The 57671-nt window shown below is 58.7% G+C and carries 51 protein-coding genes (1 of these 51 running past the window's edge); 10 read left to right on the top strand and 41 right to left on the bottom strand.

Features of this window, described 5'->3' with window-relative positions; all coding sequences use genetic code 11:
* From P406_RS21925 to P406_RS21805, 25 genes are all read right to left on the bottom strand, one after another.
* On the bottom strand, positions 1 to 276 hold the 5' portion of the coding sequence (locus P406_RS21925; protein WP_003412420.1) for an STAS domain-containing protein. It extends 72 nt beyond the left edge of the window; 276 of the gene's 348 nt are visible here — the first part of the coding sequence; its start codon is at positions 274 to 276; its stop codon lies beyond the left edge, outside the window.
* A gap of 84 nt (positions 277 to 360) precedes the next feature.
* Positions 361 to 810: a flagellar export protein FliJ gene (gene fliJ / locus P406_RS21920; protein WP_003412422.1), complete on the bottom strand. Its 450-nt coding sequence runs from the start codon at positions 808 to 810 to the stop codon at positions 361 to 363.
* A 6-nt stretch (positions 811 to 816) separates the two neighbouring features.
* Positions 817 to 2175: a flagellar protein export ATPase FliI gene (gene fliI / locus P406_RS21915; RefSeq protein WP_046237357.1), complete on the bottom strand. Its 1359-nt coding sequence runs from the start codon at positions 2173 to 2175 to the stop codon at positions 817 to 819.
* The gene (gene fliH / locus P406_RS21910) at positions 2165 to 2983 is read right to left on the bottom strand and encodes a flagellar assembly protein FliH (protein ID WP_003417840.1); all 819 of its coding nucleotides are present in this window, start codon (positions 2981 to 2983) and stop codon (positions 2165 to 2167) included. The genes fliI and fliH overlap by 11 nt, the downstream gene beginning before the upstream one ends.
* Positions 2984 to 2998: 15 nt before the next feature.
* A complete protein-coding gene (gene fliG, locus P406_RS21905) occupies positions 2999 to 4015 on the bottom strand; it encodes a flagellar motor switch protein FliG (protein ID WP_003316807.1) in 1017 nt (338 codons plus the stop codon).
* On the bottom strand, positions 4008 to 5792 hold the full coding sequence (fliF, locus tag P406_RS21900) for a flagellar basal-body MS-ring/collar protein FliF (protein WP_003412431.1): 1785 nt from the start codon (positions 5790 to 5792) through the stop codon (positions 4008 to 4010). Before fliF ends, fliG begins: the two co-directional genes overlap by 8 nt.
* A gap of 15 nt (positions 5793 to 5807) precedes the next feature.
* Positions 5808 to 6137, bottom strand: coding sequence for a flagellar hook-basal body complex protein FliE (gene fliE / locus P406_RS21895; RefSeq protein WP_003344011.1), 330 nt, complete (start codon positions 6135 to 6137; stop codon positions 5808 to 5810).
* A 242-nt stretch (positions 6138 to 6379) separates the two neighbouring features.
* Positions 6380 to 7795 carry a sigma-54-dependent transcriptional regulator gene (locus P406_RS21890; RefSeq protein ID WP_046237356.1) on the bottom strand — a complete coding sequence of 472 codons (1416 nt, stop codon included), beginning with the start codon at positions 7793 to 7795 and terminating at the stop codon, positions 6380 to 6382.
* Positions 7795 to 9009 carry a sensor histidine kinase gene (locus tag P406_RS21885; protein ID WP_046237355.1) on the bottom strand — a complete coding sequence of 405 codons (1215 nt, stop codon included), beginning with the start codon at positions 9007 to 9009 and terminating at the stop codon, positions 7795 to 7797. The genes P406_RS21890 and P406_RS21885 overlap by 1 nt, the downstream gene beginning before the upstream one ends.
* A 122-nt stretch (positions 9010 to 9131) precedes the next feature.
* Positions 9132 to 10607, bottom strand: coding sequence for a transcriptional regulator FleQ (fleQ, locus tag P406_RS21880; protein WP_003316803.1), 1476 nt, complete (start codon positions 10605 to 10607; stop codon positions 9132 to 9134).
* A gap of 178 nt (positions 10608 to 10785) precedes the next feature.
* Positions 10786 to 11082, bottom strand: a complete 297-nt coding sequence (fliT, locus tag P406_RS21875) for a flagellar protein FliT (RefSeq protein ID WP_003316802.1) — start codon at positions 11080 to 11082, stop codon at positions 10786 to 10788.
* A gap of 24 nt (positions 11083 to 11106) precedes the next feature.
* The gene (gene fliS / locus P406_RS21870) at positions 11107 to 11496 is read right to left on the bottom strand and encodes a flagellar export chaperone FliS (RefSeq protein ID WP_032699175.1); all 390 of its coding nucleotides are present in this window, start codon (positions 11494 to 11496) and stop codon (positions 11107 to 11109) included.
* Positions 11497 to 11619: 123 nt separating this feature from the next.
* A complete protein-coding gene (fliD, locus tag P406_RS21865) occupies positions 11620 to 13071 on the bottom strand; it encodes a flagellar filament capping protein FliD (protein ID WP_046237354.1) in 1452 nt (483 codons plus the stop codon).
* An 83-nt stretch (positions 13072 to 13154) separates the two neighbouring features.
* Complete coding sequence (locus P406_RS21860; RefSeq protein WP_046237353.1) at positions 13155 to 13547, bottom strand: flagellar protein FlaG; 393 nt, start codon at positions 13545 to 13547, stop codon at positions 13155 to 13157.
* Positions 13548 to 13619: 72 nt separating this feature from the next.
* A complete protein-coding gene (locus tag P406_RS21855) occupies positions 13620 to 14468 on the bottom strand; it encodes a flagellin domain-containing protein (RefSeq protein WP_003417847.1) in 849 nt (282 codons plus the stop codon).
* Between the two features lie 328 nt (positions 14469 to 14796).
* Positions 14797 to 15723, bottom strand: a complete 927-nt coding sequence (locus P406_RS21850; RefSeq protein ID WP_003316797.1) for a ketoacyl-ACP synthase III — start codon at positions 15721 to 15723, stop codon at positions 14797 to 14799.
* Positions 15724 to 16030: 307 nt separating this feature from the next.
* Positions 16031 to 18937, bottom strand: coding sequence for a TIGR00180 family glycosyltransferase (locus tag P406_RS21845; protein ID WP_046237352.1), 2907 nt, complete (start codon positions 18935 to 18937; stop codon positions 16031 to 16033).
* Between the two features lie 114 nt (positions 18938 to 19051).
* Positions 19052 to 22624, bottom strand: a complete 3573-nt coding sequence (locus P406_RS21840; protein ID WP_046237351.1) for a glycosyltransferase — start codon at positions 22622 to 22624, stop codon at positions 19052 to 19054.
* 89 nt (positions 22625 to 22713) lie between these two features.
* Positions 22714 to 24306 (bottom strand): flagellar hook-associated protein 3, encoded by a 1593-nt coding sequence (locus P406_RS21835; RefSeq protein WP_003417853.1) that lies wholly within the window; start codon positions 24304 to 24306, stop codon positions 22714 to 22716.
* Positions 24307 to 24319: 13 nt separating this feature from the next.
* A complete protein-coding gene (gene flgK, locus P406_RS21830; RefSeq protein ID WP_003404346.1) occupies positions 24320 to 26380 on the bottom strand; it encodes a flagellar hook-associated protein FlgK in 2061 nt (686 codons plus the stop codon).
* Positions 26381 to 26390: 10 nt separating this feature from the next.
* Positions 26391 to 27635: a flagellar assembly peptidoglycan hydrolase FlgJ gene (flgJ, locus tag P406_RS21825; RefSeq protein ID WP_046237350.1), complete on the bottom strand. Its 1245-nt coding sequence runs from the start codon at positions 27633 to 27635 to the stop codon at positions 26391 to 26393.
* 10 nt (positions 27636 to 27645) lie between these two features.
* Positions 27646 to 28755: a flagellar basal body P-ring protein FlgI gene (locus P406_RS21820; RefSeq protein ID WP_003404340.1), complete on the bottom strand. Its 1110-nt coding sequence runs from the start codon at positions 28753 to 28755 to the stop codon at positions 27646 to 27648.
* A 13-nt stretch (positions 28756 to 28768) separates the two neighbouring features.
* On the bottom strand, positions 28769 to 29482 hold the full coding sequence (gene flgH / locus P406_RS21815) for a flagellar basal body L-ring protein FlgH (RefSeq protein WP_003370084.1): 714 nt from the start codon (positions 29480 to 29482) through the stop codon (positions 28769 to 28771).
* Between the two features lie 84 nt (positions 29483 to 29566).
* Positions 29567 to 30355, bottom strand: coding sequence for a flagellar basal-body rod protein FlgG (flgG, locus tag P406_RS21810; RefSeq protein WP_003412455.1), 789 nt, complete (start codon positions 30353 to 30355; stop codon positions 29567 to 29569).
* Between the two features lie 46 nt (positions 30356 to 30401).
* Positions 30402 to 31142 carry a flagellar basal body rod protein FlgF gene (locus tag P406_RS21805; RefSeq protein ID WP_003316785.1) on the bottom strand — a complete coding sequence of 247 codons (741 nt, stop codon included), beginning with the start codon at positions 31140 to 31142 and terminating at the stop codon, positions 30402 to 30404.
* A 283-nt stretch (positions 31143 to 31425) separates the two neighbouring features.
* On the opposite strand from P406_RS21805, the gene P406_RS29475 reads away from it, so the two are divergent.
* Positions 31426 to 31617, top strand: a complete 192-nt coding sequence (locus P406_RS29475; protein WP_032699181.1) for a hypothetical protein — start codon at positions 31426 to 31428, stop codon at positions 31615 to 31617.
* Here P406_RS29475 and P406_RS21795 read toward each other — a convergent pair whose 3' ends face one another.
* The 7 genes from P406_RS21795 to cynS all read right to left on the bottom strand — a co-directional run bounded on the left by P406_RS21795 (position 31618) and on the right by cynS (position 37701).
* Complete coding sequence (locus tag P406_RS21795) at positions 31618 to 33363, bottom strand: flagellar hook protein FlgE (protein WP_046237349.1); 1746 nt, start codon at positions 33361 to 33363, stop codon at positions 31618 to 31620.
* 197 nt (positions 33364 to 33560) lie between these two features.
* On the bottom strand, positions 33561 to 34889 hold the full coding sequence (gene flgE, locus P406_RS21790) for a flagellar hook protein FlgE (protein WP_046237348.1): 1329 nt from the start codon (positions 34887 to 34889) through the stop codon (positions 33561 to 33563).
* 25 nt (positions 34890 to 34914) lie between these two features.
* Positions 34915 to 35604, bottom strand: a complete 690-nt coding sequence (flgD, locus tag P406_RS21785) for a flagellar hook assembly protein FlgD (RefSeq protein WP_003412461.1) — start codon at positions 35602 to 35604, stop codon at positions 34915 to 34917.
* Positions 35605 to 35619: 15 nt separating this feature from the next.
* Positions 35620 to 36060 carry a flagellar basal body rod protein FlgC gene (flgC, locus tag P406_RS21780; RefSeq protein WP_002554316.1) on the bottom strand — a complete coding sequence of 147 codons (441 nt, stop codon included), beginning with the start codon at positions 36058 to 36060 and terminating at the stop codon, positions 35620 to 35622.
* Positions 36061 to 36063: 3 nt separating this feature from the next.
* Positions 36064 to 36471, bottom strand: coding sequence for a flagellar basal body rod protein FlgB (gene flgB, locus P406_RS21775; RefSeq protein WP_003370068.1), 408 nt, complete (start codon positions 36469 to 36471; stop codon positions 36064 to 36066).
* 278 nt (positions 36472 to 36749) lie between these two features.
* Positions 36750 to 37223 (bottom strand): nuclear transport factor 2 family protein, encoded by a 474-nt coding sequence (locus P406_RS21770; RefSeq protein ID WP_046237347.1) that lies wholly within the window; start codon positions 37221 to 37223, stop codon positions 36750 to 36752.
* 10 nt (positions 37224 to 37233) lie between these two features.
* Complete coding sequence (gene cynS / locus P406_RS21765; RefSeq protein WP_003391308.1) at positions 37234 to 37701, bottom strand: cyanase; 468 nt, start codon at positions 37699 to 37701, stop codon at positions 37234 to 37236.
* Between the two features lie 73 nt (positions 37702 to 37774).
* Between cynS and cynR the strand changes: the two genes are divergently transcribed.
* Positions 37775 to 38689 carry a transcriptional regulator CynR gene (gene cynR / locus P406_RS21760; protein ID WP_046237346.1) on the top strand — a complete coding sequence of 305 codons (915 nt, stop codon included), beginning with the start codon at positions 37775 to 37777 and terminating at the stop codon, positions 38687 to 38689.
* 93 nt (positions 38690 to 38782) lie between these two features.
* Here the strand turns inward: cynR and cheR are convergent, their stop codons facing one another.
* Complete coding sequence (gene cheR / locus P406_RS21755; protein ID WP_003347319.1) at positions 38783 to 39610, bottom strand: protein-glutamate O-methyltransferase CheR; 828 nt, start codon at positions 39608 to 39610, stop codon at positions 38783 to 38785.
* Between the two features lie 51 nt (positions 39611 to 39661).
* A complete protein-coding gene (locus tag P406_RS21750) occupies positions 39662 to 40588 on the bottom strand; it encodes a chemotaxis protein CheV (protein ID WP_003316772.1) in 927 nt (308 codons plus the stop codon).
* Positions 40589 to 40665: 77 nt separating this feature from the next.
* Here P406_RS21750 and flgA point away from each other — a divergent pair, with 77 nt between their 5' ends.
* From flgA to P406_RS21730, 4 genes are all read left to right on the top strand, one after another.
* A complete protein-coding gene (gene flgA / locus P406_RS21745) occupies positions 40666 to 41424 on the top strand; it encodes a flagellar basal body P-ring formation chaperone FlgA (RefSeq protein WP_003417867.1) in 759 nt (252 codons plus the stop codon).
* Between the two features lie 161 nt (positions 41425 to 41585).
* Complete coding sequence (gene flgM, locus P406_RS21740; RefSeq protein WP_003404324.1) at positions 41586 to 41900, top strand: flagellar biosynthesis anti-sigma factor FlgM; 315 nt, start codon at positions 41586 to 41588, stop codon at positions 41898 to 41900.
* Positions 41901 to 41949: 49 nt separating this feature from the next.
* The gene (locus P406_RS21735; RefSeq protein WP_003316769.1) at positions 41950 to 42417 is read left to right on the top strand and encodes a flagella synthesis protein FlgN; all 468 of its coding nucleotides are present in this window, start codon (positions 41950 to 41952) and stop codon (positions 42415 to 42417) included.
* Between the two features lie 82 nt (positions 42418 to 42499).
* Positions 42500 to 43246: a flagellar brake protein gene (locus tag P406_RS21730; protein ID WP_003404320.1), complete on the top strand. Its 747-nt coding sequence runs from the start codon at positions 42500 to 42502 to the stop codon at positions 43244 to 43246.
* A gap of 66 nt (positions 43247 to 43312) precedes the next feature.
* Here P406_RS21730 and P406_RS21725 read toward each other — a convergent pair whose 3' ends face one another.
* From P406_RS21725 to P406_RS21715, 3 genes are all read right to left on the bottom strand, one after another.
* On the bottom strand, positions 43313 to 44740 hold the full coding sequence (locus tag P406_RS21725) for an MFS transporter (protein ID WP_046237345.1): 1428 nt from the start codon (positions 44738 to 44740) through the stop codon (positions 43313 to 43315).
* Between the two features lie 54 nt (positions 44741 to 44794).
* On the bottom strand, positions 44795 to 46036 hold the full coding sequence (locus P406_RS21720; RefSeq protein WP_162234416.1) for a glutamine synthetase family protein: 1242 nt from the start codon (positions 46034 to 46036) through the stop codon (positions 44795 to 44797).
* A gap of 196 nt (positions 46037 to 46232) precedes the next feature.
* Positions 46233 to 47144: a methyltransferase domain-containing protein gene (locus P406_RS21715; RefSeq protein ID WP_046237343.1), complete on the bottom strand. Its 912-nt coding sequence runs from the start codon at positions 47142 to 47144 to the stop codon at positions 46233 to 46235.
* 235 nt (positions 47145 to 47379) lie between these two features.
* On the opposite strand from P406_RS21715, the gene P406_RS21710 reads away from it, so the two are divergent.
* Complete coding sequence (locus P406_RS21710; RefSeq protein ID WP_046237342.1) at positions 47380 to 48189, top strand: glycosyltransferase family 2 protein; 810 nt, start codon at positions 47380 to 47382, stop codon at positions 48187 to 48189.
* A 63-nt stretch (positions 48190 to 48252) separates the two neighbouring features.
* Here P406_RS21710 and P406_RS21705 read toward each other — a convergent pair whose 3' ends face one another.
* The 3 genes from P406_RS21705 to P406_RS21695 form a co-directional block, all read right to left on the bottom strand.
* Positions 48253 to 48948: a sensor histidine kinase gene (locus P406_RS21705; protein ID WP_003412487.1), complete on the bottom strand. Its 696-nt coding sequence runs from the start codon at positions 48946 to 48948 to the stop codon at positions 48253 to 48255.
* Positions 48945 to 50546 carry a tetratricopeptide repeat-containing response regulator gene (locus P406_RS21700; RefSeq protein WP_046237341.1) on the bottom strand — a complete coding sequence of 534 codons (1602 nt, stop codon included), beginning with the start codon at positions 50544 to 50546 and terminating at the stop codon, positions 48945 to 48947. Before P406_RS21700 ends, P406_RS21705 begins: the two co-directional genes overlap by 4 nt.
* A gap of 399 nt (positions 50547 to 50945) precedes the next feature.
* A complete protein-coding gene (locus P406_RS21695) occupies positions 50946 to 51620 on the bottom strand; it encodes a TIGR04211 family SH3 domain-containing protein (protein WP_003316760.1) in 675 nt (224 codons plus the stop codon).
* 450 nt (positions 51621 to 52070) lie between these two features.
* Between P406_RS21695 and ppnN the strand changes: the two genes are divergently transcribed.
* Positions 52071 to 53444 carry a nucleotide 5'-monophosphate nucleosidase PpnN gene (ppnN, locus tag P406_RS21690; protein ID WP_024682821.1) on the top strand — a complete coding sequence of 458 codons (1374 nt, stop codon included), beginning with the start codon at positions 52071 to 52073 and terminating at the stop codon, positions 53442 to 53444.
* Positions 53445 to 53495: 51 nt separating this feature from the next.
* Here ppnN and P406_RS21685 read toward each other — a convergent pair whose 3' ends face one another.
* Positions 53496 to 54365, bottom strand: a complete 870-nt coding sequence (locus P406_RS21685) for a helix-turn-helix domain-containing protein (protein WP_046237340.1) — start codon at positions 54363 to 54365, stop codon at positions 53496 to 53498.
* A gap of 153 nt (positions 54366 to 54518) precedes the next feature.
* Between P406_RS21685 and pobA the strand changes: the two genes are divergently transcribed.
* Positions 54519 to 55703 carry a 4-hydroxybenzoate 3-monooxygenase gene (pobA, locus tag P406_RS21680; protein ID WP_003347291.1) on the top strand — a complete coding sequence of 395 codons (1185 nt, stop codon included), beginning with the start codon at positions 54519 to 54521 and terminating at the stop codon, positions 55701 to 55703.
* A 215-nt stretch (positions 55704 to 55918) separates the two neighbouring features.
* Entirely contained in the window at positions 55919 to 57244 is a 1326-nt protein-coding gene (locus P406_RS21675; RefSeq protein WP_046237339.1) for an MFS transporter, read from the top strand.
* Positions 57245 to 57671: the final 427 nt, after the last annotated feature.

Below are 57671 nucleotides of genomic sequence, written 5' to 3'. Positions count from 1 at the left end.
ATTGGAAATGGCCAGAATCTTCAGCACATCAGGCGTGCAGTTGACCAGGCGCACCAGTGCCTTGTCACCGCCAGCGTGATCGCGCAGCAGCAACAGCATCCCCAGCGCAGAACTGTCCAGATAATGCGTACTGCGCAGGTCGACCACGTAGTTCAGTGACTGCGGATAGTCCTCATAGGCAGTGCGAAACGCCTGATGGGAATTGAAATCGAAGCGTCCTTCGATATAAAGGGTCAGCGTCTGGCCATCGGCAGAACGTTCGGAAGTGACAGTCATGGGAACCTCGAGGTGTTTCATCACCGAGACATTGATAGCGTAGACCAGCCAGAGAGATCGCTGCGGGTCTGTTTGAGTCAAACGTCAGAATTGTTCATGGCGAGGCAGGCGCTGCGACAACTCGTCGAGCAATTTCTGCTCGCGCTTGTCCTCCAGCCTGCGCGCCTCGTCCATGTAGCGCTGCACCAGCTTGCGCAAGCCCTCTACCCGCGCGTAACAATCCTGCCAGGCGCTGCGCGCCCGATCCAGATTGGCCTTGTGCCATTCGAGACTTTTGTATTGCTGGGCAACGGCGACATCGAGCTGACTGAGAAAGCGCTGGTAACCCAGCAGCCACTGTCCGGAAACCCCGGTACTGCCGCGCTGCAACCATTGCTGCTGGTAATCCTGACGGAACTGGTCAAGCTCCTGCAGCTTGTTGTTGGCAAGGTTGACCTGTCCCTGGAAGTGCCCAAGGCGCTGGGCGGCGGTTCGCTCGGCAGCTTCTGCCATCTCGACCACCGGCGCCAGACGCGCCGCTCGACTTTGGGCCATGGGTTATCAGCCGCCAGGCGCTGGTGCAAAGATCGACGCCAGCGCATCGCTGCTGCCTTGTATGCTTTCGTTTTCACGCAAGCCCTGGCGCTGGTAGCGCACCAGTACCGGATGCAGCGCAATGGCCATGTCCGTCTCGCGATCGCCGCCTGCTACATAGGCACCCACGCTGATGAGGTCGCGGGTCTGCTGATAGCGCGACCACAACTGTTTGAAATGCTGGGCACGCGCCATGTGTTCAGGGCTGACCACTGCGGGCATGACCCGGCTGATGGACGCTTCAATGTCGATGGCCGGGTAATGCCCCTCCTCGGCCAGGCGCCGGGACAGCACGATGTGACCGTCGAGCACACCACGCGCCGAGTCGGCAATCGGGTCCTGCTGGTCATCACCCTCCGACAGCACCGTGTAAAACGCAGTGATCGAACCGCCACCCGCCTCGGCATTGCCAGCGCGCTCCACCAGCTTGGGCAAACGGGCGAAGACAGAGGGCGGATAGCCCTTGGTGGCCGGCGGCTCGCCAATGGCCAGCGCGATTTCCCGCTGAGCCTGAGCAAAACGGGTCAGGGAGTCCATCAGCAACAGGACATTCTTGCCCTTGTCACGAAAGTATTCGGCAATTCGCGTGCAATACATCGCTGCACGCAAGCGCATCAGAGGCGCATCATCGGCTGGCGAAGCAACTACCACCGAACGCTTCAGGCCCTCTTCGCCGAGGATGTGCTCGATGAACTCCTTGACCTCACGGCCCCGCTCACCTATCAGGCCGACGACGATGATTTCCGCCTCGGTGAAGCGCGTCATCATGCCGAGCAACACACTCTTGCCCACGCCCGTACCGGCAAACAGCCCGAGACGCTGACCGCGGCCAACCGTCAATAAACCGTTGATGCAGCGAATGCCGACATCCAGCGGCTGACTGATGGGATCACGCTTGAGCGGGTTGATGGTCGGGCCATCCATCGGCACCCAGTCTTCGGCCTTGATCGGCGAGCGACCATCCAGCGGACGACCGGCACCATCGAGCACCCGACCCAGCATGCTCATGCCCATCGGTAGCCGACCGGTGTCGGCCAGCGGCACGACCCGTGCGCCAGGCGCAATGCCGGCCACGCTGCCGACCGGCATCAGAAACACCTTGCCACCGGAAAAACCCATCACTTCGGCTTCGACTTCTACCGGGTGATGACTGTCGTCATTGATGACCACACAGCGGCTGCCCATGGCCGCGCGCAGGCCCTCGGCCTCAAGCGTCAGGCCCACCATGCGCAGCAGGCGGCCTTCCACTACGGGCTGGGCAGGCAGGCTGATCGACTCGGCATAGGAACCGAGGCGCTTGGCGAAACTGGTGCGATCAAGGCGCATCGAGGGTGTCCGCGTCGGATTCGTCAGCAGTGGGCACTGTGCCTGGCGAGGCTTGCAGATCGATACTCAGATCGGCTGCCGCAGGATGGGTTACCTGTTCATGCAACTGGTCGTGCATCTTGGAAATTGCCAGGGCGATGCGCGTTTCGACGCTGGCGTCGATACGGCTATGTTCGGTTTCGATCCGGCAACCGCCCGGCAGCAGGTCTTCGTCTTCGACGATCTTCCAGGACTCCTCGTGACGTTCGCGCATGGCCTTGACCAGCAGGAAGTCCTGAGGGTTTATGAAAATTCGCACATTCTGGGCGCCCATAGGCAAGAGCTTGAGAGCATCGCGCAAGACGCTGGCAATCTGTGCCGAGTCGGTGACCAGCTCACGCTGAATCACCTGACGCGCGATGTGCTCGACCAGATGAATGACAGCCTTTTCGATCTGGGTATCCTGCTCGGCGATAGGTGTCAGCAGGTTGCCCATCAGTTGTTCCAGGCTGGCAACCTTTGCTGCAAGAACGACCTCCGCCTCCTGGCGCACTTTTAGCTGAGTGCTGTGAAAACCTTCCTTTTCACCGGTGGCGAAACCTTCGTTCCAGGCCTCCTGGCGGATACTTTCCAGCTCTTCCAGGGTCAGTGGCTGGACTTCTTCCAGCGGCACTTCTTCCATCTCGGCCGGTTCGTCGACGTGCTCGGGCTCCGGTTCAGGCTCGGGCTCCACGTGCGGATCGAAGCTGGGCAGCGCCCAGATATCGAGCAACCCGGCGTCCTTGGCGCGAATGAGGTCGCTGGCCGATTCTTTATTGGAACTGGACATGAGTCGGCTGAATCCTTAGATCATTTCCTCGCCACCCTTGCCACCGAGTACGATCTCGCCGGCCTCGGCCATACGACGCGCAATGGTGAGGATTTCTTTCTGGGCGGTTTCCACATCGCTGACACGCACCGGACCTTTTGCTTCCAGGTCGTCGCGCAGCAGCTCGGAGGCACGCTTGGACATGTTCTTGAAGATTTTTTCCTTGATCGCTTCGTCCGAGCCCTTGAGCGCCAGTACCAGCACGTCCGAGGATACTTCGCGCAGCAGCGCCTGGATACCGCGATCGTCCACGTCGGAAAGATTGTTGAAGACGAACATGAGGTCTTCGATCTGCACCGACAGGTCTTCGTCGACCTCGCGGATCGAGTCCATGAGCGAACCTTCGATCGAGCTGTCGAGGAAGTTCATGATATCGGCCGCACGCTTGATACCACCCAGTGTGGTACGCGACGTGTTGGCGTTACCGGAGAACTGCTTCTCGAGAATCTGGTTCAATTCCTTCAGAGCCGCTGGCTGTACGGTGTTGAGCGACGACACGCGCAGGATGATATCGAGGCGGACCTTGTGATCGAAATGCCCAAGCACCTCGCCTGCCTGGTCGGCGTCGAGATAGGCGACCACGATGGCCTGAATCTGCGGGTGCTCGAAACGGATCACGTCGGCAACGGCACGCGGCTCCATCCACTTGAGGCTGTCCAGACCACTGGTATTGCCACCCAGCAGAATCCGGTCGATCAGGCCGTTGGCCTTGTCCTCGCCCAGTGCCTGAGTCAGCATCTTGCGGATATAGCCGTCGGAACCGACGCCAAGGCTGGTCTGATCGCCGACGATGTCGACGAATTCGCTCATGACCTCTTCGACCTGCTCGCGATGCACATTGCGCATCTGCGCCATCGCCACGCCGACCTTCTGGACTTCCTTGGGGCCCATGTGCCGGAGCACCTGAGCCGCATCGGTTTCGCCCAGCGAGAGCAACAGTACAGCCGCTTTTTCAACTTTGGAGAGTTTGGCTACCATGGCTCGTTCATTCATCAGTGTTGATCCACTCTTTCACAACCTGAGCCACACGGCCAGGATCCTCAGCCACCAAACTCTTGATTGCATTCAGCTGTGCGTCATAGCCTTCGGTCGGGCTTGGCAGCAGAATGCTCTGCGGGCCGCCCAGGCTTACGCGATCGTTGGACAATTCGCCGTCCAGACCGCCCATGCCACCCAGTTCGGCGTCGCCACCGAAACCTGCCAGTTCCTTGCGCTTGCCATTGGTGATGTTGTTCAACACCGGGCGCAGTACACCGAACACCAGGATCAGGATGAAGATCACGCCAACAGCCTGCTTGACGATGTCCCAGAACCAGGGTTGCGAATAGAACGACGCTTCAGGCAGCACTTCAGCGCGTTCGCTGGAGAACGGCACGTTGATCACGCTGACGCTGTCGCCACGGCTGGCGTCGAAACCGACGGCATCCTGTACCAGACGCGTGAAGCGAGCGAGATCCGCCGCGCTCCACGGAGCACGGGTGACTTCGCCATTGGCCGCGTTGGTCTTGACCATGTCATCGACCACTACCGCGACCGAAAGGCGGGTCAGACGGCCCTGCTGCTGCTTGGTGTGACTGATCGAACGGTCCAGCTCGAAGTTCTTGGTCGACTGCACGCGCTTGTCGGCCGGGTATGGCGCCAACGCAGGCTGGCCGGTTGCCGGGTCCATGATCTGCTGACCATTGGCATCGAGCAGGGGCTGGCCTGGAGCGATAGGGCCGGCTGCACCCGCGGCACCGGCTGCGGCGTTTTGCGGAGCGGTTGCAGGACCGGGAGGCTGATTGCTCAAGGCACCCGGCACACCGCCCGAACTGGAACTGCTGGAACGCTGTTCGTTGACCGACTGCTCGCTGCGCAAGGCAGGCTGGTCAGGGTTGAAGCTTTCGGCGGTCGATTCGACAGCGCTGAAATCAACCACTGCCGAGACTTCGGCCTTATAGCGGTCATTGCCCAGAATCGGCTGCAGGATGTTCTGCACACGCTGGGTCAGCATGCCTTCCATGCGCCGGCTATAGTCGAATTGCTTGCCGGCCATGGTCAGCTCGGAGTTTTCCGCCTGATCGGAAAGCAGAGCGCCCTTCTGGTCGACGACGGTAATTTGCGACTTGCTCAACTCGGGAACACTGGTGGCCACCAGATTGATGATAGCCATGACCTGACTCGGCTCCAGCGAACGACCGGCGTACAGCTCGACCAGTACCGAAGCGCTTGGCTTGCGGTCATCACGGACGAATACCGAGCTTTTCGGAATTGCCAGGTGCACACGGGCACCCTTGACGTTGTTCAGTGCCGAAATGGTCCGTGCCAGTTCGCCTTCCAGCCCGCGACGATAACGCGTGGCCTCCATGAACTGGCTGGTGCCCAGCCCCTGATCCTTGTCGAGGATTTCGAAACCGATGTTGGCGTCGTTCTGTACCACGCCCGCCTGGGCCAGCTGGATGCGCGCACGCTGCACATCATCGGACTTGACCAGCAGCGCACCGGAGTTCGGCTCGACGGTGTAGTTGATGTTCGCTGCAGTCAGGGTGTCCATGATCTGCTTGCTGTCCATGCCCGCCAGACTGCCATAAAGCGGACGATAGTCAGGCTGCTGGGACCAGAGCACCACGGCGAAGCCGATGGCCACGCTCGCGGCAAGACCGACCATGAGGCCGATCTGACGCAGCATGGTCATTTCGGAAAGATTTTCCAGAAAAGACATACCGAACAACGGTTTTCTTTCGGAAGCGTCCGCTCTTGCAGGAACGGTATCGGCAGCTGCTTCGGCCATGACTCAGTACGTCCCTTAAACCGGCATCTGCATGATGTCTTGGTAAGCTTGAACCAGCTTGTTACGCACCTGGGTCAACGCCTGAAAAGACACGCTGGCTTTCTGCGACGAAATCATGACGTCGGTCAGATCCACGCCGCTCTTGCCGACTTCGAATGCATTGGCCAACTGGCTGGAAGCCTGCTGGGTCTGCGCGACCTTGTTGACGGCCTGACCAAGCATGTCAGCGAAGCTGCTGGCACCGGCTTCCTGCGCACCGGACACGGGCTTGGGCGCAGACATCGCATCCATCTGCATGGCCCGCATATCCAACATCAAGCGATTAAATTCAACACCTTGGCTCATGGACATATCTCTCGTAAGGCCCGCAAATTTTTGACACTGATTCAGCGGGTACAGAAGGTATAGCAACAACGATGCCAGCTAGGTGGCGGCTATTTGCCACACCAGATGAGTGCATCATGTCGCTTGACACGAGTTCGCGCCGCACCGCCCGTATTCATGGGCCGCCGGGATTATTTCAGGCTTGTATCACAGCAAAAATATTCAGTGACCGCCGATCGGGAGTGGCAATCAGTGTGCTTCGTTCATGTGGCAAACAGATAGGCTTCCACATCCATTCCGGCGTCACGCATCTGCGCCAGCTTGTAACGCAATGTACGCGGGCTGATACCCAGGCGTTCCGCAGCCTCCTTACGACGTCCCCGTTCAGAACGCAGGGTGTCGATGATCATTTGAAACTCGTGACGCCTGAGGTCATCGCCCAGCGCGCCGACTGATTCCGGACTGACACCGGCACCTGCATTCTCCGCCATAGCAGTGACGGTCACAGCCGCCGCAGCCTCGACCGGTGCGGCAACAGGCAGGCTGGTGACAGGCCCGGACAGACAGAAATCCTGCGCCTGAATCACCCCGCCCTGCTGCAGAATCAAGGCTCGCTGCACGGCGTTATCCAGCTCCCGCACATTTCCGGGCCATGGATAGCTCACCAGACACTGCTGCGCTTCGGCGGAAAGGCGAACCGGCGCGTGCTTCATTTTATTGACGTGCTTGGCCAGAAGCCGCTCGGCCAACGGCAGAATATCGGCAGTCCTTTGACGCAACGCCTGCCATGCCAATGGAAATACCGACAGGCGATAAAACAGATCTTCGCGAAAGCGCCCCGCCGCCACTTCACCCGCCAGATCGCGGTTGGTGGTCGCCACGACGCGAATGTCCAGAACGATCGGCTTGCGCGCGCCCACGCGCTCGACTTCGCGTTCCTGCAACACACGCAGCAATTTGGCTTGCAGCCCCATAGGCATTTCGGAAATCTCGTCCAGCAGTATCGTCCCGCCGTCCGCCTGCTCGAACTTTCCAGCCTGGGCCGCAATCGCGCCGGTAAACGAACCCTTTTCATGACCGAATAACGTGGCTTCCAGCATATTGTCCGGAATCGCCGCACAGTTGATCGCAATAAAAGGCTTATCGGCACGGGGCGAGTTTTGATGAATGAAACGCGCCAAGACCTCTTTACCGGTCCCGGACTCGCCGGAGATCAACACGGTGGAGTCGCTTTTCGCCACGCGACTGGCCAGGTTCAGCAACTGAATACTGGCGGGCTCGACGGCAATCGGCCCGTCGCGCTCGGCAGGCTCCAGACGACCCAGTGCATGCCGCGCAACCAGCGCGATCAGTGCTTTGGGCTCGAAGGGTTTGACCAGGTAATCCGCAGCCCCCTGGCGCATGGCATCGACCGCGCGCTCGACCGCGCCATGTGCGGTCATCAACAGCACCGGCAATTGCGGATGCCGGCTGCGCAACAGACTCAGCAACTGGTGACCGTCCATGCCCGGCATGTTGACGTCACTGATCACCAGACTGAATGGCTGCGCATCAGCGGCCACCAGCGCATCTTCGGCGGAACCGACCGCCTGATAGCCATAACCGGCCAGCTCAAGGGTTTCCCCAAGCGCTTCCCGGAGCGAACAGTCATCCTCGACCAGCAGCACATTGATCGGCATCAGTTATTACCTGTCGAACTGCAAGCCGGGATCAACGGCAGGCTGATAATGGCGCAGGTACCACGGCCGACCCTCGACAAATAATGCACACGCCCCTGATGCGCACGCGACACTGCCGTCACTACGGCCAGACCAAGCCCTGTGCCGGTGGTCTTGGTGGTAAAGAACGGCTCACCGATGCGCGCCAGCGCGGCCTTGTCAATGCCGCTGCCGTTATCGCTGAAGCAGATCCGCAGCTCATTGCCGCGGCTGTAGGCGTGGACTTTCAGCAGCATCCGGCCAGCGCTGGCCTGGACGGCGTTTTCAATCAGATTAAGCAGTGCGCCGACCAGTGTGTCGCGATTGCACAGCAACTCGCCATCGATGCTGTCGCACTGCCAGCGCACCGACACGCTCTGAACATGCGTCGCAGCAGCATTTTGCAGCGCCTGAAACAGAGCACCGGGCGTCAGGCGATCCGTCAGCGGCAGCTCGCCCCGGGCGAACACCAGCATGTCGCGAACCTGATGCTCCAGCTCATGCAAACGATCCTTGAGCCGCGCGGCGAAACGCTGCTGGGTTTCCACCGGCAGTTCCTGCTCGGTCAAATGGCTGGCGTAGATCATCGCAGCGGACAACGGTGTACGAATCTGATGCGCCAGAGAAGCGACCATACGCCCCAGTGAAGACAGACGCTCGTGACGGGCCAGCTGTTCCTGAAGATGACGGGTTTCGGTCAGGTCATTGAGCAATACCAACTGACCCGGCTCGGCATCCAGTGAGCGCGTGGCAATGGAGAGCCTGCGACCGTCCTTGAGGGAGACTTCGTGGCCGTCGTCCTCTCGGGGGGCAAAGCAACGGCTGATCACATGACGCCAGAGCATGCCCAGCAGCGGCTGCCCGAGCAGATCGATGGCAGCGGGGTTGGCTTCGCGCACGACGCCCATGCCATCAATGACGATCACCCCGCCAGGCAACAGATCAAGCAGATTCTGCAGACGGTTGGCCAGGCGTTCTTTTTCCGCCAGCTCCTGAAGGCGCTGGGCGCCGGCATGAGCCAGTTCGCCCTTGAGTTCGGTGACGCGCGCTTCGAGCAAGCCGTAGGAATCGGTCAGTTGCGCCGACATTTGATTGAACAGCGAGAATGCCTGCTCAAGCCCCTGACGACTTTCCAGCTCCGGGGAGTACTGAGCCTGAACAGATAGGGCGGAAGTCAGTTGGGCGGCCTGGGACATGATTCATCTCTCTCGTGGCTAACCGTCAGTAAACGGTGTGTTAAGAGAGACTTAGCAATCCCCGTGCCTAAAAAAAACCCCTGAAAAATCAGGGGCTTGGTTTTTGGCACAAAAAACCGGCGTCAATCATCTGCCTGTTCATCGCCCTCACGACGGCTCATACCGTACTTGCGCATCTTCTCGACCAGCGTGGTACGACGAATACGCAAGCGCTCCGCAGCGCGGGCAACGATACCGTTGGCGTCGTCGAGCGCCTGCTGGATAAGGCCCTGCTCCAGACCACCGAGGTAGTCTTTCAGATCGAGCCCTTCAGGCGGCAGCATCGCGCCGGAAGCGAAGTTCGGCGTATTGCTGTTGATCGCCACACGCTCTTCGATCTCGCTGCGCATGCTGTCGACCATCTGCTCGTCTTCGTCGTCGACGTAGCGAAACTTCTTTGGCAGTTCGGCCACGCCGATCACGCCGTACGGGTGCATGATCGCCATGCGCTCGACCAGATTGGCCAGCTCACGAACGTTGCCCGGCCAGGCATGGCGACACAGCGACATGATGGCGGCGGAGTTGAAGCGAATCGAACCGCGCTTCTCGTGTTCCATGCGCGAAATCAATTCGTTCATGAGCAGCGGAATGTCTTCGACACGCTCGCGCAACGGCGCCATTTCGATCGGGAACACATTGAGACGGTAGTAAAGGTCTTCGCGGAAGCTGCCCAGCTCGATCATGGTCTCGAGGTTCTTGTGCGTCGCGGCGATGATGCGCACATCGATACTTTGCGTCTTGTTGCTGCCCACACGCTCGAAAGTGCGTTCCTGCAGGACGCGCAACAGCTTGACCTGCATCGGCAGCGGCATGTCGCCGATTTCGTCGAGGAACAAGGTACCGCCGTTGGCCAGCTCGAAGCGGCCGGCACGGCTGGTGATCGCGCCGGTGAACGCGCCCTTCTCGTGTCCGAACAGCTCGCTTTCGAGCAATTCGGCCGGAATGGCACCGCAGTTGACCGGCACGAACGGCGCATCACGACGCTTGGAGTGATAGTGCAGATTACGCGCAACCACTTCCTTGCCTGTCCCCGACTCGCCAAGAATCAGTACGCTGGCATCGGTGTCGGCGACCTGCTGCATCATCTGCCGCACGTGCTGAATCGCGCGGCTGGTACCTACCAGACTGCGGAACAGGTTCGGTTCACGATGACGGCCGCGCTCGCGAGCCTGGTCGTACATCTCGCGATAGACCTGGGCACGGTGCAGCGAATCGAGCAGCTTGCTGTAGCTGGGTGGCATTTCGAGTGCGGAAAGGACTCGTCTGCGCAAATCCTCGGGCAATTCGACAGAAGAATTTTCGCTCATCAGCAGCACAGGAAGGAACTCATCCCATGCCGCGATGGTCTTAAGGAGCCCTTGCAAACTGCCCGGCGCGTTTACGCTCCCGACCAGTACGCAGAGTACTTCTCGTGGAGACGCCAGAGAGCCGACCACCTGCTGCCAGTCCTGACTGGAACAGGAGAGATTTTCTTCGCCAAGAAAATTCAGGATCACCGCCAGATCCCGGCGGCGCTGGCTATCGTCATCGATTAGCAGAATCTTGATTTCACGCCACATGCAATAGCAACTTCCCTAGTCAACTCAATGCCCATGATTGGGGGGCAGCTTGGCTTTCTCAGCTGTATAAACCTTGAGACGCCAGAAAATAGTAAACATCACTAGTTAAGTCAAAAAAACGGACACAGTCAAATTTATGGCGAAATTCTTGTCGAACAATAAAAATGACAATTAAACATTAACCAAACAGATGGTATACCTTCGTCGCGCTCTTCGCATTCTGGATTTGAGTCATTTCTTCGACAACCGCTTGACGCTCGCCGGTTGCAACATCAATCAGCTGCCTGTAGACACCCAATAACTCCTCAAGGTTGCTGCGCAATGCAGGTTCGTCGTCAGGCGCTTCGCTGACCACCGCGTCGACGCATTCGCGGCACGCCAGGTCCAGCTTGACGATAGCCTCCCAGTCACGATCTGCCAGCGCACCTACCAAGGCTTCGCGGGTTTCTTCGATACGCTTGAGCGCAGCACTCATTATTGTTCTCCTCAGACCAGCAGATTATTGCAAGGTGCCGATAGCGTCCCAGCCTTCCTTGACAGTGATCAACAGGCCGGCGACTTCATCGAGTATCTTCTGATCATTACGGGCGTTGGCTTCCGCCAGGCGCGTCATCATGTAGTGATAGAGACTGTCCTGTCTGAGCAGCGTGTCACTGGGTGAGTTCTCCAGATCCAGCCCCTCGCGCAGGCCGCCAACGATGTCGATGGCCTTGCTGATGAGCACGCCCTTGCTGGCGATATCCTTGCGCGCCATGGCGCCCTTGGCCTGAGCAATGCGGTCGAGGCCACCTTCCATCAACATTTGAACCAGACGATGAGGACTGGCCTCCGAGGTCTGAGCCTGGGAGCCGATCTTCTGATACTGCCGCAACGCTAACATCGGATTCATAATGGGCCTCGTAACAAATCCAGAATACTGATACTCAAGCTATCGACGCAGTGCGCAGAAACTTTAGCCCAAAAGCAGAAACCCGACACAGAGTCGGGTTCCTGGTACTTCTGCACTCATTTTTTACGAGGCGTTTTTCTGAGCGTTCATCGCATCGAAAATCGAAGTAATGCTTGAAGCCGTTGCCTTCAACTGACCGACCACGAGGTCCATTGCGTTGTATTTCTTGGTGAGGGTTTCCGTCAACGTAGTAATACGACGGTTGAGCGCTTCCTGATCACTGGCCAGTCGCGTCTGCACTTTATTCAGACTGGTGGTCTTGCCAGCCAGAACGCCATCAGCTTTGGTATACGGCTCAAGCGCAGTGTTCATGCGTGCGATCAAGCCACCCGAGCTCGTGCCGTCAGCATTGGTCACGCCGGTGAACATCGCCTGAATCTGACTGCCCAGCTTCTTGTCACTCAACGCTGTAGTCAATTCGGTGGTGTTCAACGTCAACTTGCCGTCAGACTGCTGAGTCTTGATCCCCAACTGCGCCAGGGAACTCAAGCCGGCATTCGACGTAGCCGTGGAAATCTGATCACGTATCGTTGCCAGCAGTGCACGCGGCGTGGAGTCGCCGGTCAGCGCAGCGGCCGTGTATTTACCCTGACTGTCGACAGTACCCTTGGTCAACGACGACACCAGTGAAACCAGCGTGTTGTAGGAGTCGACGAATGACTGCAATGAGGTTTTCAGACCATCGGTGTTAGTGGCTACCGTGACCGTGGTCGATGCCGAAGCAGCAGAAGAAGCGCTAGGCGCGACCAGCTCGAATGTCAGACCGGAAATCGCCGTGCTCACGGTATTGGTCTTGCTGGTCAGACTCAGGCCATCGACCGTGAATGCGGCGTCCTTGGCGACAGCGGTAATCGCACCAGCGCCGGTACTGGACTCACTCATCAACTTGGTGCCATCGATGTTGAGTGCTTCCTGGCCGGAAGCACCCGTCACCGAAATGTCACTGCCCTTGCCGGTCGTTGTCGAGCTGAACACCAGCCTGGAACCGCTGTCGTCGTTGATAATGTTGGCGGTGATGCCCTTACCCTGCAGCGTCGAGTTGATCTTGTCGCGCACTTCCTGCAGCGTCGAGGTCTTGTCGATCGCCACGTTGTAATCAGTGCCATTTTGAGTGATTTTCAGCGTACCACTCGGAATAGCACTCGACTGCGACGAGCTCAGCGCGGCGGTAGCCACCTTCGAAGGCGTTGCCAGCTGGCTTATGTTAATCGCGTAGGAGCCGTTGACTGCCGTGTTGCCCGCTGTGGCCTTGACCACCGACTCATTGGCAGACGTGGCAGCAAAGCCCTGGAAGGCAGGCGTGGTGGAGCTGGCCAGGGTATCCAGTGTTTTCTGAAACGCAGCCAGTGCAGACGTCAACTGACTGACACCCGACAGCGATGCAGTCGTGGAGGCGCTCTGCTTGTCGATCTGGTTTTGCTTGGGCGCTTTTTCAGCACCGACAAGGCCTTCGACGATGGCGGAAATTGCCAGACCCGAACCCAGGCCTGTTGTAGAGGTAATCGGACTTGCCATGGTGCTTCTCCCTTCAAGAATGCTGCGGGGTTCGCTGCCCTTTCAAAAGGCGAGTGACCCGACAACACATACCGTACCGGCGATCAGGCCTTGGCGCGGAACAACAAACTGTTCGCATCACTCAGGCTATCGGCCAGCTTCAGGATTTCTGCATTGGGAATCTGTCGTACTACTTCACCGGAATCACTTGCAATCACTTTGACAATGACTTTGCCAGAATCTTCGTCGATCGAAAACTCAAGATTGCGCTTGACCTCGTGAAAGAATTTCTGGATGTCCTCAGCGGCTGCCTTGACTTTGGCATCGTCCTTGGAATCATCCTTGTGCAGACCGGAGCCTTTACTTTCGGCCGTGGCGGCAATGCGCTCGACGGACGCCTTATCGGCAGGCTTGTCAACGGACGCGTCCGGCACAAGGGCCTGACTCGCCGGTTGAACGGCCGGATAAGTCACGTTCAACTTCACACTCATATCCATGACCATCACCTCAGAAAGCAAAAAAGCGAGAGAGCACTGTTAAGTACTCCCCCGCTAAAACTCACGCCGATATTACTGAAGCAGTTTCAGTACAGCGGATGGCAGCTGGTTAGCCTGAGCCAGAACAGAGGTGGAAGCCTGTTGCAGGGTCTGTTGCTTGGTCAGCTGTGCAGTTTCAGCAGCGAAGTCGGTATCCTGGATACGACCCAGTGCAGCACTGGCGTTTTCGTTGATGTTCTGCAGGTTGGAGATGGTGCTGGTCAGACGGTTTTGTGCAGCACCGAGATCAGAACGCGTGCTGTTGATGGTCTGCAGAGCCGAGTCGATAGCGGCCATTGCAGCAGAGAAGTTGGTCTCTGCAGCAGCACTGTCGGAACCGACGATGGTGATGGCCGAACCGACACCCAGGGTGTTTGCGTCAAAGCTGGCGCTCAGAGTCAGAGTGATCTGGTTCGAGGCGCCGGAGTTGGAGCCAACCTGGAAAGTCATGGTGCTGGCAGAACCGTCGATCAGGTTTTTGCCGTTCAGGTTGGTGCTCTGAGCGATACGGGTCAGTTCCGAACTCATCTGAGTGAATTCTTTGTTCAGCGCAACGCGGTCAGTGTCGCTGTTGCTGTCGTTTCGCGACTGAACAGCCAGTTCACGCATACGTTGCAGAATGTTGGTCGACTCTTGCAGCGCGCCTTCAGCGGTCTGAGCAATGGACATACCGTCGTTGGCGTTTTTGATCGCCATGGTCTGACCTTTGATCTGCGAGTTGATCTTGGTGGCGATGTTCAGGCCAGCAGCGTCGTCTTTGGCGCTGTTGATTTTCAGACCGGAAGACAGACGAGTCATCGAGGTCGAAAGGGCGTCGGAAGCGCGACCCAGGTTCTTCTGGACGTTCAACGATGCTACGTTGGTGTTTACTGTTAAAGCCATGATGAATTCCTCGTTGGTTTGGTACTACGTGGCTTCCGGCCCCTGCAAGCGCCGGGTGTGCCTAGAGAACCTTCGTAATAGTTATCGTCGCGATGGCAGGTTGCTTGAGTGTTTTTTTTTAATATTTTGCCATCATCGTGACACCCCTTATAAAACAAGGGTTTGGGGGCATAAACCCGCGACGCAACAGAGAGAAATTCATGACAGTCAGAAGTGGCGACAGGCGAGCGCGTTGTGCCACGAAGTTAAAAGTGTGACGTGGATCACTATTTAATTTAAAAACGCCCGGGGAGTTATCCGCAGGCGTTCTTTGTAAGACGAGGCGAACTCAGTCTTTATAGATAATTGCAGAGCCCCAGGACAGCCCCACACCAAAACCACTCAAGGCGACCCGCTTCCATGAAGAGCCGAGCACGTGCTTTTCGATCAGCAGCGGAATGCTCGATGACACGGTGTTGCCGGTTTCGACCATGTCCTTGAGAAACTTCTCGGGCTTGTCTTCGAAGCGCCGCGCGACCGCATCGACGATCGCGGCACTGCCCTGGTGAATACAGAAGGCATCTATATCGTCAGGGGTCAGATCCGACTCGGCCAGTAGCTCATGCAGATGCGCCGGGACTTTCAACAGTGCGAAGTTGAACACCTGGCGACCGTTCATGAAGAAAATGCCGTTGCTGACCTTGAGATGTGGCGCACCGGAACCATCGGTACCGAACTTCGCCTTGCCCAGCTGCCATTCGGCCCCCTCGCCCATCCAGGTGGCCGTCGCAGCATCACCGAACAGCATGGTGGTATTGCGGTCTTCCGGGTCGACAATTTTCGAATACGGGTCGGCAGTGATCAACAAGCCGTTTTTCAAGCCTGCCGCTTCCATGAAGCCCTTGATCGCATAAATGCCGTACACATAGCCGGAACAGCCCAGCGATATGTCGAATGCAGCGACGTTGGTCGACAGCCCCAACTTGTCCTGAACGATGGCCGCGGTATGCGGCAGCCCTTCCTCGTCGCCATTCTGGGTGACGACGATCAGCACATCGATGCTTTCGCGCTTGAGCTGCGGGTTATTGGCAAACAGCGTATTGGCTGCCTCAACGCACAGATCCGAGGTTTCCTGGCCGGCGTCTTTGCGCGGCAGGAAGGTGGAGCCGATTTTCCCAAGGATGAATTCTTCATCCTTGCCGAATTTGGCGCCTTGAGCGTAGTTATCAACACCTGCAACAGGCACGTAACTCGCTATGCTTTTAATGCCAATCATCATGGCTTCCCGATGAGTAAACAGGTCATTTTTCGTCCCGACGAAATCGGGGCGCTACCGAATAGGGGTGATTTACGGACATTTTCAGGGCGCTTGGCAGGTTAAAGCAAGTCAGGCGCATGTCGCTCCCTGTAAAACAATACAGTGGAGATGCACTTTATGACCCGCAGGTCACTCCCGTCTGCATGCTTTAGGATAATTTGCGTCGAGGGGACATGCACTGGATCCTGGCCTGAAGCTTACTGCGAAGAAGCTTTCAAGACAGTGAACCGGCCGCGAAGCAGCCGGTTTTACGGGGGTGAACGACTCAAACGGCCAGAGTGAAGCCTTTGCCGTGGAGATCCAGATTGACGTTGTAGGCTTCATCCTGCGCGAACTGCGCTGACCACTTGTCCATCAATGCTTCGCGCGCCTGCTGCGGGGCATGCAGCACACCGGAATGCACCACCTGCACATGCGGCGTCCATACGGTCAGGTAGCCGGCTTGCGCAGCCTTGAGGCACAGGTCGACATCGCCCAGCGCTTCGGCGAATGCCTCCTCATCAAGACCACCCACTGTGTTGTACAGCTCCTTGGCAATCATCAGGCAGGCCGATGACACGGCGGAGTAGTTCTGCTCGACCACCAGGCGCTGCATGTAGCCGGTGGCGGTCTTCGGCTCACCGACAAACCCCGAACCCACACCGCCATTGAGGCCCAGCACCAGACCGGCCTGAGTCACTGCACCTTCGCCATCCACCAGCTTGGCGCCTACCACGCCCACTTCCGGGCGCTGCGCCTGGTTGAGCAGTGACTCGATCCAGCCGACATTGACGATCTGACTTTCGGCATCCAGCAGGATCAGGTATTCGCCACCGGCTTCCTGGCTGATCAGATTATGCAGCGCTGCAGGACTCATGCGCTGTTCGGCACGGAACACCCGCACGCGACCCGACACTTGCTCCTGCCGGTCAAGCCAGGTCGACAGTTCGGCAGAGGTGCTGGCGTTGTCACCGATCAGCACTTCATAACGCTGATAGCGGGTGCGTTGCAGAATGCTTTGCAGGCAGCGCTGCAATTCGGGCAGGTTGTCCTGGCTGTGCAGCAGGATCGAAACCACCGGCCGATGGGCGTGGCGATAATCGATCTTGTAGGTGCCAGGCTGCGCCGAGCTGACTTCCGCCTGATAACCGCGCTTGCCAAGGTGGCGCTTGAGCGCTTTCTGTTCGTCCGGATTGTCTTTCAGCTCGGGCGCATCACAGATCAGCAACGGTTCGCTGAGATGGGCCAGGCCGCTCATGCCGCCCTGCTCGATCAGACGCAGCAACAGATCGAATTCCAGCGCCTCGGGGAACTCGCGCGAGTAACCACCCGCCTCGACCAGCAACTCGCGACGCACCAGCCAGTGACGGGCCATCAGTGCCGGCAGGCTTTGCAGCAGATCAAGATTGAAGCCGGGACGGAACACCGAGGTCAGCGTGCCATTGGCTTGACGCTGAATCTCGTCCACGGCAACAGCCCGGCACTGCGCCGCATCGATCAGCTCGGCGCTGGCCAGCAGCAGACCGCTGCGGGTGAACTCTTCGCCGGCCTGTGCCAGCATCAGCCAGTCGCTAGGCGACTGTTTGACGACCTGATTGATCTTGTCGACGTAGTTGCTTTCAGTGACTTTCACAAAGTGCAAGGTATTGTGCAGCGTGGTCACGGCTGGCAATTCCCCGGTGGTGAACACCACCACCCTAAAGGCCTTGTAATGACTGTTGATCAGGCTGTCGAACGTGGCCTGCAGCTTGAATACATCCGCCTCCAGGTCCAGCAACAGGATACCGATCTGCGACCCGGCCGGTTTGCTGGCGAGCTTGTCGCTGATCTGCTTGAGGGCCTCAGGCGCCGGATCACGCGAATCGAGCCAGTTGAGCAGTTGACCGGAAGCCATGCCATCGAGCAGCCGACCGTTGTCGAAAGCGGATGCCGCCTGCAGACGCTGGCTCCAGGCCGAAACCATTTCGATCTGCTTTTCACTGTCCTTGCCTTTGCCGCTGATCAACTCCGCGATCAGGCTCTGCACGACACCCTGGTTGAAGGCGTAGGTTTCGTAGGCGTACCACAGGCGGCTGATGCGCGCTTCAGCATCCGGGTTGTTCTGCTCGCGCAACAATTCAGCCTGCTTGAGCAGCACCGCTTCCAGCCCTTCCAGCTGCAAACGACCCGCTGGCATGAGGTGGATCAGGAATTCGATTCTGGCCAGCTCATCGAACAACGGCTGGTTGTAGAACGGCATTTCGACAAACTGACGAGGCTCGAACAGCGCGTCCGATTGCTCAAGGCCAACATTCCACACCGCGCTGATGATTTTCTCATCGCCCTGGAAGCCCTGAGTCTTGAGGCATTCACCCATGGCTGCGAGACCGGCCTGAATCTTCTGTTCACCCTGCGCGCCTTCGAAGCCCGAGCCTTCACCGAGCAGCGCGACGAGTTTCTTGGCGAACGCATCGCGGGATGCTCTGGCCTTGGGATCGGTGTGCCTGACGGCGGCGGCAATGGCCAAGCCATGGCGTAGCTCGGCCTGCTTGCCCGAGGTGAAGTGCAGTGCATAAGGGATTGGCAGGATGCGCAGGCGGGCCGCAGCAACCAGATAGTTCATGTGGCCGATTTCCTGCCAGTGCGGCTCGGTGTCATCGGTAGCCGAGGTGAACCACTGCTGCGCCAGTTCCGTGCGCGTCACTGCGCTGAGCAGCGACAGACTTTCGCTCATGAAACCCAGAACCCGCTCGCCCGCGTCCTCCGAGGCATAGTCTTCGCAGGTTTTGCGATCGCGTCGGAAATAGTCCACCTGACCGACCTGCGCCTGATAGCTCAGGCTGTAGCCCTGACAGGCACCGTAGGTCGGGTTGGCCTCAAGAAAGCTCAGCGCTGCGCGCAGTGCATCAGGCAGTAAAAAACTGTCGACCGGAGCCTGAACCACGAACGGCGTGGTCACCTGCTTGAGCCCCTCTGCGACCCTGACGCCAAGGCTGGCACTGCCCAGCGCGTCACTGTGCAGGTAATGCAAGCCAGCGCTTGCGGCAATTTCCGCATCAGGCTGGACTGACGCATCGACCACTATGAGGTTGCACGGGAACTCACTGTAATACTTCAAGGCGCGGCGCAGAAAGTCCGGCTGGTCCCTGGCCATCAACAGCAGGGTCAGACGCTGATTCAAAGCGGTGTGTTCATTTCCCGAATGGCTTTGCATGATCTTTCCTTATAACGAATCGATTGCGCCTTCAACCGCAGCGGGCGTTGAAGCAAGAGCGTAGCGTGGCCGCGCCAGCGGGCAACCCGCTGGTGCGTGTTCAAACGGATCGGATCAGTCCGGCAACCAGCCGTTGGCCCAATATTGCAGGTTTTCGCCGCGCAACATGAAGTCACGCAGTACTGTCTCGCGCAACTCGTCGCCCATGCGGTAACTGGCATTGGGGTCGGACAGGTGCATGCGGATCGCCTGCAACCACTCTTCGGAGCTGTTGGTGTACACCCGGGTTGCCGGCAGATGGCCGCGATACGCCTCGGTGTCGGAACAGATCACCGGGTAGCCGCACGCGCCGTACTCAAGCAACCTGAGGTTGCTTTTGCAGTCATTGAAAATATGAAATTCCAGCGGCGCCAACGCCAGATCAAGGTTCAGGCTGGCGAGCTTGGCCGGGTAGGTTTTCAGGCTGACCCCCGGATGGAACTCATGGATGTAGGGCTTGAGCAGATCCGGGCACATGCCGAAGAACACCCACTCGACTTCATCAGCCAGTTCGCGCACCACATCGGCAATCAGCTCAAGATCCCCGCGATGGCTGGTTCCGCCGCCCCAGCCGATACGCGGCTTGTCCGAGCTGCGACGCTGGGTCCTGAGGTTGCTCCACAAGTGGGTCGCCAGCATGTTCGGCACGACGCGAATGTCGCTGTGCATACTCGACAGCGCCTCGGCCAGCGGGTGAGTCGACACGACCACACGGTCACACAGGCCTATACCCTTGCGCAGCATGGCGCCGATGTTGTCCGGCATGTTGCGCTTGTGCTCGTTGCGCTCGGGGACATCGGCGATGTAGTCATCAAGCTCGAAAATGCGCATGGCATTGGAGTAGTTCTTCGCCAGCTCGATGTCCGGGACCTTGGCTTCTGTGTAACGCCCCTGGAAAACGATGACATCTGGCGACTGGCGCTCTATTTCGACGGGCGTTGCGGTCTCGTAAGTCATCCGGCCAACCACCCGCCCGGCCGCCATCAACTCCAGCAGGGGCTGGCTGACCCGGTAGTGACCCACCGCCGAGGAGTTGACCGCCATACCGAAAATGAAAGGCAGATGGCGGGTGCAAAACGGGCTCCAGCCCGCCAGCAGACCAGGGTCCAGGGTGAACGACAGCGCCTCGTTGAGGTACAGGTTGGGGTTGTAGGCCTGATCCCTGGCCATCTTCGGCAGCCACTTCTGGAAGAACGATTTCTGCTCGTTGTCGAGTACCTGACGAGACGTCTCGTTACGTTCGGCGGCAGCAGGCTCAGCCAGTACCAGCGATGAATCCGGGGTACCGACAATCAGGTAACCCTCGCGCCCGACGCGCATGCACAGATCCAGGTCCTGCAGGCCCTGGGTGAAGGTCGCCGCCTCCAGTGCGCCAACAGCGTCGAACACGTCCTTGCGCACCATCAGGCAATTGCCGCTGACCGCGCTCCAGTTCTGGGTCAATTGCAGACGCTGCATGTAGCCGCTGGCACCTGCAGGGAAATTGATGAACGGCCGACCGGCCAGGCCATCCATGCCCATGACCATGCCAGCGTACAGAATATTGCCTTGCGGATTGAGAATGCGTGGGCCGACGATCCCGACCTCGGGGCGCTGTGCATGGTGGATCAGCCCCTGCAGCCAGTCCGCCTGATGAATCAGGGCATAGGCGCTGAGCATCAACAGATAATCGCCACGCGCCTGACCGGCGGCATGATTCTGGGCGGTTGCTTCGCTGCCAGCCTCGGACAGGGAAAAAATCCGCAGCTTGTCGCTGCCCAGCTCACTCATCGCCGTGAACCATGCCCGGGCTTCGGCGCTTTCGCTGGCGTTGTCGACGATCAGGACTTCGTAATTCGGGTAGGTGGTGTTGCTGAGCAGACTGTCTATGCAGCGCTCCAGGGCGCCCAGTTGATCCCTGGCGGTGATGATGATCGACACCAGAGGCAGCGACGGGTGAACGTACTCGATGCGATTGAGCAACGGCAACTGATCGTGATGAATCACGTGTTCTCTGCCGATCCGTGACAGGTGGGCTGCAACCAGAGGCTCGCTGTGCTTGATGACACCAGGCAGTGACAGCCAGTCAGCGAATGCCAGACGCGACTCGACCTGCACTTCGGCGATGTGCTCGATACTCTGCGGCCCTGCCCCCTCGACCAGGCGCCAGATCACATCGTGCGGGGCGAGCTCATCGAAGGCCGGATCGAAACCGCCCATGTCCAGCAGATTTCGACGTTCGAACGCCAGCGTGCGCCCGACATAGGGATAGGCACGCAGCAGGTCCAGGTTGAATCCGGGTTTGAAAATCGGCTCTCTGGACTCGTCCTCGACCAGCGCGCCTTCGTCGCTGTAGACACACAGCAGCCCGGGAGTCTGAGCGATACGCTCAGCCAGAATCAGCAGCGCTGGCTGCGTCAGCCGGTCACCGGCGTGCAACAGGTAGACCCAGTCGGCACTGTCCAGCAGTGGCAATACTTCGTTCAGTTGCCGAGCCCAGTCCGGCTGCAGAGAAAAACGCAGCACCTGCGGATCGTCGACACTGGCGTTGGTCAGCACCACCACCGAGTCTGCGGCATAGTCCTGTTCGGCCAGACTGCGCAAGGTGATATCGAGGGCCTCGGCATCGCCATCCGCATCGATGATCACCGGCACGATACGTGGCTGCCAGGCCCAACTGACGATGCGCTGCTCCAGCAACTTTTTTTGCGGCTCGGAAAACCGGCGGCAGGACAGCCACTCGGTGTAAAGCTCTGCGTAGCTGTCACTGCTGCTGCCGACGCGGCTCATCATGATGCCCTGGCGACCAGCCATCACCCCGTAGAGGCCGACCTCATCCCACTCGCGCGGTTCTTCGTGCGCGCGGCGCAGAGGCAGAAAACGCACCCAGCCCTGGGCCGGTGCGTCTTCGCCGCTACGCGCCTTGAGCATTTCGTTCAGCCAGCCCCATTCGGTGGTGGCTTTCTGGTACATATCGCCCTGACTGCTGAAGCGCCCCGGGTGCAGGCGTTCGGTACTCTGGATGCTGTGCAGCACAACCAGATTGCCGCGCCGCAGCAGGCAGATGAACAGCGTGAAATCCAGCAGCGCGACGAAACCCTGCGGCAGCGCAATGGACGGCAGGTATTCCTGGACATCGGCGCGACGCATCAGCGCGCCACTGAAACCGCCCAGATAATTGCGTGGCGTGCGCTCGAAAATCGCCAGCATGTCCTCGCCCTTGAACACAGCGTCGTAGGGCACCAGACCAACGTTTTCCATGCGGGCCGGCAGGACATAATCATCGACGTCCACCAAATGGCGTTTGCTGACGACGAGCTGGACATCCTTGTAGGTATCAAGGGTTTGCGCCTGATGCGCAACGCAGTAGTTATAGAGGCGGTCGTCATCGCAGAGAAACTTGATGTACTCGCCGCTCGCCTGCTCCAGACACTTGAGCAGATTGCCCTGAAACCCCAGGCGCTGAGGATTGCGCAGGTAACGGGCCCGGTCGCTGTCGGGAGCCACCAGTTCGTCGAAAATCGCCTTGATCTCGTCGCTACGGCAATCGTCACAGACGATGATTTCGAGATTGTCGTAGACCTGGTCGAGCGCACTTTGCAGCGCTGCGCGGAAGAAGCGCGGATTGAAGGCGGGAATGACGATACTGACGAGGGGGACTGAATTCACTATGACTGACTCGCGAGCGGCTGGGGGCCCTTCAGTCGAGTGGCCCCCCTCACCGCTGAAAAAAGACGGCGGATGCTCAACGTCAGAACTCAAAGCTGACTGAACAGGTTCAACTTGGATAGCATGGTAAACACCTGCTGAGAAGCGTCCAGCATGGTTTTCTGCAATGTCAGGCGCGTGGTCGCCTCGACGATGTCGGCGTTTACGTAAGTGCCTTGCTCAGTGGTGTTGTTGCCTTTGAGCAGATCGTTGGTCGTACCTTGGGCGGTTGCCGCCAGCTGACGCGCACCGCCACTGGAACGTGCTGTAGAGGCTTGTTCGATGGAACTGCTCATGTTGCCCAGCGCAGAGTTCAGCGCTGCCGTCATATTCTGCGAGGCCACCAGGTTGCCATCGGTGGGCGTCGACAGGGCTTTGATCGCCGCTGTCAGCGTATTGAGAATGTTCTCGGTCTGGTGCGTGCCAGACTCGACGATGAACTGATCACCGGCAGCCGGTGTGCCGCTGATATTGAAGTTCACCCCGGAGGCGTTGGCCGTCGAGCCGGTCATGGTGCCGCTGGACACTGGCTTGCTGCTACTGGTCAAGGGCGCAGCATACAGGTCGTAATCGGTCGGGCTGGTGAACTTGAGGATTGCGCCTTCTGTCGGGAAGGTATTGTTGAACGCGGTGCGGTCAGCGGCGGTATTGCCCACGACAGAGCTGCTGACGGTCGCTGTCGAGGTATTGCCGGCGCTGCGCGAGGTGGAAACACTGTCCGGTGTCGACGCCAGCTGGTAGCTGCGATTGGCCAGCGCCGCATCTGCGGTAGCGTCCGAGACCCGGTCAGCGGCTGGCAGGTTGACGTTGAGGGTCATTTCCACGCCGCGGAAGGTGAACGTCTGGGCATCGAACGAGCCGTGGGAAAACTTGCCGCCAGACGAGGTATCGGAACTCACGTCAGTACCACTGGCGTCAGTGATCTTGAACTGCGTGCCGCTGAGAAAGGTCAGCGTATACGGCTCGCCGCCCTGGTAGCTGGCGTTATAGGTCGGAGTGGACGTCACCAGGCCACTGCTGAGGCCGATCTTGCCGTCATCGGTTGCAGGCGAGAGTAGTGTGGCAGACGTACGGGTGGTGTTGACCGACTGCTCGAAGGCCTCAAAACCTGTGGTATTGCTGGCCATTACCAGGCCGTCGCCTACCGCCAGATTGACGCTGGTCTGGTCGCCCTTATAGCTGTAGGAGCCGTCGGCGTTCAGCGAATACGGTGGCGTCGAGGCCTTGGAACCGGAAAATATGTACTGACCGTTAGGGTCCTGGCTGTTCATCAAGCCCAGAATCTGGCTCTGGTACTGCTTGAGCGCCGACGCCTTGGCGAGACGGTCGGAGTCGGTAAAGGCGCCACTGCCTGCCGATACGATCTGCTCACGCGCGGCCTGCATCGTGTCGATGATGCTGGTCAGCGTCGTTTCGGTGGTCACCGCGTTGGTATTGATCGTGCCGATATTGGTTTCGTACTGGGTCAGCATGGAGTTCTGCTGGGTCAGTTGCAGTACACGCGCCGCACCCACCGGATCATCGCCCGCAGTATTGAGCTTGATGCCGCTGGAAACCTCTTCGCTGGTCTTGTTCAGGTTCGAATAGTTACGCTGATAATTGGTGTTCGTGGATTCGAAGAACTGGGTAGTCGAGATACGCATGGCTCACGATTCCTTAAAGACTGTTGATCAGCGTGCTGAAAATGGTTTGTGCCGCCTTGATGATCTGCGAAGAGGCGGTGTAGTACTGCTGGTACTTGATCAGGTTGGACGCTTCTTCATCGAGGGATACACCCGAGACCGAATCGCGTGACGACTTCGCCTGGCTGACAACGGCCGCTGTGGCGGTCACATCGTTCTTGCTCTGGCTCGCCAGCGTACCCACAACTGACACCGTATCTGCATACGAACCGGACAGGCTGGTACCCACACCACCGTTGACGACGCCGACAGTCTTGGCGGTCTGCAGGCCGACCACCGCCAACGCATTGCGGTTATCGGACGAGCCGCCGCCGGTCATGCCGATGCTGAACGTGTCATTGGCAACCGGCGAGCCGGAAATGGTCATTTGCAGTTCAAAAGCGGTTTTGCTGCTTGGCGTTGTCGTGGTGTCGGTATAGCCAACGTTCAATTTGACGGTGTTGGCCTGACCTTGAATGATCGAACCACTGACAGCGTTGCCATTCTGGTCAAGCACCGCCCCGCCACTCGCATTGATCAGGGTATAACTCTGCACGCCGGTACTGCTGACCGCACCCATTACCAGTTTCATCGGGGTGGAGTCTTTGAGCGCATTGCGCAGGTCAGCGGTCTGGGTGCTGTCGTAGATATCGGACTTGGTGTTCAGCACCGGCTGAGTGAAGCCGCCGGTGCCGGAGTTGCTGCTACCCGCGGTTGCCGTCAACGGCGCGGCAGCTGCAATGTCCTTGGCATCGGTCAGCACCACCGAAATCCCCGAGGCGCCAGTACGGGTAGGGATGACCTTGAAACTGTCACCGGCTGCCAGCGTATTGCCGTTGAGGCTCACACTGAAGCCATCGAACTGTTTGGGCGGATTGTCAGCCAGCGAACCGGCACCCACGCTCTCGCCATTGGGCAGACGGCGCACGCTGAAATTCGATGAGTCGCTGAACGTCACTTCATAATCGTTGGCGGTCAGCTTGCTGGTGTCGCCGATCGTCACGTTGAGGTTGCCGGAGCCGACACTGTTGGTGGTTTTGCCGACGCTGCGCTGGGTGATGGCATCCGCACTGTTGATGCTGGAGAACAGGTTCGAACCGAAGTTGCCCTTGCTGTCGATACCCTGGCTCATCTGGCTGTTGACCTGATCGGACAGCACCATCGCGGTACGGCCCAGTTCATTGGTCGCGGGCACCAGCACTTCGTTGCGATAACGCAACAGACCACCGATCGAGCCGCCAGTAAGCACCGAGGTCACATCGGTCTGGGTCTGGCCGTAGGCAATCTGCACGTTGTACTGCAACGGATCGGACGGGCTCGGGCTGGCCGACATCTTGTAGGACGTGCCGCCACTGACCAGCGATTGTCCGGTGCCGGTATAAATATCGAAGTTGCCGTTGTTCTCGACCACTTTCACGCCAACCAGCTCGTTGAGCTGACGAACCGCTTCACTGCGCGAGTCAAGCAGGGTGTTCGGTGTGGCATTGCCCGCCGACGCTTGTGTGATCTGCTTGTTCAGGCTCGCCAGCGTGGTGGTCAGCTCGTTGACCTGTTTGGTGAAGGTGTTGAGCTGCGTGTTGACGTTATCGTTCTGCGTGGACAACTGCGACGACACCGAGTTGAAGCGTGCGCTCAACGCGCCAGCCTGGGTCAGGAACGACGAGCGTTCGGCCGACTGCGTGGCGCTGGTGGCGATGCCCTGCATCTTGGTGAAGAAATCCGCCAGCTGCACGGAGATCCCCGTCGCACTGTCGGACAGCAATGTGTCGGTCTTGCTGGCCTGACCGGAATAAGCCACTGCATCCGCGCTGAGGGCGGTGCTCGATTGCAATTGGGTGTCCAGATAGCTGTTGTAGATGCGACGTACGTCGGACAGCGTGGTGCCGGTACCGATGTAGCCTACACCCTGACCAAGAGCGATCTGCGCCGAAGCCGTGGTCAGCACCTGCTGACGCGAGTAACCAGCGGTGTCCACGTTGGCCGTGTTGTTACCGATGGTGTTGATCGCGGCACTGCTGGCATTGATACCTGAGAGCCCAATTGAAATCAGCGACATGAGTCAAACCTTATAAAGTCGTGGAAGAGCCCGCTGCAGCGGCGTAAGTCTGGTAACTCTTCATCTGCTTCGCAATCTGCGAAATCTTGCTGGCATAGTCCGGGTCAGTGGCGTAGCCGGCCTTCTGCAATTCTTTTACAAACTGTTCCGGTTTATCGGCCGAATTGACCACTTCTTTATACCGGCTGTTGTTCTGCAACAGACTGACCAGGTCGTGGAAGCTGTCGGCGTAGGAATCGTAGGAACGGAAATCCGCCGTTTCCTTGACCATCTTGCCGTCGCGGAACTCGCTGGTGATCGCGCGCGCTTCGGCACCCTTCCAGCTGCCTGCCGCCTTGATGCCGAACAGGTTGTGACTGCTGCTGCCGTCCTGCTGACGCATGATCGATTTGCCCCAACCGGTTTCCAGTGCCGCCTGCGCCACCAGCATGACCGGGTCGACGCCGATACGCGCTGCGGCTTCCTTGGCCAGTGGCAGCATGGTTTCGACGAACTGATCGGCGTTGCTGAACGCACGCTTGGCCGGTGCCAGCGGTGGCTGAGCCATGGAGCGCACGTACTCAGGCGCGGGTGCCAGGTTCGGATCGAGTGTCCAGTCGCCGTTGTTGCCTGTAGTGCCGGCTGTCGCGCGAGCGGGTACCGGACTGTTGCTGACCGCCGTTGTGGCGGACGGCACGATGCCAGCCAGCAGACGATCGGTGAGCTTGGCGGGCAAGGACAGACGGCGCGAGTTGAGCATCGCCATGTCATTGCGCCCTTCTCCGGACGCCGATGCCGCAGCCGCCGCCTGATCGGCAGCCGCCGAGCGCGTGGCCCACAACGGACGCTGGTAAACACTGGTCGCCAGGCCGGTCTTGGCCGGCGCAGCGTCGGTAGCGGCCGTTGCAGCGTCGGTCGTATTGACCGGCGCGGCGTGGTTTATCCCCTTGTCTTTCGACAATTGGCGCATCAGCACGTCCTGCAAGCCGATACCGTTGCCACGGGTGGACAGCGTGACCGCCAGTTGCTGGTCATACATGTCCTGATACTGCCGGGTGGCCGGGGTGTTCATCGGATTGTCCTTGGCCAGCACTTCGTTGGCCGAGCGCATGGCCTTGAGCATCTGACTGACGAACAGCGATTCGAACTCGCGGGCCACCTTCTTCTGGTTTTCCACACTGTCCTTGTCGCCATGCTTCAGCGACGCCAGACGGTTGACGTCGGTATAGGCACCCGAATCGACCGTCGACGAAATTCCGCTCTTGGGCATATCCATGCTCGAATCCTCAGATCACGATCAGGTCGGCTTGCAACGCGCCGGCCTGCTTAAGGGCTTCGAGAATGGCCATCAGGTCACCGGGCGCAGCGCCCACCTGATTGACCGCGCGAACGATCTCATCCAGCGTGGTGCCTGGACCGAACTTGAACATCGGGTGCAGCTCCTGCTGGGCATTGACCCGCGAGCGAGGCACTACCGCAGTCTGGCCGCCGGACAATGCGCCCGGCTGGCTGACGATCGGGTCTTCGGTGATGGTCACGGTCAGGCTGCCGTGGGTAACGGCAGCAGGCGACACCTTGACGTTCTGGCCGATGACGATGGTGCCGGTCCGCGAATTGATGATGACCTTGGCAGCGGTCTGGCCCGGATCGACTTCCAGGTTTTCCAGAATCGACAGGTAGTCGACACGCTGGCCCGGATCAAGCGGCGCGGTCACACGCACCGAACCACCGTCCAACGCCTGAGCGACGCCCGGGCCCAGTAATTCGTTGATCTTGTCGACAATCCGCTTGGCAGTGGTGAAGTCGGAACGGTTCAGGTTCAGGGTCAGGGTATTGCCCTGATTGAAGCCGCTTGGCACCGAGCGCTCGACCGAAGCTCCGCCAGGAATGCGTCCCGACGACGGGACGTTGACGGTAATCTTCGAACCGTCACGGCCTTCCGCGTCGAAACCGCCGACCACCAGGTTGCCCTGAGCGATGGCGTAAACGTTGCCGTCGACACCTTTCATCGGTGTCATCAACAACGCACCACCGCGCAGGCTTTTAGAGTTACCGATCGAGGAAACGGTGATATCGACCGTCTGGCCCGGCTTGGCAAACGCTGGCAGATCTGCATAAACGGCAACTGCCGCGACGTTCTTCAACTGCACGGTGCCCGAACCGGATGGAACCTTGATGCCGAACTGCGACAGCATGTTATTGAAGGTCTGCAGGGTGAACGGGGTCTGGGTGGTCTGGTCACCTGTACCGTTGAGACCCACGACCAGACCGTAACCGATCAACTGGTTGGCCCGCACGCCGGAGATGCTCGCGATGTCCTTCAGACGCTCGGCGTGGACGCCGAACGCTGTGGACAACAACAAGGTCGCCGCTATCAGTTGCTTGAGCTTGATCATGTTTATCCCGCTATCAGAAAGGGAACAACGGGCTGAGGAAGAACCGGTCGAACCAGCCTGGCTGGCTGGTATCGGCAAAGGCTCCGGTCCCCGAATAGGTAATACGTGCATCAGCGATACGGGTGGACGACACGGTGTTGTCGGTCGCGATGTCGTCAGCCCGGACCAGGCCGGCAATCCGCACCAGTTCGTCACCGGTGTTGAGCGTCATCCACTTTTCGCCACGCACCGCCAGAATGCCGTTAGGCAGCACATCCGCAACCGTCACGGTGACCGAACCGGTCAGACTGTTGCTCTGTGCGGCCTTGCCATCACCCTTGGTGGTGCGCGCGCCGTTGTAACCGGCGTTGAGGCTCAGGTCGTTGCCGCCTATCGGGTTGTTGGTGGTCAGACCCGAACCGAACAGCGAGGTCAGACCAATGCTGTTGGTGCTGTCCTTGGTCATGGCCGAAGTGGCCGCCTTGCTCGCCGCCATACGCTCGGAAAGCGTGATGGTGATGATGTCGCCAATACGGAAGGCCTTGCGGTCGCCGTACAGGTTCTGCTCGAAACCGGCCTGATAGATGGCGCCATTGTTGGCAGCCGCCGACATGGGCGTACGCGGCAACACCGGAGCGTAATAAGGGTCATTGGGCTTGGCCGTCGGCGCAACACAGCCGGACAGCAGGGTGATCCCGCACAATGAAGCGATCAACACTGAAAAACGCGGAACACTAAGGCGGTTCATGACACTTGAAACCTCGCGGTGTAACAGGCGCTTATCAGGCGCCCCATCGGATTGAGCGGTTCTACGAGCAGAGACATCAAGGACTTACAGGTTCTGAGTCAGGTTTTGCAGCATCTGGTCAGCGGTCGAGATCACTTTGGAGTTCATCTCGTAGGCGCGCTGGGTAGTGATCATGTTGACCAGTTCCTCAACGGTGCTGACGTTGGAGTTTTCCAGGGTGTTCTGCAGGGTCGGGCCCAGGCCGTTAAGGCCAGGGGTGCCGATCTGCGGCGCGCCGCTCGAACCAGTTTCCAGGTACAGGTTGCCACCGATGGCCTGCAGGCCGGCCGGGTTGATGAAGTCGGCGGTCTGGATATTGCCGATGATCTGCGGTGTTGCAGTGGCGCCTGCCAGCGTGACGGAAACAGTACCGTCCTGGCCGACCGTGAAGGTCTGGGCGTTCTGCGGAACGACAATCGCAGGCTCGAGGGCATAACCATTGGCGGTCACGATCTGGCCGTTGGCGTCGAGGTGGAACGTACCGTCACGGCTGTAGGCAATGGTGCCGTCTGGCTGGGTCACCTGAAAGAAACCACGACCGTTGACCGCCAGGTCCAGCGGGTTGTTGGTGGTCTGCAGGCTACCGGCAGTGAAGTTCTTCTGCGTGCCGACAATGCGCACACCGGTACCCAGTTGCAGGCCGGAAGGCAGTTCGCTGTCCTGAGTGGACTGGGCACCCGGCTGGCGTTTGATCTGATACAGCAGGTCCTGGAACTCGGCACGGTCACTCTTGAAACCGGTGGTCGAGACGTTCGCCAGGTTGTTGGAGATGGTGGTCAGGTTGGTGTCCTGAGCGGCAAGGCCGGTTTTGGCGACGTATAGTGCAGGAAGCATGTGTGTTCTCCTCGAGCGCCGGTTTGTCGGCGCAAGCTGTCATTGATTAGCCAAGTTGCAAGACGCGAGCCATAGACTGATCGTCTTCTTCGGCGGTCTTCATCATCTTGACGTGCAATTCGAATTGACGGGACAAGGCCAGTACCGAGGTCATTTCCTCGACCGCGTTGACGTTGCTCGCCTGCAGAAAGCCGGACTCGACCTGAACGGTGGCGTCTGCGTCGGCAGGCCGGCCGGTCTTGGTGTGGATCAGGCCGTCAGGGCCTTTCTCCATGGTCTTCAGGTCAGGCCTGACCAGCTTGATGCGGTCAACCTGCGCCATCACCTGCGGACTCTCGCCCAGTGAACGAATGCTGATCGTGCCGTCGGCGCCGATCTCGATCTGCTGCTGAGGCGGCACGGCAATCGGACCGCCGTTGCCCATAACCGGCAAACCACTGCCGTCGCGCAACACGCCCAGGGCGTCGATGTTCATGCCGGAACTGCGGGTGTAGGCTTCACCGCCGTCGGGCGTCTGCACGGCGATCCAGCCATCACCCTTGACGGCGATGTCCAGCTCACGACCGGTCTGCACCATGGCACCGGCGGAAAAGTCGGTCCCGGGACGCTCGCTCATGGCATAGGCGCGCGATGGCATGACCTCGCCAAACACCGGCATCGAGCGGGCCTGTTCCAGGTCACGCATGAAACCGTTGGTCGAGACGTTCGCCAGGTTGTTGGCATGAGCCTTTTGCGCGATCGCGTTTTCGGATGCACCGCTCATTGCGACGTAAAGCAACTTGTCCACAGTCTTCCTCCTCCGACAGACGCTTGCCGCCTGTAGCTGTTCTGAAAGGGTTAAAGCAATTTTTGAACCAACTTGTCAGGCTCGATACAAATGCCTGATTAGCCAGTAAAAACTGGCCATCGCCGATCGCCTTGGGACAGAGCGCCAGCCAATAGCGGCGGTGGACTGCCGCCTGCCGCCTGCCAGGCAGGAAACACCGCCAAAAAAACTTCATCGAACTGCGCCGAGAACCGGATCGACAGTGATAATCTTGCCGACACCGCAACCCTGACCGGGAACCGTCATGCCTTTTCGTGCGTGCATCATCGGTATCGCGAGCGCGAGCCTGATGACCTTTGCCCTGCTCTCCCAGGCCGCTCCCGCCCGCTATTACAAATGGCAGGGCGACAGCCGGATCGTCTGCGCCCAGGCCAGCCCAGGCCCAGGCTGGAAACGCTTGAAAGGCCACTTCATCAAAGCCGACTGCTCGATCTGATCAGGTCGATTGAATCAGCGTCTGCATCAGCGTCACTTCGGTGGATATCGCCTTGGAGTTGGCCTGATAGGCCGTCTGGGCCTGGATCAGCGCAATCAGCTCATCGGCCAGCACGACGTTCGACCCCTCCAGCGCGCCACTGACGATGCTGCCCAGCGTGCCGACGCCCGGCACATCATATTCAGCCACTCCGGAATCAGCAGTGGCGGTCCAGCGTGTATCGCTACGCGGCTGCAAGCCATGCGGATTGGCGAAACTGGCGAGCATCACCTGACCGATGGGCTTGGTCATGCCATTGGTAAACCCGGCACGCAGAATGCCGTCCCGGCCGACGTCGAGGCTTTTCAACTCCCCTGCCGAATGGCCATCCACGTATGCGGCGGAGCGCGAACTGGCAGCGTTGTGCTGAAGCAGATGGGTGAAGTCGATGGTGATGCCGTCAGCACTGCCAGCCGCCCCGTTGGGTATCCAGCGCTCGCGACTGGTGCCAGGATCAACCGCCATCACCGGCGACCAGCCCGTGAGTTTCAGCTGATCGCCGTTGCTGCTCAGGCCCGGACTGCCGGTCAACGACGCGACAGCGCCATGGGAATCGAAAACAATGTTCGCCGTCAGCGGCGCCCTGGAACCGGGGTTCTGCGGATTTCGATCGTCGATCAGCACGTGCAGGCGCCAGCTGTTGGTGCCGTCTTTCACGAAATACTGTTTCAGCTCATGGGTGTTGCCCTGACTGTCAAAGATCTGGTTACCGAACATCCTGCTGTAAGTGTTCAGATCTGCGGGATTGAAGTCCGGAACCGGCCGATGCATGACCGTATCGCCCGGGTCGAGCAGACTGGCCCCGGCGTCGTTCAACGGCAACGAAACAGCTCCGCCATTCAGGGAGCCATTCGCCGCCCAGGCGCCATTGATCTGCGCGGCAGGCACCCAACCCTGCAAGGCAAACTCGGTGTCTGAAACTTTGCGCAGATGCTGATCATTGCCGCTGTACGACAGGGAACCGTCAGGCTTCAGCTCGAGGCTTACCTGCAGCGGCGCTACGCTGTCGGGATCCACCGGATTGCGCCCGTCCACCAGTACATACATCGACCACTGATTGGCCTCGGTCTTGACGAAATACTGCTTGAGCTCATGATTGGCTGCGGGCACCGGAGTGATGCCCACATCCTGGATGGTCCGGGTGGCAACCCGTGTGTAGGTCGCGGGGTCGTCCGGGTCAAAGGTCGGCAAGCGAGCAAGCGAAGGCAGCGAGGCATCCAGATTGATAGTTTCAGCCACCGTGGTCGTGGCCCTGGCACCGACGTTGGACGTATCGATCTGCAAGTCCGTGCGGATGCCACTGGCAATCTCGCCCTTGTCGTTTGCGGCGTAACCCTGCAAGCGCCCGCCATCGCTGTCGACGACAAAGTTCGCAGCGTCCTTCAAAAAGGCGCCAGCCCGCGTATAGGCCAGTGAACCCTGATCACTGACCACGAAAAAACCGTTGCCCTGAATACGCATATCCAGCGCATTGCCGGAACTGATCACCGTTTCACCCTGATTGAAATTCTGCTGCACCGAAGCAAGTCGTACGCCATCCCCGACGGCGTGCTGCCCGGCCCCCAACTGTGCGGACGCATATAAAGCAGAAAACTGCGCACGAGACGACTTGAACCCCAGGGTGCCGACGTTGGCAATATTGTTACCCGCTACTTCCAGTCGTTTATTGGCAGCATGAATACCGCTGATCGCTGTATTGAATGACATGAGAACTCCCTTGCCGTAAAGGCAATTCATAGAGGAGTTTTATTCTCACATCATCGTGCGTAGGAAGTTTCCAAGTAGGATGCGGGAGTCATCCGTAACTTTCAGTACTAAAAAAAACATAACAAAATACTTTGCAGACACCCATAAAAAAGCCCCTTTTTACAGGGGCTCTTTCAACACGTATCAAACAACGCGTGTTACGTCATCTGAATAGTGGTCTGCATGATAGTGCTTTGGGTGGAAATGGTCTTGGCGTTAGCCTGATAGTTGCTCTGCGCCTTGATCAGGTTAACCAGTTCCATGGTCAGGTCGACGTTGGATTCTTCCAGCGCCTGACCGGTGATGTAACCCAAGGTACCCGACTGTGGAGCGCCGCTCACCGGTACGCCGGAAGCGAACGTTTCACGCCAGTTGGTGCCGCCGGCCTGCGCCAGACCCTGCACGTTGGCAAAGCTGGTCAGCGAAGTCTGACCGATCACCTGCGACTTGCCGTTGGTATAAGTGGCGAACAGGTTGCCGCTGGAGTCAACGTTCATGCCGCTCAGCTGGCCAGTGGCGTAGCCATTCTGATCCTGCTTGAGCAGACCGGATACCGAAGCGGTCTGGGTAGTGGTCGACATGTCCAGCTTGATCGAAGCTGCGCCCGTCGCGCCGTTGGCTGCCCAGGTGGCTGTTGTGCCAGTACCGACCTGCACACCAGGTACCCAGTTGCTCACGGCGAATGTACCGTCAGCGTTGAACTTGATGTTGGCGCTGCCAGTAGGAACGGCGCCGCCGGCGGTGGTTACCAGGTTGCCCGAAGAATCGAATGTCAGGTCATTCTTGTCCGGCGCGGTGGACGTCGGATCGGAAATGCTGCGCCCGTCCATCAGGGAATACATCGACCAGGTGTTGGTGCCGGTCTTGACGAAATACTGATCCAGGGTGTGAGCATTACCCTGAGTGTCGTAAGTCGGGGTGCTGTATTTGACGTTGTAGCTATTGGTATCGGTCGCATCGAACGTCGCAACGGTCGGCAACGCAGTCGTCGAGTTCAGGTTGGCGGAGTTGGTGATCGTGGTCGTCGCCTTGGGGTCCAGGTTGGACGCGTTCACACGCAGATCGCTGAGCGCGCCGGTCACCACAGCGCCATTGGCGTCAACGTTGTAACCCTGCAGCTTCATGTTGCTGCTATTGACGACGTAGCCTTCCTTGTCGGTGTGGAATGCACCGGCACGGGTATACAGCTTCTCGCCGTTATTGCTCATCATGAAGAACCCGTCGCCATTGATGGCAAGGTCCAGACTGTTGGCTGTTCCGGTGGTCAGGCTGCCCTGGGAGAACTGCTGGGAAACCGCAGCGGTTGTCACGCCACTGCCGACGCTGGTATTGCCTGAAGTACCGCGAATCGACTGAGCATATTGATCAGCGAACTCGGCACGTGACGATTTGAAACCGGTTGTCGCGACGTTGGCAATGTTGTTGCCGGTAACGTCGAGACTTTTGTTTGCAGCATAGAGCCCACTAAGGCCGATATTGAAAGACATGTTTCACTCCTGCGCCGTAGCGGCTCTACAATCCGATAGTTTGAACTTTGGACAGGGCAACACTGCCGCTGGCCAGGTTAAGCGTTGTTTCTGCGCCATTGACACCCAGCGTGACACTGTTGACCGTGGCGGGCAGGTAAGTTGAAAACTGTGTGTTCTTGCCTTCGACCGAGCCTTCAGCCTTGAAGCTGTAAGTGCCCGATGGCAGCTGGGTACCGCTTGAGTCCGTACCGTCCCAGGCAAAGCTGGTAGTACCGGCTTTTTGCGTGCCCAGGTCGACACTGTCGACCAGATTCGATTGCGCGTCGTACACCTTGACAGTCGTTAGCGAGCTCTCGCTCGGCACCACGATCGAACCGGTCAGGCCTTTGGTGGTATCGACCGAAGTACTGCTCGCATCAATGATCACCGAGCGGCCGACCAGTGAAGAGGCCTGCAAGGCCTGCGACGACTTGTAGCTGCTGGCGATCGTGTCCACCGTCGACGTCAGGTTCTGCATGCTTTCAAGGCTGCTGAACTGCGCCAGTTGCGCCACGAACTGCGTATTGTCCTGCGGGTCCAGAGGGTTCTGGTTCTTCATCTGCGTGACCAGCAGTTGCAGGAACGAATCCTTGCCCAACGTGCCGGTAGAGTCCGTCTTGGTCGGTGTCGGGTTCTGCAGCGTATTCAGAAACGTCGATGAGACGCTGGTTGCTGAGGTGTTATCAACGGCCATAACTTTCGCCTTCTATCACTGACCGAGGGTCAGAACCTTCTGCATCATGGATTTAGCGGTGTTCATGATTTCTGCATTGGTCTGGAAAGACCGGCTGGCAGAAATCATGTCGGCCATTTCTTCCACGACATTGACGTTGGGGTAATAGACATACCCGTCCTTGTCAGCGGAAGGATGATTGGGCTCGTAACGTGCTTCCAGGTTCGAGCTGTCTTCGATGATGCCGTTGACCTGAACGCCCTGCCCGGCTTCACCCTGGTCCTGGAACAGCGAACCACCTGTGGACTGCTGGCCCTGCATCACGGTGGCGAACACCGGGTGACGGGCGCGATAGGTCTGGTCCATGCTCGAAGACACGGTCTCGGCGTTGGCGATGTTACTGGCCGTGGTGTTCAGACGCGTGGTCTGGGCACTCATGGCGCTACCGGCAATGTTGAACACATTGGCTAGTGACATGAATTATTCTCCGCGAAGGGCTGCAACCAGCCCCTTGAACTTGCTGTTGAGCAATGTGAAGCTGGCCTGGAAGCCCATGGCGTTCTCGGTGTAGCTGGCCTGCTCGACCTGGGAATCAACGGTGTTCTGGTCCAGCGAAGGCTGCGACGGCGTGCGATACATCAGCGTCCCGTCGTCATTGCCCATGCCCTCGGCTTCGATATGGCGGCTGTTGGTCTTGTTCAGCGCGAAGTGACCGTTCTGGACCTTGTCGTTTTCGGCAGCCAGCACCGAAGAGAAGTCCAGATCGCGAGCCTTGAAATTCGGGGTGTCGGCGTTGGAGATGTTGTTGGCCAACACCTCTGCACGCTGAGCCCGGAAGTTCAGAGCCTTTTCATGTATGCCTAGCGCTTTATCGAAGCTGATGCTCATTTCGGGAAACCTTTGCCGGTTGACCTGATTCTGTTGTTACTGACAAAGCAATCGGCGTGCCATGTTGTAAAAGCCAATGTTTGCAGGGTCTGCAGGCGACGGCGAGGCGGCAATGCCAGAAAAGCGGCAAGGCATTTCCGCTGTGGAGGGGTAAAGCGGCAAGGTGGGTGCCGTTTTTTTGCCAGTACCGGATTGCCGCCTCGCAATGGCGGCCCTTAATCATTGCCTCAATCAGACACCCAATAAAAAAGAGACCCGAAGGTCCCTTTGACGATTGATCAGAGACCCAGCTCACTCAACCCCGGGTGATCATCCGGTCGGCGCCCCAGCGGCCAATGGTATTTGCGCTCGGACTCGGCGATCGGCGAATCGTTGATGCAGGCAAAGCGCCGTTGCATGAGGCCGTTTGCTGCGAACTCCCAGTTTTCATTGCCATACGAACGGAACCAGTTGCCGGAGTCGTCATGCCATTCATAGGCATAACGCACGGCGATGCGGTTATCCGTGAATGCCCAGAGCTCCTTGATCAGCCGGTAGTCCAGTTCCTTGCGCCACTTGCGTTCCAGAAAGGCCTGAGCCTCTGCGCGGCCATTGATGAACTCGCTGCGGTTACGCCAGTAGGTGTCTTCGGTGTAGGCCAGCGCGACTTTCGCCGCATCGCGCGAATTCCAGCCATCCTCGGCGCCACGGACTTTCTGGACTGCAGTCTCCAGGGTGAAGGGTGGCAATGGCGGTCTTCCTTTATCACTCATCTCGGCGTCCTCAGAACGGTTTGTAGGGCAGGAATTTTCCATCGAGGGTGATCACGGCTCGCTCGCCCCCTTCCGGATCGTCGACTTTCTTGATGTCGAGCTTGAAGTTGATTGCGCTGATGATGCCGTCGCCGAACTGCTCGTGCACCAATGCTTTCAGCGTTGTGCCGTAGACCTGAACCATTTCGTGGAAGCGATAGATGGTCGGATCACTGGAGACGTCTTCGACATTGCCGCGCAAAGGGATGGTTTGCAGTTCGGCGACCGCGTCCCGGTCCAGCCCGAGACGCTCGGCGACTACCTCGGCCACCGCTTCCGGCAGAGGGTGCTGACCAAGCAACGCAGCGGTGACATACACCACGCTCAACCCCGTACCTTCTGCGAGCCCCGCCCAGGTCAGGTTCTTTGCAGTCTTGGCCTGCAACACACGTTCAGTCAGATGCTGGCGCGGCGCTCTGGAAATATTGCTGTGCGGCATAGGTAAGCCTCCGGAATGAATTCACGTCAATCACAGCATCGACGACTATCACCATAAGATCCAAGACTGATTTATGATCATCACCATAATCCTGACTTATGGTGATGCTGTGCTGTTACGCCATATACGTTATTTGCTGGCAGTCGCCGACCATGGCAATTTCACCCGTGCAGCCGAGGCCCTGCATGTCTCGCAACCGGCGTTGTCGCAGCAGATCAGGCAACTGGAAAGCAGTCTGGGCGTGCAGCTGTTCGACCGCACCCGCCGCAGTGTCGTGCCGACCGATGCCGGCCGCGTGTATCTGGACCACGCGCGTCGCTGCCTGCTTGAGCTGGAGGCCGGGAAGCGTGCGCTCGACGATGTCAGCGATCTGTCACGCGGACAATTGCGCCTCGGCGTCACGCCCACCTTCAGTGAATACCTGATAGCACCGCTGATCGACCGCTTCAGTGCGCTGTATCCGGGAGTGGCAATCATCCTCACGGAGCTGCCTCTGGAGCAGATTACCGAGGCATTGATCAGTGACGCGCTCGATCTGGCCATCGGCTTTGCCGGCAGTCATGCTGTCGAGATAGACAGCCAGCCTCTGTTCGATGAACAACTGTGCCTGGTCATGGCCAAGCCTGGGCCCGAAAAGCAGGCCGCATTGACACTTGAGGACCTGCAAACACTTCGCTTTGCCTTGCTCGCCCCCGGATTCGCCACTCGCCAGTTGCTGGATGCCTGGTGCCAGATGCACAACTTCAAGCCGACGGTCGGCCTTGAGGCGAACTCGATTGCCATTTTGCTCAAGGTCGTCGCCCAGGGTCGCATGGCGACCATTCTTCCCGATGCCATCGTTCGCGAGCAGCCTGGATTGCGCGAAGTTCAGACCATCCCTGCCCTGCCTGGGCGGACGGTTGCGCTGCTGCGGCGTAAAAACGGCTACCAGAGCGCTGCCGCCAACGCTTTTGCAAAACTGGTGAGCGGCAGCAGTACGCAAACATGAAACCGATGGGCAGACGATCAGAGCTGTTTTCGGCCGCGCACAAAAAAAGAGACCCGAAGGTCTCTTTTTTCATGACAGGCAACTGACAGATCGTCACTTGGCCTTATAGATGATCCCGGGGCTGCACTGAACCATCTGGTAGTGATCCGGCAAACCATTGAGCGCTTCGGAAGCCCCCAGAAACAGGTAGCCGCCTGGCTTGAGCGTGCCGTGGATACGCAGCAGGATGTCTTTCTTCACTTCGGCCGAGAAGTAGATCAATACGTTACGGCAGAAAACGATGTCGAACTTGCCCAGCGAGGCGTAGCTGTCGAGCAGGTTGAACGAGCGGAATTCCACGCGACTCTTGATCGGCGCCTTGACCACCCAGCGGCCCGGGCTTTTTACGTCAAAAAAGCGCTGCAGACGATCCGGCGACAGGCCGCGGCCGATGGCCAGACTGTCGTATTCGCCGGTCTTGCAGTTATTGAGCATCAAGCCCGACAGATCGGTTGCGACGATCTGTACGCCCGATTTGAGCTGCCCCTGATTGGCTCGCTCGAACTCATCGATGGACATCGACAGCGAATACGGTTCCTGACCCGACGAACAGGCGGCCGACCAGATGCGCAGTCGCTGACCAGGGCTGGCCTTGATCTGCTCGGGCAGCACCTTGTTCTTCAGTACTTCGAACGGATAGGTATCGCGAAACCACAAGGTTTCGTTGGTGGTCATCGCATCGACCACCTGCTCGCGCAAACCACTGCGCGGCTGGGTCTGAATGCGCTGGACCAACTCGCCAAGCGACTTGATGCTTTGCTGCTCCATCAATTTGTTGAGGCGGCTGGACACCAGGTACTGCTTGTTTTCCCCAAGCAGGATGCCACAGGCTTTTTCCAGAAATACCCGGAACTGATCAAAATCCAAATTACCCGTAGACAAAGTGCCGCCTCTCAAATCATGTGAATCACCGGGGACGACGCCCCCGGCTGGTTATTCTGCTGCCTTGATCCGCGCAACGACCCTGGCCGCCAGATCATCAGGCCGGAATTTCGCGAGAAAATCATCCGCGCCGACTTTCTTGACCATCGCCTGGTTGAATACCCCTGACAGCGAGGTATGCAAAGTGATGTGCATCTTCTGCATGCGTGGATCATTACGTATTGCTGCGGTAAGGGTATAGCCATCCATCTCCGGCATTTCAATGTCGGAGATCATCATCAGGAACTCTTCTTCAGGTTTTTTGCCTTCTGCGACCATCTTGAGCAGGTAATCCAGCGCCTGACGACCATCGTTGAGCGCTACGACTTCCACCCCGACGGTTTCCAGGCAGCGACTCACCTGCTTGCGGGCCACCGAAGAGTCGTCGACCGTCAGCACGCGCAGGGAGACAGCCTTGTGCTGAACCTCGGCGTCAATGACACCGACCGAGATCTCTTCGGACACTGGCGCGACTTCGGCGAGAATTTTCTCGACGTCGATGATTTCCACCAGCTGGTTATCAACCCGGGTAACGGCGGTCAGGTAATGATCGCGTCCGGTGCCCTTGGGTGGTGGATGAATCTCTTCCCAGTTCATGTTGACGATGCGTTCGACAGAATGCACCAGAAAGCCCTGAACCTTGGTGTTGTACTCGGTAATGATGACGAAGGAATTAACCAGCGAAATCATCCCCGTGGAACCTGTCGCCATTGCCAGATCCATGATCGGGATCGTGCCGCCACGAATATTGGCCACGCCCCGAACGATCTTGCTCGATTTGGGCATGATGGTGAGTTTCGGGCATTGCAGTACTTCTTTTACCTTGAAGACGTTGATCCCATAGAGCTGCTTGCCGTCGAGACGGAACAAGAGCAGCTCCAGGCGATTCTGACCCACCAGCTGAGTTCGCTGGTTTACCGAATCCATTACACCTGCCATGCCGAACCCCCTTACAAAATGACCGCCGCCCAGACACCAGATCAACAAGCGGCACGGGCTTTGCTATTTATTACTTCATGAACGCAAAGACGACAATTTCTCGACACCTCGCATTAGAAACCCGCAGGCTTCTGTGCGCAATCGCCCTGCTGTGCCTTTCCAGCACGGTGACCCTCGCTCGTGCCGAGAATTTCACACTGCCTGAGCAGCTTATCGGCGTCACCCAAGGGTTTCTTGAGTTCACAGTAGAAGACTATTTGGCAACCAACCAGATTGACGGGCGTCATGAGATACAGGTCAAGCAACTCGACCCGCGTTTAAGGATGGGTGCCTGCGACAAGGATTTGACAGCCACACTGGAAAGTCCGCGCCCGGTTGGCCGGGTTACCGTGCGGGTGCGCTGCGAAGGTTCTTCGCCCTGGACGGTGTTTGTGCCCGCCCAGGTCCTGCTGTATCGCAACGTCGTTACCGTGATGCGCCCGCTCAAGCGTGACGCGATCGTCACCGAAGAAGACGTCGCGATGCGCGAGCGGGATGTCAGCAGCCTGGGTCAGGGTTTCCTGGCGTCGCTGGATCAGGCGGTCGGTCAGAAGGTTGTCCGACAGATGGTCATCGACCAGGTCATTACCCCGGTGGCGCTTGAGCAGCCACAAATGGTTCACAAGGGCGATCAGGTGGTGATCATCGCTCGCAGCGGCTCGCTGGCGGTGCGCATGCCCGGCGAAGCGATGTCCGATGGAGGCTTCAACGAACAGATACGGGTGAAAAACCTCAATTCCCAGCGGGTGATCAAAGCAAGTGTCACCGGCCCAGGGCAGGTGGAAGTCGCTATGTAGTGCATTGATGGTGGCGCGAAGGGTGTGTTTTTTTTAGACTGCGGGGAATGCCCGACGGCAAATGTCGTCTATTGGGAAGCTTTCTCACAATCAGCCTAAAGTTTGATGGGGGTTGGCCGAAAACAAGGCAAGCGTCCAAACACCCAGAGGTTTTTTCAATCATGGTCATAGATTTCAGTCGCCTTAACAACTCACAGTCTGTTGCCGGTGCTTCACGCACCAGCGCCAGTAAAGACACCGCCAAAACCGATGCCCCAGCCCCTGCCGTCACCGCAGGTGTCAAAAGCACCGGGGAAACTTTTTCCTTGAGCAGTGAGGCTCAACAGTTGCAAAAAATCACGGACAAGCTGACCGATCTGCCAACCGTCAACAGTGCTCGCGTTGCCGAGCTCAAACAGGCCATCGCCGACGGTAGTTACACAGTGGACAGCAACCGTGTCGCCAGCAAACTGTTGAATTTCGAAACCCAACGCTAAGCGAAGGCTGGCGCTGGATATTCTGGACGCTTAAAAACCAGAGCATGCGATGCAAGACACTACTTTGCTGCAGATGATCACTGACGACATGGTTTCGGCCCGACAGCTTCTAGAGTTGTTGCAGGCCGAATCACTGATTCTTCACGGCCGCGACATGGGCGAGATGGAGCAGGTGCTGGCGCAGAAACAGGCGCTGGTCATTCTTCTCGACCAGCACGGTCGCAAACGTAGCCAGGTGCTTGCGGGCATGGGGCTGCCAGCCAATCGCAGTGGTCTCCAGCAATTGGCCAGCCAGTCGGATATCGGTGAGCAATTGCTGCTGGCCGCCGACGAACTGAATACGTTGATCAATGAATGCCAGACGCTCAACGAGCGCAATGGTAGTCTGATCCAGATGCAACAGGTCAGTACCGCTCACCAGCTTCGCATCTTGAACGGTGGCGATACGCCTACACTCTATGACAGTCGCGGGTCGACTGCGCTTAGAGCAAAACCACGCCCTCTGAGTCAGGCGTAACTTCCTGTATCAAGGTATCGTGTATAGTGGCAGAATGCCTGCTGTTGCGTTGCCGTAGTATTTTGCCTGGAGATTCAAGAACGTGAATGGCTCAAGCGCGGACGATGCTCCGCAGCCCCCGAAGGTTCTCAATACACCTTTGGAAATTGCCGCTAACCTGCGGCTGCTACTCGAGAGTCATGATCCTCTGATCATTACCTTTCATGAGCGTCCCCAGCGCTTTCAGAGTTATCTGCTTGAAGTCGACCGTGACAACAACGTCATGGCCCTCGACGAAATGATCCCCCGCGATGGCGAACGTTTTCTGAGCAACGGCGAATCCTTCCGTGTCGAAGGCTTTCACGACGGCGTGCGGATTGCCTGGGAAAGTACTGCGCAGATGGACATCCTCAGCACCGACGGTCAACGCATGTACCGCGGCCCGATGCCTGAGGAAGTGGTCTATCACCAGCGGCGCAACGCATTTCGTGCCGCGCTGAAGCTGGCACAACTGGTCGACGTCGAAATTGGCGGTGACCGCCTGAAATTCACGCTGGCCGGCAAGCTGCTGGACATTTCTGCCACCGGTTGCAAGTTGCGCTTCGAGGGCGACGTGTCTGATCGCATGCAATTGGGCCAGGTATACGAGCGTTTCGTTGCCAAGCTGCCTTTCGGTGCCATGACAGCGCCTGTCGAGTTGCGCCATCTGCATTTCGAAGAACGATTCAACACCACCTTTGCCGGCGTGCGCTTCCACAACATGAGTGGGCTGGTGCAGCGTCAGGTCGAACGTTTCGTCTATCAGTTACAGCGCGAAGCACGACGCTTCGACAAAGACGACGACTTCTGACATTCAGCTGAATCCCCGGCGATTGCGGCATTGCTGCCGCAATCGTCCACTGCCCTGCGCTACTCGTCAGGCCTTCCAAGTCTCGCTTTCACGCTCGCGTTCATGCTCATCGGCTTCAGCCGTTTCCGCCTCGGCAGCCGGCTCGGCCTGAACCAGAACCTCGCTTTCCGTATCGACCTCTGCTTCGGACACGACCTCGGAATCCGGCTCCGGCTCTGGCTCTGGCTCAACGGTTGCCTGCATCTGTTCCTGAACCACCTGCTCGTCGACACGCGGGTCAAGTGCAACCACCAGTGGCGAACTGGACATACTGTCCGGCATCGCAACGTGGTGCAGCGGTGCGTTTTCGACCTGGTGCAAGTGAGTGACCGCCTTGGGCCTGATCAGCAGTACCAGAATCACACCAGCGCCACAGACGAACGCATACAGCATGTGCCCGCCGAACAGCTTCATCACCACACCCGCGGCCAACGGACCGATACTGGCGCCAATCCCGTAGGTCATGAGCAACATGGCCGTCAGCGACACTCGGCGCTCGGCCTCGACGTGGTCATTGGCGAAGGCCACTGCCAGCGGATAGAGGCAGAACTGCATCAGCGAAGCCAGAAAACCGACACCGAACAGCACCTCGACGGGCACGCTGGGAAACACCGCCAGCGGTAACGACGCCACCACCAGTGCCGCGGCAAAGATGCGCATCAGCACGGAACGGTCATAGCGGTCGGACAGCAGGCCCAACGGCCACTGCACCAGAAACCCGGCCAGAATGCAGCAGCCCATGAATAGACCGACCTGCTCGGTGGACAGCCCCTGCTCGGCGGCGTAGACCGGTGCCAGACCATAGAACGAACCGATGATCAGACCGGCGCCCAGTACCGCCGTCAGCGACTGCGGCACACGCTTCATGAAGAAGCGCGGCTCCAGTGGCGCCGGATGCAGCGGTGCCGGGTGAATCGCGCGGGTCATGGCGACCGGCACCAGGCACAGTGCGAAACACAGCGCTACCAGCATCAGCAGCTCAGGCCCCAGTTGCGGGTGCACCACCAGCACTAGCTGACCCAGCACTAGCCCCAGATAGGATGCAATCATGTAACCGCTGAAGACCATGCCGCGCTGTTTGGCGGCCGCCTGCTCGTTCAGCCAGCTCTCGATGACCATGTATTGGCACATCATGCCCAGACCGACGATCACCCTCAGCACCAGCCAGGCGGGTAACCAGCTGATCAGGCCATGCCCGAGCACTGCCGCACCGACGATGCCGGCACAGGTGGCGTAGGCGCGAATATGCCCGACACGGCCGATCAGGCGGTGACCGATCTTGCCGCCCAGTACCAGACCGAAATAGTTGGCAGCCATCAACGCACCAACCCACAGGCTGTCAACCTGATCGGCGGCCAGGCGCAGGGCCAGATAAGTGCTCAGCAGACCCGAGCCGATCAACATCATCAACGAGGCAAAATAAAGCGCTCGAAAGGACTTCCAGATTTGGCGCATCAACTTTCCAAAAATAGGGAGTCGCCCGACTGGGCGAGCCCGACACTGCGATTCTTAAACCTGAGCAGCCAGCACGCGCCGTTCCCAGGGGGTTATCTCGTCAAAAAAACTGGTCAGTTCCAGGGCCTTCGACGCGATGTAGCCTTCGATGAATTCATGACCAAACAGTTCCTTGGCCAACTGACTGCTTTTCAGACGCTCCAGAGCAGCGTGCAAGGTACACGGCAACGACAATTCTTCCGGCACCTCCAGTTCGCCCTGCAACGGCGGTGTCGGTTCCAGTCGTTGCTCGATGCCATGCAGCCCGGCCGCCAAACTTGCAGCGATGGCCAGATAAGGATTGGCGTCAGCGCCCGGCAGGCGATTCTCCACCCTTCTGGCCGCCGCTGCACTCGACGGAATACGTAATCCGGCAGCGCGATTGTCGTAGGACCAGCAGGCGTTATTGGGCGACGCATACGGATGGCACAGGCGCTGGTAGGAATTCACATTGGGCGCGAACAGCGCGGTGAAGTCCGCCATGCAGGCTTGCTGTCCAGCAATAAAATGACGAAACGTGTCGGTCGGCTCACCCTGCGCATCACTGAAGACGTTCATTGCGGTCTCTGCTGCCACCACGCTCTGATGAATATGCATCGAACTGCCCGCCGTATGCGCGAGCGGTTTGGCCATGCACACCACGGTAAGCCCCTGCTTGAGCGCAACCTCCTTGAGCAGGTGCTTGAACAGAAAAGTCTGATCGGCCAGCAGCAGCGGATCACCATGCAGCAGGTTGATCTCGAACTGGCTGACACCCATCTCGTGCATCACGGTGTCACGCGGCAGCCCCAACGCTGCCATGCAGGCGTACACCTCGGCGAAGAAAGGTCGCAAACCGTTGTTGGAACTGACGCTGAATGCCGAGTGCCCCTGTTCGCATCGCCCGTCCAGCCCTGTCGGCGGCTCAAACGGATAAAGCGGCTCGGGATTGGGCGCGAAGACAAAAAACTCGAGTTCGGTGGCCACCACTGGCACCAGGTCCTGCGCAGCGTAACGGGCGATAACCGCCTTGAGCTGATTACGGGTAGAGAGCATGCAGGGCTGGCCATCAAGGTCCTGCGCATCACAGATGGCCAGGGCACGCGGCGACGTGCTCCAGGGCAGACGGTGGAGCTGCTGCGGATCACTGATCAGCGCCAGATCGCCGTCGTCACTGCCGTAAAAGTGCGCCGGCGGATAGCCGCCCATGATGCATTGCAACAACACGCCGCGCGCCAGCTGCAAACGGCGACCTTCGAGAAAACCTTCAGCCGTCATCACCTTGCCGCGCGGCACACCGTTCAAATCCGGGGTTACACACTCCACTTCATCAATGCCCATCAGCATTTCTTTCTGCGAATGGGGGTCATTGCCTGTCATGGGTCAGTCCTTTTCAGTTGAGCTGCAAACGCCAAGCTTCAACCTTCAGACTGCAATCTTCAAGCATCCCGCTTCAGGCTGTCGGCCTGACGCGTCAGAGAACCGGGTTATGGAAAGGTGTCCCGGTCACTTCGATGAACTCCTTTCGGTAGTCTTCGTTTTCCGGGTCGACCACAAGGGCCTGACGCAGGAATTCGACGCCTTCGGCCACATTGCCCAATTGACGACTCAGGGCGCCGGCGAGATGCAGCCTGGTGGCATCGAAAAAATTGAATGACAGCATGATCTTGGTCAGCGTCAGCGCGTTCTCGAGCTTGCCCGCCATCAACAATTGGTTGAACTGGGTGTTGAAGTCGCCGACGTCCTGCCACTTTTCGGCAGACAGGCCCTCCACTTTGCGCAGCACGACGGTGTGGCCGTTGCCTACTTTCGAATCGGTTTCTTCGACGCACTCGATGTACCAGCAACCCAGGCCTGACGAGTTAACGTAGTTGACCGCACGGAGCATGCTTTGCAGGGAAAAGACCTGATAGTGACCGCGCCACTCGCCTTCAGTGACGGTGGTCATGTCGACCTTGTTTTCATAGTCCTCGATCATCTGCGCCAGCGTCGTCAAACGACGCGCCCGATCAGTCTTGGCTGCGGTGCGCTTGGGAAAGATGCAGAAGAACACCCCGCCGTTCTTCAGCACTCGGAAGGATTCGACGTAGGCAGAAAGCAGGTTGGGGACGTGCTCGATGACGTGCGAGCTGATCAGATAGTCAACCGACGAGTCTGCCGTATGGATGCATTGAAAATCGCCCAGCATGTCGACCTTCGAAACATCGCCCGACACTTTCATCTGCTCGACGAAGTACTGCTGATAGTCTTCCATGTCACGAGGGTGCAGAAAATCAACGCCGTTGCACGGCGCCACGTTCAGGCAATGGGCAAGATTGAACGCGTTGTGAGCCGCTGCGCCCAACTCTACACCGTGCCCCTGGCAGTACTTTTTAGCTAACAGCATCACCCACCCACCGCTCATCGTGATATCGAATACAGCCTTTCAACGATTTCGGCGGTGTCCGCTAAAACTTTAACCAGCGCCGCTCCAGGCCTTTGGCGTTCCAGCAATTGGCGCAAATATTGCAATCCACCGCGTACATACATCGATTTACGTCAGTGCGGGCTTGAACCACCCGCCATACGGCGACGCCAATCAACAACAATCACGCTAACGCCCGAGAGAACAGAGGATCACCATGATCAATGGTCAAAAGGTTGGCTGCGGAATCATCACCTACAACCGTCCTGCGCTGCTGAAAAAGCTTTACGATTCCCTGCCTGCCGAGATCATCGACTGCGTTGTCATCATCAATGACGGCGAGGTGTACCCGGAGTTTTCCGCGTATGACAGCGAGGTCTTCTTCAACAACGAAACCAACCTCGGCGTTGGAAAATCCAAGAACAGAGCCTTGTCGCGACTGATGGATGCGGGGTGTGAACACCTGTTCCTGATCGAAGACGACATCTATATAAAAAGCCCGGAAGTCTTCGAGCTTTATATTCTGACCTCGACGCTGACCGGCATTCAGCACCTCAATTACAGCCAGCATGGTCTGATGAACAAGACGCCGTCCGGCGAGGCCAACGCGGTGTACAGGATTGACTACGGCAATGGCATCAACCTGCCCTTGTACCGCCATTGCGTCGGCGCGTTTTCCTACTATTCCAGACGCAGCCTGGAAGCCGCCGGCCTGATGGACGAGACGTATCACAACGCCTTTGAACACGTCGATCACACCCTGGCCATCATCAACCAGAACATGCACCCGCCTTTCTGGTTTTTTGCCGACATCGATAATTCACAGCTGTATCTGGGGGACGAGCCCTGGACGCTCGAGGGCTCAACGATTTCGTCCGACACCCTGCACCGCAAAAACGCCCTCGCAGCCATTGAACACTTCACGCTCAAGCACGGCTGCGAACCGGTCAGACATCCGTTGGCGTCTGATCAGGAACTGATGGACAGCCTGAACAGCATCAAACAGAACTTCGGATTGAATATCTAAGCGCCGAGCCCGCCCCGCAATCCTGACAAGGCGTTGCGGGGTACTCGTTGAAAGACCGCTGCCTCAGGGCAGGGTCATACTGAACATCGCCCCGCCCAGCACGCCGCCGTTGGCGATTTCAATGCGCCCGCGCATGCCGTTGCGTACATGCAGCCGGGCAATGTGTGCAGCGAAGTACAAGCCCAGGCCGGTACTGCCGCTGCCCTGGTTGATGCCCTGCACATAGTCGGTCTGGCGCTCGATCAGATACGCCGGGTAGCCCGGACCGTCGTCATTGATGGTGATCTTCAACTGCCCGCCTTCATCACCGACACTCACAGAAATCTGCTCGCGGGCAAAGCCGATGGCGTTGACGATGATATTGCCCACCACCGAGCCGATCAGTTCGCGGTCGAAAAAGCCCAAGGGGCTTGCCACATCGATCGCATGACGCGCGGCAATCCCGCGGCTGGCCAGCACGTCCTGGTGATGGGCCAGTTGCGCTTCGATGAAATCGTCCAGTTCGTGGTAGTCAGGACGCAACGGCATCTGGTTGACACCCAGTTTGTAGAGGCCGAGCAACTGCACGAGCATGCCGTTGAGGTTGGCAAACTCATAGTCGATGACGCCATGCTCCGAGGTGTCGCGCTGCTGGACCGAAAGCTTCGCCTGCCACTGGCTATGTGCCTGGGTCAGGGTCGCCAGCGAGTTCTTCATGTCGTGCACCGTGGAGGCGATCACCATGGAAAAGTCGAGGCCCTGCTCTGTCTCTTCACTCATGCGCTAAACGCCCTCTCCCTGAGTTTATGGTAGCGCTCATAGCGTGGATCGCTTTCCGGGATCTTGCCAAGCGTGGTCAGGCTGGCACGACACTCGTCAATTCCGGCCTGGCCCAGGTTCTGGCCAGGGTGAAGCAGCGACTGCACCATGTTCAGCGCAATACTGATGTTCTTTGGCTGCAAGCCAAGCGCACTGCGGAAAAACGCCTGTGCTTCGGTGAGGTTGCCGGCCTTGTAGCTGCGCACGCCTTGCAGGTTGAAATCGACAGCCGCCTTGCTGGCCCCCAGAATCGCCGGATCATCGGTCATGCTGGCAATGCTTTTCATCACCGCTGGATCGTCGCCGTAGGCCCCGGCACAACTCTTCAAGACGCCGGCACCGGCCTCTTCCTGACCGAGCTTCTTCAGTTGCGCAGCCACCATCAGTGCGGCGTCGGCACTGAGCACCTGCTCCATGCCATCCAGCCTGGCCATTGCCTGCTCGGTGAGCTTGGCTGCGGCTTCCGGGTCCGAATGCTGCAGGCTGGCCGCCTTCATCAGCCGGGTGCGCACTTGCAGACCCTGGTCGTCGCCATGCTCCTTGGCAACGTCGACGAGGGCGTTGTTGATCTCGACGCGGGTGCGCGCATCGAGCCCCTGATCACCACCCTTGCTGATCAACGCATGCGCCAACCCCAGGTTGGTTTCCGGATCCTTGAAACGCGAATGCTGACCTTGGGAGACGGCCTGGCGATAGGCCTTGGAGGCACTTTCGAAGTCATCGTTGCCCAATGCCAGCTTGCCCAGCAGCTTCTGTCGACGCACCGCCAGCGGCGACAGGCGCACTGCGCTTTCCAGCACAGACTGCGCGCGCTTGCCATCGCCAAGCGCGACCAGCACATCAGCCAGGCCGTCGAACAGCGCAGGCATGGTCGGAAACGCCTTGATTGCCTGCTCGTAGACAGCCTGCGCCTCGGCGGTCTTGCCGCGCTTGAGCAGCAGGCTACCCAATGCACCGTAGGCCCACGGCGTGGCCCGATCAGCCAGAATGGTCTTGAGGAACGCTTCCAGGGGCTCGTTCTGCTTCAGGTCACGCAGGGCATCGGCCTTGTAGCGCAGGCACAACGGCGCATAACGCGGGTCCTGCTCGATCAGCTTGTCACACGCGGCCAGCACCTCGGCCGGTTTACGACGGTCGAGGGCCTGCAGAATCGGCTTGAGCAAGGTCTTGCGCTGCACCAGCTTTTCCAGCCGCTGGGCCAGTCCGGCGCGGTTGAACGGCTTGGTCAGGTAACCATCCGGCTCCCACTCAAGCGCACTCATGACCATCGCTTGACTGTTTTCGGCAGTGACCATGATGAATACGCTTTCGTAACTCAGCAGCCGCTCGATCATCAGGTCTTCCAGCACCTGCTGGCCGTTCTTGCGGCCATCACCCAGGTTGAAATCGTGCAGCACGAAGTCATAACGCTTTTGCGAGCACATGCGCAGAGCCTGCTCGCCGGTGTCGGCGGTGTCCACTTCCTTGACGCCCAGCTCACGCAGCATCGATCTCACTGAACTGCGAAAGTCAGAGAAATCATCAACGATAAGAAAGCTTTTTTGGTTGTACGCCAGCATCCGGATTCCTGCACAGGAGAGGGTGAAATATGAGACCCGCGGCCTGAAAATCATTCAGGCCCGACTCGGCAGCCCATTTTTCAGGACGCACATAATAACTGATGGCAAAGCGCCACAATACAGCTTGCCGTCACCCTCCCCCTATGCGTCAGAGCGCGAGGTTGAGGGCAACACTCAGTTTTTCGACCATCCACGCAGAAACTGTAGAACGAACATCAACTTCGCGCACGAACCCGGTGTCAGGCAGGCATAAAGAGTGTGGGCTGGGTCGTGATTGCGGCAGGGGAAAGGCATTTTCGGAGAGGTCTGTCACACATCGGCTGCGTACTCGATACAACGCACAGCGTGGCGGACAACATGCCAGCGCGGGGCGCTGGCATGTGAGGTGGTCCAGGCGGTTTACACCCAGCCGTCGTTCTTCTTGCGGCCCTTGGTCAACGCCGGAAGGATCAGGCCGACCAGCAAGCCGGCACCGGCAATGCTGCCGCCGTAGACCATGTAACGCATCATCACCTGCTTGTTCTCATCGCCAAGTCGCGCCTGAGTAGCACGCAATTCAGCCTGAGAGTCGGCCAGTTGATCGTTGAGGGTCTTGGTGCGCGCCTCCAGTTCATCGACCAGTTTCTTACGCGCGTCCAGCGTTTCCTGCATGCCTTGCACGCGGGTCTTCCAGGTATTGTCGATGCCCGCCAGTTGCTCGGTCAGATCTGCGACCTGCTGAGTCAGCTGTGGCACACGCTCGGCCTGCCCAGGGACTTCCTGCAAGTCGCTGCTCGGAATCCACACCGTGGAACCGCCTTCGCCACGCACCTGGCTGAACTTGCCCGAAGCGCTGAGCAGCTCGACCTTCTGCCCGGATTTCAGCGTCCCCACGATCCGGTGATCATCGGTTGGTCCGCTGCGTACATAGGTGGTGAGGCTGTCACTGACCCAGCGATCGCTGCCTGCGGCCTGTGCGCTGCCAGGCATGACAACGGTCAATGCAGCGCCAACCAGGCCTGCGCCGAGCAAGCGACGCGAAACGGCGAACAGGCCAGGGGCTCGGGAAAGAAGTGCGGAAAAATGACGAGACATGGCGATAATTATCTTTATCTGAAATGAAAATAAAGCCTCGTTTAACGGGCCGGCTAAGGATGGGAGCGGCAAGTGATCAACGGTTTTGCAACTCCTGCCCGGACGGAATGTCTGCCTATCAGGCGCGTTGAAAAAGCACCTGATGATCCCTTTCATGCAGGCCGTCCAGAAAGTCCATCAGCTAACAGACTCCGTTAAAGGGGTCAGGTTCACTATTGCCCGTTGTCCGCGTCAAAATTCAGCCGCACGGTCAGCGAAGCAAGTGCCTGCTTTCAAAAGAATTCGCCTGCCGATTCAATCTGCGATGACGCACAACGGCTCAAACAGGGGACGTCTGCGGTCCGACGTTTGCTTTCCCGGCCAAGTGCTGTAGAAAAGGCTCCACAGGGGCGAATGTTCTCGATATTCGCCATCCTGATGCTCGACTGCATCGCTCTAATGGAAAATAGAATGATCCCAAGACAAGTGATTAACGCCACCGTAAGCCCGAAGGGCAGCCTTGAAACCCTGTCCCAACGTGAAGTGCAGCAGCTCAGCGCGGCCGGTTCAGGCAGCACCTATACCCTGTTCCGCCAGTGCGCCCTGGCCATTCTCAATACCGGCGCCCACGTCGATAACGCCAAGACCATTCTTGAAGCGTACGAGAGTTTTGAAGTCCGCATCCATCAACAGGACCGCGGCGTTCGCCTGGAGCTGCTCAACGCTCCGGCCGATGCCTTCGTCGACGGCGAAATGATCGCCAGTACCCGCGAAATGCTCTTCAGCGCCTTGCGCGACATCGTTTATACCGAAAGCGAGCTGGACAGCCAGCGCATCGACCTGAGCAATTCCCAGGGCATCACCGACTACGTGTTCCACCTGCTGCGCAACGCTCGTACCCTGCGCGCCGGTGTCGAGCCGAAGATGGTGGTGTGCTGGGGCGGCCATTCGATCAATACCGAAGAATACAAATACACCAAGAAAGTCGGCCACGAGCTGGGCCTGCGCAGCCTGGACATCTGCACCGGCTGCGGCCCCGGCGTGATGAAAGGCCCGATGAAAGGCGCGACCATCGCGCACGCCAAGCAGCGCATCGTTGGCGGTCGTTACCTGGGCCTGACCGAGCCGGGCATCATCGCCGCCGAAGCGCCCAACCCGATCGTCAATGAGCTGGTGATCCTGCCGGACATCGAAAAACGCCTCGAAGCGTTCGTGCGCGTCGGCCACGGCATCATCATTTTCCCCGGTGGCGCAGGCACGGCCGAAGAGTTTCTGTATCTGCTGGGCATTCTGATGCATCCGGACAACAAGGACGTGCCGTTCCCGGTGATCCTGACCGGCCCGAAAAACACCGAACCTTACCTGCAGCAGCTGCACGCGTTTGTCGGTGCCACGCTGGGTGAAGAGGCGCAGCGTCACTACCAGATCATCATCGACAACCCGGCGGACGTTGCCCGGCAGATGACTCAGAGCCTGAAGGAAGTGAAGCAGTTCCGCCGCGAGCGTAACGACGCGTTTCACTTCAACTGGCTGCTGAAGATCGAGGAAAGCTTCCAGCACCCTTTCGATCCGACTCACGAGAACATGTCCAGACTGCAACTGAACCACGATGTGCCGACTCACGAACTGGCAGCCAACCTGCGCCGGGCGTTTTCCGGCATCGTCGCCGGCAACGTCAAGGACAAGGGCATTCGTCTGATCGAGCAGCATGGTCCTTATCAGATCCACGGCGACCCATCGATCATGGGCCCGCTGGACAAGCTGTTGCAGGCGTTCGTCGATCAGCACCGCATGAAACTGCCAGGCGGCGCGGCGTACGTGCCGTGCTACCAGGTCGTGACCTGACCGCATAACGACACGCGAAAAGACGACGGGGTGCTCTTGAGCACCCCGTTTCTATTTCTGCTGGCGAAAGGCCTTGGGCGACTGCCCGGTAGCGCGCTTGAAGAAGCGCGAAAAATACGCCGGCTCGGAAAACCCCAGGCTGTCTGAGACCTGATTGATGGTCAGGGTGGTGTAGATAAGGTTGCGCTTGGCCTCCAGCAACAAGCGCTCACTGATGACCTGCAAGGCCGACTGGTTGCACAGCCGCCGACACAGTGCATTCAAGTGCGCGGCGCTGATACCCATCGCCTGAGCATGCTGGTCAATCGACCAGTGCTCGCGAAAACTCGCTTCCAGTTGATGCATGAACACCTGCAAATGCTCGCGGCCGCGATCCATCGCATGAGTCTCTTCGCCGGCATGCTCACTGCTGCGCCGACTGAGCCACACCGCCAGCACATTGACCAGCGAGTGCAGCATCAGATCGCGGCCCGCTCTGGGCTGCCGGTATTCATTGGCAATGGCATCGAACAGCGTGTCTACATAATCGCTGTCTGCCCCGAGCGCATAACACCGTGCCGTGCTGAGGGCTGAGACGTCGAGCGCAGCCTCGAGTTGCTCCACCAAGGGTCTGGCCAGGCTGAGAATATGGCCCTGAATATCTCTGGAGAACCTGAAGGTGTGCACGCTCAGCGCGGGCACGACCTGCAACGAAGGCATCTCGACCTCGCTGACCCGGTCCTCGACCTTGAGCATGGCCTTGCCCGACTGCACGTAAAGCAGCTGGACCAGATCGCCATGCCGATGCGGCTTGATCTCCCATTCGTGAATCCTGCTGCGCTCGGGGATCGACTCGCAATGAATCAGATCCGGGGTCGGCCAGGCCGTGGTTTCTCCGTAGAGCTTGAACACCGGTACCGCTGCCGTGGCAGGTCTGGGCATATCGTCTTCTCCCGTCCGGACCCTCGAAAAGTCCAGATAATGCAGCGGATATTGCCTTCTTATCTCGACGGCATCCATTAAAAATGCAGGAGACAAAAACAAACACTTCCCGCTGACTAAACCTGGCAGGGATCAAAAGACAGGACTATCGCCATGAAGACCAAGGTTGCCATTATCGGTTCAGGCCCTTCCGGGCTGCTGCTGGGCCAACTGCTGCAGCGTGCCGGCATCGACAACGTCATCGTCGAGCGCAAGGACCCCGACTACATCCTTTCGCGCATCCGCGCCGGCGTTCTGGAACAAGGCATGACCGACCTGTTGCGTGAAGCGGGCGTCAGTGAACGCATGGATGCAGAGGGCCTGATCCATGACGGTTTCGAGCTGGCGTTCGCCGGTCGTTGCGAGCGCATCGACCTGAAGAGTCTTGCCGATGGCAGGACGGTGATGGTCTACGGCCAGACCGAGGTCACTCGCGACCTGATGGCCGCGCGCGCCGCGACCGGTGCAATGACGATCTATGACGCCGCGGACGTCAAGGCGCACGACCTCAAGAGCGATAGTCCGTACCTGACGTTTGTGAAAGACGGCGAGACCGTGCGCCTGGACTGCGATTACATTGCTGGCTGTGACGGCTTTCACGGGGTGTCACGGCAATCGATTCCCGCTGACGCCCTCAAGGTATTCGAACGCGTCTATCCGTTCGGCTGGCTCGGCGTACTGGCCGATACGCCACCGGTCAACGAAGAGCTGGTCTACGCCAATCACCCGCGCGGCTTTGCCTTGTGCAGCATGCGCTCGGCCATTCGCACCCGCTATTACGTGCAGGTCAGTGCCGACGAGAAGGTCGAAGACTGGTCGGACGAGCGCTTCTGGGAGGAACTCAAATCCCGCCTGCCCGAGCATCTGGCAGAGCGTCTGGTCACCGGGCCGTCCATCGAGAAAAGCATCGCGCCGCTGCGCAGCTTTGTGGTTGAACCCATGCAGTATGGTCGCCTGTTCCTGCTCGGCGATGCCGCGCACATCGTCCCGCCAACCGGTGCCAAGGGGCTGAACCTGGCCGCGAGCGATGTCAGCACGCTGTATCGCATCCTGCTCAAGGTGTATCAGGAAGGCCGCACTGACCTGCTGGAAAAGTATTCACAGATCTGCCTGCGCCGGGTGTGGAAAGCCGAGCGTTTCTCCTGGTGGATGACGTCGGTGCTGCATAACTTCCCCGACACCGACGCCTTCAGCCAGCGCATTCAGCAGACCGAACTGGACTACTACGTCGGCTCGGAAGCCGGGCGCAGGACCATTGCCGAGAACTACGTGGGCTTGCCGTATGAGGCTGTCGAGTAAAGCGTAGGCCCCGGCGCTGTAATGTTCGTTGCGTACTGACGTTGGCGACAAGGCATAACCTCCCCCGCGTACCTGCGTTGTGCAATCACACAACGCATGCCCCCTGCCGCCGTGCAAAGCCCCAAAGCGTTTTCGTCAACGGCCACCTATGATCAAGCGTGCATCCAATAGCTATCCGGCTATATAAAAACAACAAGCACAGAGGAACACCCGCCATGACACCCGTTTCGACCCACGAGGTGGGCGACGCTGAAGGCAATCTTGTCTACCGTCGCATCACCCTGCGCCTTATCCCGTTTATCTTCATTTGTTACCTGTTCAATTACCTCGACCGCGTGAACGTCGGCTTCGCCAAGCTGCAGATGCTCGATGCCCTGAATTTCAGCGAGACGGTTTATGGCCTCGGTGCCGGTATCTTCTTCGTTGGCTACGTGCTGTGTGGCCTGCCCAGCAATCTGGCGCTGAACCGCTTCGGGCCGCGTCGCTGGATCGGTCTGATGATGATTACCTGGGGAATCTTCTCGACCTGCCTGCTGTTCGTCACCACGCCGGTCGAGTTCTACGTGCTGCGCTTTCTGACCGGTATGGCAGAGGCCGGCTTCTTCCCCGGCATCGTGCTGTACCTCTCGCGCTGGTATCCGAATCAGCGGCGCGGGCGGATCATGGCACTGTTCATGTCGGCGATTCCGGTCTCCGGCCTGCTGGGCGGTCCGTTTTCCGGATGGATTCTCAATCATTTCGCTGCGGGCCAGGGCGGCATGGCCGGATGGCAATGGATGTTCCTGATTCAGGGCGTGCCGACGGTGGCGCTGGGTGTGCTGGCCTTCGTTCTGCTGTGCGACAAGGTCGAGGATGCCCGCTGGCTGACGCCCGAGCAGCGTCAGCGGGTCAAGACCGATATCACCAACGATGAACTGAGCCGTCCGGTGCACGGCAAAAGCTCGGTGGCTTCAGTGCTGAGCATGCCGTTCATATGGATTCTGGGCTTTATCTACTTCTGCATTCAAAGCGGCGTCTACGCGATCAATTTCTGGCTGCCGTCGATCATCAAGAACCTCGGTTTCAGCGATGCACTGGTGATCGGCTGGATTAGCGCCGTGCCGTACCTGATGGCGGGCGTGTTCATGCTGCTGGTCGGCCGCTCTGCCGACCTGCGTAATGAGCGGCGCTGGCATCTGGTGGTCCCGATGCTGATGGGCGCGACCGGCCTGATCATTGCCGCCAACTTCGCGACGCTGCCCATCGTAGCCATCATCGGGCTGACTATCGCGACCATGGGTGCGCTGACCAGCCTGCCGATGTTCTGGCCATTGCCGACCGCCCTGCTGAGCGCCAGCGTTGCCGCAGGCGGGCTGGCGCTGATCAACTCGATTGGGCAGATGGCAGGCTTTCTCAGCCCTTACCTGGTGGGCTGGATCAAGGATCAGACCGGCTCGACTACCCTGGCGCTGTATTCACTGGCCGCGCTGACCATCGTCGGCAGTCTGGTGGCATTGCGGGTCAGTCGTTCGTCAGCAGTCAATGTGGCAGGGCCCGCCTGAATGCACTGGCCGAAGACAGTGTGATCCTGCGCAGCTGGCGTGAAGCGGGATGCGCAGATTTTTGCGCACCCGATACCCGCATAAAACTGACCAAGGCTCGTATTTAAAGCGCTGCAGCACACAGGTATGAGTCAGCGCATGTGCGCAGACGTTTGCGCACTATTTCATGCTTTTTTTGCTTGATGTCTTTGCTTTAAATCTCTATCTATTTGTTTTCAATAGATAAATAGACAGTCGGCACATATCTTGGAATGCACCTCTGTACACAGCGGGCGATATCGCCCGTTTCTGCGCAGAGATTCCATGCATGACCGACAAATCCGGCACCCATACACAACGACGTGCTGCAACGTTCGCCAAGATACCCGCCACGGCCACCAGTCTGTGCCCCTTCCGAAAACCTGAAGTCGCCATCGTGCCAGTGCGC

Source organism: Pseudomonas syringae pv. coryli str. NCPPB 4273, from assembly GCF_000972175.1.
In the GTDB taxonomy this organism is placed as follows: Bacteria; Pseudomonadota; Gammaproteobacteria; order Pseudomonadales; family Pseudomonadaceae; genus Aquipseudomonas; species Aquipseudomonas syringae.
The sequence above is the reverse complement of the archived record's forward strand: the minus strand, read 5'-3'. Positions and strand labels throughout refer to the sequence as shown.

Coding starts and splice junctions, on each gene's coding strand:
- fliJ (WP_003412422.1), bottom strand. CDS start 810: ATGGCCCAAAGTCGAGCGGCGCGTCTGGCGCCGGTGGTCGAGATGGCA.
- fliI (WP_046237357.1), bottom strand. CDS start 2,175: ATGCGCCTTGATCGCACCAGTTTCGCCAAGCGCCTCGGTTCCTATGCC.
- fliH (WP_003417840.1), bottom strand. CDS start 2,983: ATGTCCAGTTCCAATAAAGAATCGGCCAGCGACCTCATTCGCGCCAAG.
- fliG (WP_003316807.1), bottom strand. CDS start 4,015: ATGAATGAACGAGCCATGGTAGCCAAACTCTCCAAAGTTGAAAAAGCG.
- fliF (WP_003412431.1), bottom strand. CDS start 5,792: ATGGCCGAAGCAGCTGCCGATACCGTTCCTGCAAGAGCGGACGCTTCC.
- fliE (WP_003344011.1), bottom strand. CDS start 6,137: ATGAGCCAAGGTGTTGAATTTAATCGCTTGATGTTGGATATGCGGGCC.
- P406_RS21890 (WP_046237356.1), bottom strand. CDS start 7,795: ATGCCGATCAATGTGCTGCTGGTCGAGGATGACTGTTCGCTCCGGGAA.
- P406_RS21885 (WP_046237355.1), bottom strand. CDS start 9,009: ATGTCCCAGGCCGCCCAACTGACTTCCGCCCTATCTGTTCAGGCTCAG.
- fleQ (WP_003316803.1), bottom strand. CDS start 10,607: ATGTGGCGTGAAATCAAGATTCTGCTAATCGATGACGATAGCCAGCGC.
- fliT (WP_003316802.1), bottom strand. CDS start 11,082: ATGAGTGCTGCGCTCAAGCGTATCGAAGAAACCCGCGAAGCCTTGGTA.
- fliS (WP_032699175.1), bottom strand. CDS start 11,496: ATGAATCCGATGTTAGCGTTGCGGCAGTATCAGAAGATCGGCTCCCAG.
- fliD (WP_046237354.1), bottom strand. CDS start 13,071: ATGGCAAGTCCGATTACCTCTACAACAGGCCTGGGTTCGGGTCTGGCA.
- P406_RS21860 (WP_046237353.1), bottom strand. CDS start 13,547: ATGGATATGAGTGTGAAGTTGAACGTGACTTATCCGGCCGTTCAACCG.
- P406_RS21855 (WP_003417847.1), bottom strand. CDS start 14,468: ATGGCTTTAACAGTAAACACCAACGTAGCATCGTTGAACGTCCAGAAG.
- P406_RS21850 (WP_003316797.1), bottom strand. CDS start 15,723: ATGATTGGCATTAAAAGCATAGCGAGTTACGTGCCTGTTGCAGGTGTT.
- P406_RS21845 (WP_046237352.1), bottom strand. CDS start 18,937: ATGCAAAGCCATTCGGGAAATGAACACACCGCTTTGAATCAGCGTCTG.
- P406_RS21835 (WP_003417853.1), bottom strand. CDS start 24,306: ATGCGTATCTCGACTACCCAGTTCTTCGAATCCACGAACACCAATTAT.
- flgK (WP_003404346.1), bottom strand. CDS start 26,380: ATGTCGCTGATTTCAATTGGGCTCTCAGGTATCAATGCCAGCAGTGCC.
- flgJ (WP_046237350.1), bottom strand. CDS start 27,635: ATGGATATGCCCAAGAGCGGAATTTCGTCGACGGTCGATTCGGGTGCC.
- P406_RS21820 (WP_003404340.1), bottom strand. CDS start 28,755: ATGATCAAGCTCAAGCAACTGATAGCGGCGACCTTGTTGTTGTCCACA.
- flgH (WP_003370084.1), bottom strand. CDS start 29,482: ATGAACCGCCTTAGTGTTCCGCGTTTTTCAGTGTTGATCGCTTCATTG.
- flgG (WP_003412455.1), bottom strand. CDS start 30,355: ATGCTTCCTGCACTATACGTCGCCAAAACCGGCCTTGCCGCTCAGGAC.
- P406_RS29475 (WP_032699181.1), top strand. CDS start 31,426: ATGCCTTTTCGTGCGTGCATCATCGGTATCGCGAGCGCGAGCCTGATG.
- P406_RS21795 (WP_046237349.1), bottom strand. CDS start 33,363: ATGTCATTCAATACAGCGATCAGCGGTATTCATGCTGCCAATAAACGA.
- flgE (WP_046237348.1), bottom strand. CDS start 34,889: ATGTCTTTCAATATCGGCCTTAGTGGGCTCTATGCTGCAAACAAAAGT.
- flgD (WP_003412461.1), bottom strand. CDS start 35,604: ATGGCCGTTGATAACACCTCAGCAACCAGCGTCTCATCGACGTTTCTG.
- flgC (WP_002554316.1), bottom strand. CDS start 36,060: ATGTCACTAGCCAATGTGTTCAACATTGCCGGTAGCGCCATGAGTGCC.
- flgB (WP_003370068.1), bottom strand. CDS start 36,471: ATGAGCATCAGCTTCGATAAAGCGCTAGGCATACATGAAAAGGCTCTG.
- P406_RS21770 (WP_046237347.1), bottom strand. CDS start 37,223: ATGAGTGATAAAGGAAGACCGCCATTGCCACCCTTCACCCTGGAGACT.
- cynS (WP_003391308.1), bottom strand. CDS start 37,701: ATGCCGCACAGCAATATTTCCAGAGCGCCGCGCCAGCATCTGACTGAA.
- cynR (WP_046237346.1), top strand. CDS start 37,775: ATGATCATCACCATAATCCTGACTTATGGTGATGCTGTGCTGTTACGC.
- P406_RS21750 (WP_003316772.1), bottom strand. CDS start 40,588: ATGGCAGGTGTAATGGATTCGGTAAACCAGCGAACTCAGCTGGTGGGT.
- flgA (WP_003417867.1), top strand. CDS start 40,666: ATGAACGCAAAGACGACAATTTCTCGACACCTCGCATTAGAAACCCGC.
- flgM (WP_003404324.1), top strand. CDS start 41,586: ATGGTCATAGATTTCAGTCGCCTTAACAACTCACAGTCTGTTGCCGGT.
- P406_RS21735 (WP_003316769.1), top strand. CDS start 41,950: ATGCAAGACACTACTTTGCTGCAGATGATCACTGACGACATGGTTTCG.
- P406_RS21725 (WP_046237345.1), bottom strand. CDS start 44,740: ATGCGCCAAATCTGGAAGTCCTTTCGAGCGCTTTATTTTGCCTCGTTG.
- P406_RS21720 (WP_162234416.1), bottom strand. CDS start 46,036: ATGACGGCTGAAGGTTTTCTCGAAGGTCGCCGTTTGCAGCTGGCGCGC.
- P406_RS21715 (WP_046237343.1), bottom strand. CDS start 47,144: ATGCTGTTAGCTAAAAAGTACTGCCAGGGGCACGGTGTAGAGTTGGGC.
- P406_RS21710 (WP_046237342.1), top strand. CDS start 47,380: ATGATCAATGGTCAAAAGGTTGGCTGCGGAATCATCACCTACAACCGT.
- P406_RS21705 (WP_003412487.1), bottom strand. CDS start 48,948: ATGAGTGAAGAGACAGAGCAGGGCCTCGACTTTTCCATGGTGATCGCC.
- P406_RS21700 (WP_046237341.1), bottom strand. CDS start 50,546: ATGCTGGCGTACAACCAAAAAAGCTTTCTTATCGTTGATGATTTCTCT.
- P406_RS21695 (WP_003316760.1), bottom strand. CDS start 51,620: ATGTCTCGTCATTTTTCCGCACTTCTTTCCCGAGCCCCTGGCCTGTTC.
- ppnN (WP_024682821.1), top strand. CDS start 52,071: ATGATCCCAAGACAAGTGATTAACGCCACCGTAAGCCCGAAGGGCAGC.
- P406_RS21685 (WP_046237340.1), bottom strand. CDS start 54,365: ATGCCCAGACCTGCCACGGCAGCGGTACCGGTGTTCAAGCTCTACGGA.
- pobA (WP_003347291.1), top strand. CDS start 54,519: ATGAAGACCAAGGTTGCCATTATCGGTTCAGGCCCTTCCGGGCTGCTG.
- P406_RS21675 (WP_046237339.1), top strand. CDS start 55,919: ATGACACCCGTTTCGACCCACGAGGTGGGCGACGCTGAAGGCAATCTT.